At 69.9% G+C, this 53,765-nt stretch carries 46 protein-coding genes and 1 pseudogene (1 of these 47 only partly in view); 28 read left to right on the top strand and 19 right to left on the bottom strand.

What is annotated here, in order from left to right; translation table 11 throughout:
- The 5 genes and pseudogenes from cobN to KHC23_RS08050 form a co-directional block, all read left to right on the top strand.
- Positions 1-1,998 (top strand): annotated as a pseudogene (gene cobN, locus KHC23_RS08070) (cobaltochelatase subunit CobN) (it extends 1,319 nt beyond the left edge of the window).
- Complete coding sequence (gene cobG, locus KHC23_RS08065; protein WP_213371268.1) at positions 1,995-3,239, top strand: precorrin-3B synthase; 1,245 nt, start codon at positions 1,995-1,997, stop codon at positions 3,237-3,239. The pseudogene cobN and the gene cobG overlap by 4 nt, the downstream one beginning before the upstream one ends.
- On the top strand, positions 3,240-3,875 hold the full coding sequence (locus KHC23_RS08060) for a precorrin-8X methylmutase (protein WP_213371266.1): 636 nt from the start codon (positions 3,240-3,242) through the stop codon (positions 3,873-3,875). It abuts the gene before it with no gap.
- Complete coding sequence (locus KHC23_RS08055) at positions 3,872-4,606, top strand: precorrin-2 C(20)-methyltransferase (RefSeq protein WP_213371264.1); 735 nt, start codon at positions 3,872-3,874, stop codon at positions 4,604-4,606. The genes KHC23_RS08060 and KHC23_RS08055 overlap by 4 nt, the downstream gene beginning before the upstream one ends.
- Positions 4,603-5,364 carry a precorrin-3B C(17)-methyltransferase gene (locus KHC23_RS08050; RefSeq protein WP_213371263.1) on the top strand — a complete coding sequence of 254 codons (762 nt, stop codon included), beginning with the start codon at positions 4,603-4,605 and terminating at the stop codon, positions 5,362-5,364. The genes KHC23_RS08055 and KHC23_RS08050 overlap by 4 nt, the downstream gene beginning before the upstream one ends.
- On the opposite strand, the gene KHC23_RS08045 is transcribed toward KHC23_RS08050, so the two are convergent.
- Complete coding sequence (locus tag KHC23_RS08045) at positions 5,334-6,137, bottom strand: cobalt-precorrin-6A reductase (RefSeq protein ID WP_213371261.1); 804 nt, start codon at positions 6,135-6,137, stop codon at positions 5,334-5,336. The two genes, KHC23_RS08050 and KHC23_RS08045, sit on opposite strands and share 31 nt — an antisense overlap.
- On the opposite strand from KHC23_RS08045, the gene cbiE reads away from it, so the two are divergent.
- From cbiE to glgX, 10 genes are all read left to right on the top strand, one after another.
- The gene (cbiE, locus tag KHC23_RS08040; protein WP_213371259.1) at positions 6,136-7,416 is read left to right on the top strand and encodes a precorrin-6y C5,15-methyltransferase (decarboxylating) subunit CbiE; all 1,281 of its coding nucleotides are present in this window, start codon (positions 6,136-6,138) and stop codon (positions 7,414-7,416) included. The genes KHC23_RS08045 and cbiE overlap by 2 nt on opposite strands.
- A complete protein-coding gene (locus tag KHC23_RS08035) occupies positions 7,413-7,829 on the top strand; it encodes a cobalamin biosynthesis protein (RefSeq protein WP_213371257.1) in 417 nt (138 codons plus the stop codon). Before cbiE ends, KHC23_RS08035 begins: the two co-directional genes overlap by 4 nt.
- Positions 7,826-8,584, top strand: a complete 759-nt coding sequence (gene cobM, locus KHC23_RS08030) for a precorrin-4 C(11)-methyltransferase (RefSeq protein ID WP_213371255.1) — start codon at positions 7,826-7,828, stop codon at positions 8,582-8,584. Before KHC23_RS08035 ends, cobM begins: the two co-directional genes overlap by 4 nt.
- Positions 8,585-8,720: 136 nt before the next feature.
- On the top strand, positions 8,721-10,055 hold the full coding sequence (locus tag KHC23_RS08025; RefSeq protein ID WP_213371253.1) for a cobyrinic acid a,c-diamide synthase CobB: 1,335 nt from the start codon (positions 8,721-8,723) through the stop codon (positions 10,053-10,055).
- On the top strand, positions 10,052-10,429 hold the full coding sequence (locus KHC23_RS08020; protein ID WP_213371251.1) for a DUF423 domain-containing protein: 378 nt from the start codon (positions 10,052-10,054) through the stop codon (positions 10,427-10,429). Before KHC23_RS08025 ends, KHC23_RS08020 begins: the two co-directional genes overlap by 4 nt.
- Before the next feature lie 138 nt (positions 10,430-10,567).
- Positions 10,568-13,072, top strand: coding sequence for a glycogen/starch/alpha-glucan phosphorylase (locus KHC23_RS08015; protein ID WP_213371249.1), 2,505 nt, complete (start codon positions 10,568-10,570; stop codon positions 13,070-13,072).
- A 180-nt stretch (positions 13,073-13,252) separates the two neighbouring features.
- The gene (gene glgB, locus KHC23_RS08010) at positions 13,253-15,493 is read left to right on the top strand and encodes a 1,4-alpha-glucan branching protein GlgB (RefSeq protein ID WP_213371247.1); all 2,241 of its coding nucleotides are present in this window, start codon (positions 13,253-13,255) and stop codon (positions 15,491-15,493) included.
- A 15-nt stretch (positions 15,494-15,508) separates the two neighbouring features.
- The gene (gene glgC, locus KHC23_RS08005; RefSeq protein ID WP_213371245.1) at positions 15,509-16,777 is read left to right on the top strand and encodes a glucose-1-phosphate adenylyltransferase; all 1,269 of its coding nucleotides are present in this window, start codon (positions 15,509-15,511) and stop codon (positions 16,775-16,777) included.
- Positions 16,778-16,811: 34 nt separating this feature from the next.
- Positions 16,812-18,269: a glycogen synthase GlgA gene (gene glgA / locus KHC23_RS08000; protein ID WP_213371243.1), complete on the top strand. Its 1,458-nt coding sequence runs from the start codon at positions 16,812-16,814 to the stop codon at positions 18,267-18,269.
- Positions 18,266-22,417, top strand: coding sequence for a glycogen debranching protein GlgX (gene glgX, locus KHC23_RS07995; protein ID WP_213371241.1), 4,152 nt, complete (start codon positions 18,266-18,268; stop codon positions 22,415-22,417). The genes glgA and glgX overlap by 4 nt, the downstream gene beginning before the upstream one ends.
- 3 nt (positions 22,418-22,420) lie before the next feature.
- On the opposite strand, the gene KHC23_RS07990 is transcribed toward glgX, so the two are convergent.
- On the bottom strand, positions 22,421-22,717 hold the full coding sequence (locus KHC23_RS07990; protein WP_246544421.1) for a hypothetical protein: 297 nt from the start codon (positions 22,715-22,717) through the stop codon (positions 22,421-22,423).
- A 342-nt stretch (positions 22,718-23,059) separates the two neighbouring features.
- Here KHC23_RS07990 and KHC23_RS07985 point away from each other — a divergent pair, with 342 nt between their 5' ends.
- The 4 genes from KHC23_RS07985 to modC all read left to right on the top strand — a co-directional run bounded on the left by KHC23_RS07985 (position 23,060) and on the right by modC (position 26,331).
- Positions 23,060-23,299 carry a hypothetical protein gene (locus KHC23_RS07985; RefSeq protein WP_213371237.1) on the top strand — a complete coding sequence of 80 codons (240 nt, stop codon included), beginning with the start codon at positions 23,060-23,062 and terminating at the stop codon, positions 23,297-23,299.
- Positions 23,300-23,534: 235 nt separating this feature from the next.
- Positions 23,535-24,353 (top strand): molybdate ABC transporter substrate-binding protein, encoded by an 819-nt coding sequence (gene modA, locus KHC23_RS07980; RefSeq protein ID WP_213371235.1) that lies wholly within the window; start codon positions 23,535-23,537, stop codon positions 24,351-24,353.
- 162 nt (positions 24,354-24,515) lie between these two features.
- Positions 24,516-25,205 (top strand): molybdate ABC transporter permease subunit, encoded by a 690-nt coding sequence (gene modB, locus KHC23_RS07975; RefSeq protein ID WP_213371233.1) that lies wholly within the window; start codon positions 24,516-24,518, stop codon positions 25,203-25,205.
- 7 nt (positions 25,206-25,212) lie between these two features.
- Positions 25,213-26,331, top strand: a complete 1,119-nt coding sequence (modC, locus tag KHC23_RS07970) for a molybdenum ABC transporter ATP-binding protein (protein ID WP_213371231.1) — start codon at positions 25,213-25,215, stop codon at positions 26,329-26,331.
- Here modC and KHC23_RS07965 read toward each other — a convergent pair.
- Positions 26,319-26,513 carry a hypothetical protein gene (locus tag KHC23_RS07965; protein WP_213371229.1) on the bottom strand — a complete coding sequence of 65 codons (195 nt, stop codon included), beginning with the start codon at positions 26,511-26,513 and terminating at the stop codon, positions 26,319-26,321. The two genes, modC and KHC23_RS07965, sit on opposite strands and share 13 nt — an antisense overlap.
- Before the next feature lie 197 nt (positions 26,514-26,710).
- Between KHC23_RS07965 and KHC23_RS07960 the strand changes: the two genes are divergently transcribed.
- Positions 26,711-27,736 carry a glycosyltransferase gene (locus tag KHC23_RS07960; RefSeq protein ID WP_213371227.1) on the top strand — a complete coding sequence of 342 codons (1,026 nt, stop codon included), beginning with the start codon at positions 26,711-26,713 and terminating at the stop codon, positions 27,734-27,736.
- Between the two features lie 49 nt (positions 27,737-27,785).
- Here the strand turns inward: KHC23_RS07960 and KHC23_RS07955 are convergent, their stop codons facing one another.
- The 7 genes from KHC23_RS07955 to xylF form a co-directional block, all read right to left on the bottom strand.
- Positions 27,786-28,220, bottom strand: coding sequence for a winged helix-turn-helix domain-containing protein (locus KHC23_RS07955; protein ID WP_213371225.1), 435 nt, complete (start codon positions 28,218-28,220; stop codon positions 27,786-27,788).
- 74 nt (positions 28,221-28,294) lie between these two features.
- Positions 28,295-29,662: a PepSY-associated TM helix domain-containing protein gene (locus tag KHC23_RS07950; protein WP_213371223.1), complete on the bottom strand. Its 1,368-nt coding sequence runs from the start codon at positions 29,660-29,662 to the stop codon at positions 28,295-28,297.
- Positions 29,663-29,794: 132 nt separating this feature from the next.
- Positions 29,795-30,349, bottom strand: a complete 555-nt coding sequence (locus tag KHC23_RS07945) for a copper chaperone PCu(A)C (RefSeq protein WP_213371221.1) — start codon at positions 30,347-30,349, stop codon at positions 29,795-29,797.
- Between the two features lie 95 nt (positions 30,350-30,444).
- The gene (locus KHC23_RS07940) at positions 30,445-30,858 is read right to left on the bottom strand and encodes a hypothetical protein (protein WP_213371219.1); all 414 of its coding nucleotides are present in this window, start codon (positions 30,856-30,858) and stop codon (positions 30,445-30,447) included.
- A gap of 82 nt (positions 30,859-30,940) precedes the next feature.
- A complete protein-coding gene (locus tag KHC23_RS07935; RefSeq protein WP_213371217.1) occupies positions 30,941-31,762 on the bottom strand; it encodes an ATP-binding cassette domain-containing protein in 822 nt (273 codons plus the stop codon).
- Between the two features lie 11 nt (positions 31,763-31,773).
- A complete protein-coding gene (locus KHC23_RS07930) occupies positions 31,774-33,096 on the bottom strand; it encodes a sugar ABC transporter permease (RefSeq protein ID WP_213371215.1) in 1,323 nt (440 codons plus the stop codon).
- A 117-nt stretch (positions 33,097-33,213) separates the two neighbouring features.
- Positions 33,214-34,209, bottom strand: coding sequence for a D-xylose ABC transporter substrate-binding protein (gene xylF, locus KHC23_RS07925; protein WP_246544455.1), 996 nt, complete (start codon positions 34,207-34,209; stop codon positions 33,214-33,216).
- 333 nt (positions 34,210-34,542) lie between these two features.
- Between xylF and KHC23_RS07920 the strand changes: the two genes are divergently transcribed.
- The 5 genes from KHC23_RS07920 (at position 34,543) to KHC23_RS07900 (ending at position 40,266) form a co-directional block, all read left to right on the top strand.
- Positions 34,543-35,580 (top strand): LacI family DNA-binding transcriptional regulator, encoded by a 1,038-nt coding sequence (locus KHC23_RS07920; protein ID WP_213371212.1) that lies wholly within the window; start codon positions 34,543-34,545, stop codon positions 35,578-35,580.
- A gap of 35 nt (positions 35,581-35,615) precedes the next feature.
- The gene (xylB, locus tag KHC23_RS07915) at positions 35,616-37,073 is read left to right on the top strand and encodes a xylulokinase (RefSeq protein WP_213371211.1); all 1,458 of its coding nucleotides are present in this window, start codon (positions 35,616-35,618) and stop codon (positions 37,071-37,073) included.
- Entirely contained in the window at positions 37,070-38,401 is a 1,332-nt protein-coding gene (gene xylA / locus KHC23_RS07910; protein WP_213371210.1) for a xylose isomerase, read from the top strand. Before xylB ends, xylA begins: the two co-directional genes overlap by 4 nt.
- 171 nt (positions 38,402-38,572) lie before the next feature.
- Entirely contained in the window at positions 38,573-39,205 is a 633-nt protein-coding gene (locus KHC23_RS07905) for a L,D-transpeptidase (RefSeq protein ID WP_213371209.1), read from the top strand.
- A gap of 47 nt (positions 39,206-39,252) precedes the next feature.
- Positions 39,253-40,266, top strand: coding sequence for an amino acid ABC transporter substrate-binding protein (locus tag KHC23_RS07900; protein WP_213371208.1), 1,014 nt, complete (start codon positions 39,253-39,255; stop codon positions 40,264-40,266).
- Between the two features lie 123 nt (positions 40,267-40,389).
- Here the strand turns inward: KHC23_RS07900 and KHC23_RS07895 are convergent, their stop codons facing one another.
- The 4 genes from KHC23_RS07895 to KHC23_RS07880 all read right to left on the bottom strand — a co-directional run bounded on the left by KHC23_RS07895 (position 40,390) and on the right by KHC23_RS07880 (position 43,962).
- On the bottom strand, positions 40,390-41,196 hold the full coding sequence (locus KHC23_RS07895) for an enoyl-CoA hydratase (protein WP_213371207.1): 807 nt from the start codon (positions 41,194-41,196) through the stop codon (positions 40,390-40,392).
- Positions 41,193-42,464 carry a CaiB/BaiF CoA transferase family protein gene (locus tag KHC23_RS07890; RefSeq protein WP_213371206.1) on the bottom strand — a complete coding sequence of 424 codons (1,272 nt, stop codon included), beginning with the start codon at positions 42,462-42,464 and terminating at the stop codon, positions 41,193-41,195. The genes KHC23_RS07895 and KHC23_RS07890 overlap by 4 nt, the downstream gene beginning before the upstream one ends.
- Before the next feature lie 94 nt (positions 42,465-42,558).
- Complete coding sequence (locus KHC23_RS07885; RefSeq protein WP_213371204.1) at positions 42,559-43,284, bottom strand: GntR family transcriptional regulator; 726 nt, start codon at positions 43,282-43,284, stop codon at positions 42,559-42,561.
- 261 nt (positions 43,285-43,545) lie between these two features.
- The gene (locus tag KHC23_RS07880) at positions 43,546-43,962 is read right to left on the bottom strand and encodes a winged helix-turn-helix transcriptional regulator (protein ID WP_213371202.1); all 417 of its coding nucleotides are present in this window, start codon (positions 43,960-43,962) and stop codon (positions 43,546-43,548) included.
- A gap of 106 nt (positions 43,963-44,068) precedes the next feature.
- Here KHC23_RS07880 and KHC23_RS07875 point away from each other — a divergent pair, with 106 nt between their 5' ends.
- Positions 44,069-44,668: an FMN-dependent NADH-azoreductase gene (locus KHC23_RS07875; RefSeq protein ID WP_213371200.1), complete on the top strand. Its 600-nt coding sequence runs from the start codon at positions 44,069-44,071 to the stop codon at positions 44,666-44,668.
- Positions 44,669-44,823: 155 nt separating this feature from the next.
- On the opposite strand, the gene KHC23_RS07870 is transcribed toward KHC23_RS07875, so the two are convergent.
- The gene (locus KHC23_RS07870; protein WP_213371198.1) at positions 44,824-45,510 is read right to left on the bottom strand and encodes a GntR family transcriptional regulator; all 687 of its coding nucleotides are present in this window, start codon (positions 45,508-45,510) and stop codon (positions 44,824-44,826) included.
- 127 nt (positions 45,511-45,637) lie between these two features.
- Complete coding sequence (locus tag KHC23_RS07865) at positions 45,638-46,843, bottom strand: pyridoxal-phosphate-dependent aminotransferase family protein (protein WP_213371196.1); 1,206 nt, start codon at positions 46,841-46,843, stop codon at positions 45,638-45,640.
- A 184-nt stretch (positions 46,844-47,027) separates the two neighbouring features.
- Between KHC23_RS07865 and KHC23_RS07860 the strand changes: the two genes are divergently transcribed.
- The gene (locus tag KHC23_RS07860; protein WP_213371194.1) at positions 47,028-50,003 is read left to right on the top strand and encodes an FAD-binding and (Fe-S)-binding domain-containing protein; all 2,976 of its coding nucleotides are present in this window, start codon (positions 47,028-47,030) and stop codon (positions 50,001-50,003) included.
- Between the two features lie 136 nt (positions 50,004-50,139).
- Here the strand turns inward: KHC23_RS07860 and KHC23_RS07855 are convergent, their stop codons facing one another.
- The 3 genes from KHC23_RS07855 to KHC23_RS07845 all read right to left on the bottom strand — a co-directional run bounded on the left by KHC23_RS07855 (position 50,140) and on the right by KHC23_RS07845 (position 53,104).
- On the bottom strand, positions 50,140-51,459 hold the full coding sequence (locus tag KHC23_RS07855) for a TRAP transporter large permease (protein ID WP_246544416.1): 1,320 nt from the start codon (positions 51,457-51,459) through the stop codon (positions 50,140-50,142).
- Entirely contained in the window at positions 51,456-51,974 is a 519-nt protein-coding gene (locus KHC23_RS07850) for a TRAP transporter small permease (protein WP_246544414.1), read from the bottom strand. Before KHC23_RS07850 ends, KHC23_RS07855 begins: the two co-directional genes overlap by 4 nt.
- Positions 51,975-52,120: 146 nt before the next feature.
- Complete coding sequence (locus KHC23_RS07845) at positions 52,121-53,104, bottom strand: TRAP transporter substrate-binding protein (RefSeq protein WP_213371191.1); 984 nt, start codon at positions 53,102-53,104, stop codon at positions 52,121-52,123.
- Positions 53,105-53,324: 220 nt separating this feature from the next.
- On the opposite strand from KHC23_RS07845, the gene KHC23_RS07840 reads away from it, so the two are divergent.
- Positions 53,325-53,762, top strand: a complete 438-nt coding sequence (locus tag KHC23_RS07840; protein ID WP_213371189.1) for a GlcG/HbpS family heme-binding protein — start codon at positions 53,325-53,327, stop codon at positions 53,760-53,762.
- The last annotated feature ends 3 nt before the right edge of the window (positions 53,763-53,765 follow it).

The following is a 53,765-nucleotide window of genomic DNA, read 5'->3' as shown; positions in this document are numbered from 1 at the left end:
CCCGGCGTCAGCCGGGCGCCTCAGGATGACGGCGTTCTGGACCTCGCCGCCTATCGCGCCCGCCTCGCCGACCTGCCGCCCGAGGCGGTCGCCGCCGTCGAGGCCGCCTGGGGCGCGCCGGAGGACGACCCGCAGCTTGTCGACGGCGCGTTCCGTTTCCGCGCGCGGCGCTTCGGCCATGTCACCGTGGCGCTGGCGCCGGATCGCGGCGATCGCGCCGACCGCCGGGCGCAGTATCACGACCCGGCGCTGCCGCCGCGCCACGCGCTTCTCGCCTTTGGCCTGTGGTTGCAGGACAGCGCCGATGCGCTGGTGCATATGGGCGCGCACGGCACGCTGGAATGGCTGCCGGGCAAGCATGTGGCGCTCACGCGCGCCTGCTTCCCCGAGTTGCTGCTCGGCGCCCTGCCGGTGGCCTATCCGTTCATCGTCTCCAATCCCGGCGAGGCGGCGCAGGCCAAGCGGCGGATTGCGGCGGTGACGCTCGGCCATCTGCCGCCGCCGACGCTTGAGGCCGGGCTTGCCGGCGAGGCCGCCGAGCTGGAGCGGCTGGTGGATGAATATGCTGAGGCCGACGGGCTCGACCGCCGCCGGCGCGAGCGTCTCGCCCGGCTGATTGTCGAGGAGGCGACGCGCACCGGGCTCGCCCGCGACGCCGGGCTCGCCACCGATGCCGAGCCGGATGAGGCGCTGAAGCAGATCGACGCCTTTCTGTGCGACATCAAGGAGATGCGGCTCAAGGACGGGTTCCATGTCTATGGCCGTGGCGCGTGCGGGGAGGCCGAGCGCGACGGGCTGCTGGCCGCGCTGGACGGGCGGCGCGTCGCGGCGGGCCCGGCCGGCGCGCCGGGGCGCGGGTGCACCGATGTGATGCCCACGGGGCGCAACCTGTTCGCCAGCGATCCCCGCGCGCTGCCCACACGGACCGCGATGGACCTCGGCCGGCTCGCCGCCGATGAAATCCTGCGCGCCTATGCGCAGGCGCATGGCGACTGGCCGCGCGCGCTGGTGCTCGACCTGTGGGGCAGCGCCACGCTGCGCACCGGCGGCGAGGAGATCGCCCAGGGGCTGGCGCTGATCGGCGCGCGGCCGGTGTGGGACCCGGGATCGGGTCGCGTCACCGGCATCGAGGTGCTGCCGCCGGCCGCGTTGGGGCGCCCGCGCGTCGACGTGACCTTCCGCATTTCCGGCCTGTTCCGCGACCTGTTTCCGGCCCAGATCGCGCTCCTCGACGCCGCCCTGCGTGCGGTGGCGCGGCGCGAGGAGAGCGAGGAGGAAAACCCGCTGCGCGCGGCCGGCGAGGGCGCCGCGCGCATCTTCGGCACCGCCCCGGGGGCCTATGGCGCCGGGCTGGAGGCGCGGGAGGGGGAATTCGACCGGGTAGCCTTGGGCGCGGCCTATCTCGCCAGCGCCTCGCACGCCTATGGCGGCGCGGAAGGGCAGGCGCGGCCGGCGGACGGCTTCACCGCGCGGGTGGCGGCGGCGGATCTACTCGTGCACGGCGCGGATGATCCCGGCCGCGACCTGCTGGAGGGCGACGCCGACCTCGCCTTTATCGGTGGCTTCGCGGCGGCGGCGGCGCTTCTGGGGCGCGCGCCGGACCTCGTGGTGCTCGACACGTCCGACCCGGCCCGCCCGGTCGCCCGCCCGCTCGCCACGGCGCTGGCCCGGATCGTGCGGGGACGCACCAGCCCGCGCTATATTGATGGGCTCCTGCGTCACGGGCCGCGCGGGGCGGCGGAAATCGCTGAGACGGTGGACCGGCTGATCGGCTTTGCCGAGGCGACCCGCGCCGTGCCCGGCCATCTGATCGACGCGCTGCACGCCGCCTATGCCGGCGATATCAGGGTGCGGGACTTCCTGCTGGCGGCCTCGCCCGAAGCGGCGCGCTTCGTCGCCGCCCGCTTCGACGGCGCGCGGATGAGGGGGCTCTGGCACCCGCGGCGCAACGATGTGGGCGCTGATCTTGCCAGTCTCGCAGGGGAGGCGGCGGAATGAGGGCGCGTGCTTTCTCGACCGTGGTGGCAATGCGGCGTGGCGCCTGCCCGAGCCTGCCGGAACCGATGCCGACCGGCGACGGGCTGCTGGCGCGGCTGCAGCCGCTCGCCCCCCTGACGCTCGACCAGATCGCCGGGCTGGCGCGGCTCGCCGCCGAGCTTGGCAACGGCATTGTCGAGGTCACCGCGCGCGGCAAGCTGCAATTGCGCGGGCTGACGCCGGGCACCGCGCCGCGCCTGCCGGAAGCGGTGGCGGCGCTTGGCATCGACGTGCCGCAGGGCTTTCCGGTGGAGGTCGGTGCGCTGGCGGGGCTTGATCCGACGGCGCACTTCGACCCGCGCCCGCTGGCGCGGGCGATTTCCGATGGTGCCGCCGGCCTCGTGCCGCGCCTCGCACCGAAAGCCTCGGTGGTCGTCGATGGCGGCGGGCTGTTGCGGCTCGGCGGGCTGAAGGCGGATATCGCGGTGGGCGCGGGCGCCGGGGGACGGGTTCGGATCACGCTGGCCGGCGTCCCGCTCGGCGAGGCGAGTGCGCAGGCGACGGGCGATGTGGTGCTGGCGCTGCTCGAAAGCCTTGTTGCCCGCGGCAATGCTGCCCGCATGCCGGAACTGCTGGCCGGGGAGGGCATCGAGCCCCTGCGCCGCCGTTTCGGCCTCGCCGCGCCCGTCCCGGCACGCGACGAGGGCGTCGATCCGGTGGGGCGGCATGCGCTCTTGCAAGGCACTTTCGCCCTCGGCGTCGGCCTCGAATTCGGGCAGGTCACGGCGGCGACGCTGGCAAGGCTGGCCGATGCGGCGGCAGAAGCGGGCGCCCGTCATGCCGAGCCGGCGGCAGGGCGGGCTTTGCTTCTGGTCGGGCTCACCCCCGAGGCTGCCGCCGGCCTGAAGGTGGAAGCCGCCTCGCTCGGCTTCATCATCGATCCGGCCGACCCGCGCCGGCGCGTCCATGCCTGCGCCGGGCAGCCGGCCTGCGCCGCGGCGCGGATCGACACCCATGCGCTGGCGGCGACGCTGGCGCCGCTGCTGGAAGGCCGCGACCTGCATGTCTCGGGCTGCCCGAAGGGCTGCGCCCACCCCGCAAAGGCGGCGCTGACCATCGTGGGGCTGGACGAAGGGGCGGGTCTCGTGGTCGAAGGCACGCCGCGCGATGTGCCCGCGCGCCTCGTGCCGGCCACGCGGCTGCGCGAGGCGGTGCAGGACCTGTTGCAGAAGGACGAGACGTTGATGAAGGACCTGGCCTGAGTGTCCACCCCGTTCGACTATGAGCGCGACGGCAATGCGATCTATGAGCGCTCCTTCGCCATCATCCGCGAGGAGGCCGATCTCGGCCGCTTCACGCCTGAGGAGGCGGATGTCGCGGTGCGGATGATCCATGCCTGCGGGCTGGTCGAGGCCGCCTTCGCCATCGACTTCGCGCCCGATCTGGTGCGCGCCGCCCGCAACGCGCTGAACGCCGGGGCGCCGATCCTGTGCGACGCGCAGATGGTGGCGCATGGGGTCACCCGCGCCCGCCTGCCGGCCAATAACGAGGTGATCTGCACCCTTCGCGAGCCCGCCGTGCCCGGGATGGCGGAGCGGCTCGCCACCACCCGCTCGGCCGCCGCGCTGGAATTGTGGCGCGACCATATGGAAGGCGCGGTCATCGCCATCGGCAACGCGCCCACCGCGCTGTTCCGCCTCATGGAAATGCTCGACGCCGGCGCGCCCAGGCCCGCCGCCATTCTCGGCATACCGGTCGGCTTCGTCGGCGCGGCGGAATCCAAGGACGCGCTCGCCTCGGGCGAGCATGGCGTGCCCTGGCTGGTGGTGCGCGGCCGGCTGGGCGGCAGCGCCATGGTGGCGGCGGCGGTGAATGCGCTGGCGAGGCCGGGATTATGAGTGTTGTCCACGGAAGGCTGATCGGCGTCGGCGTCGGGCCGGGCGACCCTGAACTGATGACGCTGAAGGCGGTGCGGGCGCTCGGCCAAGCCGACGTGGTCGCCTATTTCGCCAAGCTCGGCAATGGCAGCCATGCCCGCGCCATCGCCCACGCCCATTTCCGCGCCGGGGCGCAGGAACTGCCGCTCGGCTACCCCGTGACCACCGAGATGCCGAAGGACGAGGCGCCCTATCGCAGTGCCATCACCTGTTTCTACGAGGAGGCGGCGCGGACGGTGGCGGCGCATCTCGACGCCGGGCGCAGCGTCGCCGTGCTCTCAGAGGGCGATCCGCTGTTTTACGGCTCCTATATGCACCTGCATGTGCGGCTCGCCCATCGCTACCCCACCGAGGTCATTGCCGGCGTCACCGGCATGTCCGGCTGCTGGTCGCAGGCCGGCGCCCCGATTGCGCAGGGCGACGACGTGCTGAGCGTGCTGCCGGGTACCCTCGATGAGGCCGAACTGGCGTGCCGGCTCGCCGGCACCGACGCGGCGGTGATCATGAAGGTGGGGCGCAACCTGCCGAAGATCCGCCGCGCGCTGGCGGACGCCGGACGGCTGGAGCGGGCGCTCTATGTCGAGCGCGGCACCATGGCGGGCAGCCTGTGCGAAAGGCTGGAGACGCGCGGGGACGGCCCCGCGCCCTATTTCGCCATCGTGCTGGTGCCGGGCTGGGAGACACGCGGATGAGCAAGGGCAAACTGTTCATCGTCGGCCTCGGGCCGGGCGAGGCGCGCTTTCTCACCCCGGAGGCCAGCGACGCGCTCAGCCGGGCCGAGGCGCTCTATGGCTACCAGCCCTATCTGGAGCGGGTGCCGGCGCGCGAGGGGCAGGCGCGCCACCCCTCCGACAACCGGGAGGAACTGGTCCGCGCCGGCGCGGCGCTGGCGCACGCGGCCGCCGGCGCGCAGGTGGCGATGGTCTCGGGCGGCGACCCCGGCGTGTTCGCCATGGCGGCGGCGGTGATCGAGGCGATCGAGGCCGGCGCGCCGGAATGGCGGGCGCTCGACCTCGTCATCGTGCCGGGCATCACCGCGATGCTGGCGGTGGCGGCGAAATGCGGCGCGCCGCTGGGCCACGATTTTTGCGCCATCTCGCTCTCCGACAATCTCAAGCCCTGGGAGGTGATCGAGAAGCGGCTGCGGCTCGCCGCCCAGGCCGGCTTCGCCATGGCGTTCTACAACCCGGTGTCGAAGGCGCGCCCGCACCAACTCGACACCGCCTTCGAGATATTGCGCGCGGAACTGCCGGCGGGCGTGCCGGTCATCTTCGGCCGCGCGGTGGGGCGGCCGGACGAGCGGATGCGGGTGGTGCCGCTGGCCCATGCGCGCGGCCACATGGCGGACATGGCGACCTGCATCATCGTCGGCTCGCCGGAGACGCGGCTGGTGGAGCGGCCGGGCCTGCCGGCGCTGGTCTACACGCCGCGCCACGCCGGGGACGAATGATGGGGCAGGCGCTCCAGCCAGCCGAGCACCTGCGCGACGCTTTCCACCGTCTCGACCTCGGGTCGGGCCGGGCGGGCGACCATCACCACCTCGATGCCGAGGGCGCGGGCGGCGTCGATCTTGCCATAGGTCGCCGTCCCGCCGCTGTTCTTGGAGAGGACGGCGTCGATGCGGTGGGCGAGCAGCAACGCGCGCTCGTCGTCCCGCGCGAAGGGGCCGCGCGCCTCGATATAGCGGGCGTCCGGCACATCGAGCGGCGGTTCCACCGGATCGATGCTGCGCACGAGATAGGCGTGCCGCGGGGCGGCCTCCAGCGCGCGCACCTCGTTGCGGCCGAGCGCCACCAGCACCCGGCGCGGGGCCGGGCCGAGCTTTCGCACCGCGTCGGGAATGTCGGCGGCCTCGGTCCAGATATCGCCGGGCCGCTTTTCCCAGGCAGGCCGCGTCAGGGCGAGCAGCGGCACGCCGGCCCGGCGCGCGGCCTCGGCGGCGTTGCGCGACATGGCGGCGGCGAAGGGGTGGGTGGCGTCGACCAGCGCGTCGATGCGCTCGGTCGTGAGATAGGCGGCGAGGCCGTTGGCGCCGCCGAAACCGCCCGAACGGGTGGGGGCGTCCATCGGCAGCGGGTTGCGCGTGCGCCCGGCAAGGGACAGGCTGACGGCATATGTTCCGCGCGCGGCGAGGGCCGCCGCGAGTTCGCGGGCCTCCTGGGTGCCGCCGAGGATGAGCAGGCGCGGGGCGCCGGCCTCCCGGCCGTTTTCGGATGCGTTCATGCAGGGCAGTGAAACCATCGCGCCGCAGCCGTCAACCGACGAGCCGAACGTTCCCGGCGACGGGCGCTGGCTGAGCATCGTCGGCATTGGCGAGGATGGGCTCGCCGGCCTGTCGCCGGCCGCGCGGGCGGCGGTGGAGGCGGCCGAATGCGTGTTCGGCGGGGCGCGCCATCTGGCGCTGGCCGGCGCGGCGGTGCGGGGCGGGGCGCATCCGTGGCCGAGCCCGTTCGCGCGCGGCATCGAGGAAGTGCTGGCGCGGCGCGGGCGGCCCGTCTGCGTGCTCGCTTCTGGCGATCCGTTCCTGCATGGCGTCGGCGCCACGCTGGCGCGCCATGTGCCGGCGGCGGAGATGCTCGTGTTTCCCGCCCCCTCCGCCTTCAGCCTCGCCTGCGCCCGGCTCGGCTGGCCGCTGGCGGAGGTGACGTGCCTTACCGTGCATGGCCGTTCGCTCGACCTGGTGCGGGCGCATCTGCACCCCGGCCGCCGGCTGCTGCTGCTAACCTCCGATGGCGCCGGGCCGGGCGAGATCGCCGCGCGGCTGGCCGGGAGCGGCTTCGGCCATTCCAGGCTCACCGTGCTGGAGGCGCTGGGCGGCCCGCGCGAGAGGCTGCGAACGGCGCGGGCCGAGGGTTTCGCGCTGGACGGTATCGACCCGCTGAACCTTCTCGCCATCGAGGTCGCGGCGGGGGAGGGCGCGCGCCTCCTTGCCCGGGCGCCGGGGCTGCCGGACGAGCTGTTCGAGCATGACGGCCAGCTCACCAAGCGCGAAATTCGTGCGGTGACGCTCTCCGCGCTCGGCCCCCGCCGGGGGGAATTGCTGTGGGACATCGGCGCCGGCGCCGGCTCGGTCGGCATCGAGTGGATGCTGGCTGACCCCTCGCTGACCGCCATCGGCATCGAGGAACGCCCTGAGCGGGCGGCGCGGGCGCGGCGCAATGCGGGCGCGCTCGGGGTGCCGGGGCTGGAGATCGTCGAGGGGCGGGCGCCCGAGGCGCTGGCTGGGTTGCCCACGCCGGACGCGATCTTCATCGGCGGCGGGGCGAGCGAGCCCGGCGTGCTGGACGTCGCGCTCAATGCGCTCAAGCCCGGCGGCCGGCTGGTGGTCAACGCGGTGACGCTGGAGACCGAGGCGCTGCTGATCGCCCGCCACGGCGCGCTGGGCGGCGAGTTGGTCCGCCTTTCCGTCGCCCGCGCGATGCCGGTCGGCGGGCTCACCGGCTGGCGGCCGGCGATGCCGGTCACGCAATGGAGCTGGAGCAAGCCGGGGGGGGCTTCATGATCGTGGCTGGCATCGGCAGCCGTCGCGGCGTGACCGCCGAGGAGGTCTGCGCCGCCATGCGCGCGGCGATGGAGCGCCACGGCGTGAAATTGTGCGATATCTCGCTGATGGCCACCCCGGCGGCCAAGGGCGGCGAGGCCGGCATCATGAAGGCGGCGCTCGATCTCGGCCTGCTGCTGGTGATGGTGCCGCACAAGCAGCTTGAGGCGGCGGGCGCGCGCGCCGTCACCCATTCCGAGCGCGTGGTGGCGCTGATGGGCGTGCCTTCCGTCGCCGAGACCTCGGCGCTGGCGGTGGCCGGCCGGCGCTCGGCGCTGATCGGCCCGCGCTTCGTGCTGGGGCCGGTGACCTGCGCCTTCGCCCGCGAGGCGGAAAAAGGGCAGGAGACATCGAAAGGGATGGAAACAGCGTGACCGTGCATTTCATCGGCGCCGGGCCCGGCGCGGCGGATTTGATGACGCTGCGCGGGCGCGACCTCATCGCGCGTTGCCCGGTGTGCCTCTATGCCGGCTCCATCGTGCCGCCGGAAATGCTGGGCTGGTGCCCGGAAGGCGCGCGCATCGTCGATACCGCGCCGCTCTCGCTTGACGAGATCGAGGCGGAATTTGTGGCGGCGCAGGCGGCCGGGCGCGACGTGGCGCGGCTGCAGTCGGGCGATCTCTCGATCTATTCGGCGGTGGCCGAGCAGGTGCGGCGGCTGGCGAAGCACGGCATCGCCTACACGTTCACCCCCGGCGTGCCGGCCTTCGCGGCGGCGAGCGCGGTGCTGGGGCGGGAATTCACCGTGCCGGGGCTGGCGCAGAGCCTCGTCATCACCCGCGTTTCCGGCCGCGCCTCGGCGATGCCGGCAGGGGAGACGCTGGCCGCCTTCGGCGCCACCGGGGCGACGCTCGCGATCCATCTCGCCATCCACGCGCTGGAGCCGGTGGCGGCGGAGCTGGCGCCGCTCTACGGCGCGGATTGTCCCGTCGCGGTGGTGGTGGAGGCGACGCGGCCCACCGAGCAGGTGATCGCCGGCACGCTGGGCGACATCGTAGCGAAGGTGGCGGCCGAGCCGGTGGAGCGCATGGCGCTGATTCTGGTCGGGCGGGCGCTGGCGCCGGAGGATTTTCGCGAGAGCGCGCTCTATGACGCCGCCTATCAGCGGCGTTTCCGGGGGCGGGAATGAGGGGGAGCCAGATGACCATCCTTCGAGGCTCGGGCATAGCCCGAGCACCTCAGGATGACGGCGCTCTTTCTGATCGCCGTCATCCTGAGGCGCGAGCGCAGCGAGCCTCGAAGGATGCCAATGCCGGGCGTCGCCCATGACCGCCCGTGGCTTCATCATCGCCGCCTCCCGCTCGGGCTCGGGCAAGACCACGGTGACGCTCGGCGTCGCCGCCGCGCTGAGGGCGCGGGGCGTGCGGGTGCGGGCGGTGAAGTCGGGGCCGGACTATATCGACCCCGCCTTCCACGCCGCCGCCACCGGCCGGCCGGGGCTGAACCTCGACAGCTTCGCCATGCCGCCCGCGCTCATCGACGCGCTGGCGGCGGAGGCGGGGGCGCAGGCCGATATCGTGCTCATCGAGGCGTCGATGGGCCTGTTCGACGGCATCGAGGGCGAGGCCGGGCGCAGCGGCGCGGCGGCGGACCTCGCCGCCCGGCTCGGCCTGCCGGTGGTGCTGGTGCTCGACATTTCCGGCCAGTCGCAATCGGCCGCGGCGGTGGTGCGCGGCTTCGCCACCCACGACCCGCGGGTGCGGATCGCCGGGGTAGTCCTCAACCAGGTCGCCAGCGAGCGGCACCGGGCGCAGGCCGGCGCCGCCATCGCCGCTCTTGGTATCCAGATATTGGGCAGCCTGCCGCGCGACGGGGCGGTGAGCCTGCCGGAGCGGCATCTCGGCCTGGTGCAGGCGGGCGAGCACCCGGCGCTGGCCGCGCAGCTTGCCGCGCTGGCGGAGCGGGCGGCGCGGCATATCGACCTCGACGCGCTCGCCGCGCTGGGCGTGCCGATCCAGCCGGCCGGTCCGGCGCCGGTGGCACTGGCCCCGCCCGGGCAGCGCATCGCGCTGGCCCGCGACGTCGCCTTTTCCTTCGCCTATGAGCACCTTGTCGCCGGCTGGCGGCGGGCGGGGGCGGAAATCCTGCCGTTCTCGCCGCTCGCCAACGAGGCGCCCGACCCGACGGCGGACGCCTGCTGGCTGCCGGGCGGCTACCCGGAACTGCATGGCGGAACGCTTGCCGGCGCCACACGCTTCCTCGACGGCGTGCGCGGATTCGCGCAGACCCGGCCGGTGCATGGCGAATGCGGGGGCTTCATGGTGCTCGGTGGGTCGATCGAGGATGCCGAGGGCGGCGTCCATCCCATGCTGGGCCTGCTCGGCCACGCCACCAGCTTCGCCCGGCGCCGGCTCAATCTCGGCTATCGCCGCGCGGTGACGCTGATGGCCTCGCCGCTGGGCCCGGCGGGGACAAGGCTGCGCGGCCACGAATTCCATTATGCCAGCGTCACACAAGCCGGCGACGATGCGCCGCTGGTCGAACTGAGCGATGGCCAGGGCAAGGGGATGGGGCCTGCCGGCAGCCGCCGGGGACGGGTCTCGGGAACCTTCTTCCACGTCATCGCCACGGACGGCCAACCTATCGGAGCAGACACATGAACGCCTTTCGCCGCCTTCTCGTCTTTCTGGCCGGCCTGATGGGCGCGGCCGGCGTGGCGGCCGCCGCGGCGGGGGCGCATGTGAGCGCCGACCCCAACCTCGCCACCGCGGCCAGCTTTCTCATGCTCGGCGCTGCGGCGGTGACCGGCGGCTGCGCGCTGGCGGCGGCGCGCGGGCCAGGCTGGTCCTTCGCCACCGTGGGGGCCGGGATCATCACGCTGGGGACCGTGCTGTTCAGCGGTACGCTGGCGGCGCGGGCGCTCTGGAACATCGTTCTTTTTCCTATGGCCGCGCCGGCGGGCGGGACTATGCTGATTCTCGGATGGCTGGTGCTCGCCCTGGCCGCCTTCGAACGGGAAACCCGCGCCGGCTGAACGTGGCCATTAAACGTGGCCATTAAACGTGGCCAGTAAACTTGGCCAAAAGGTTGCATCCGGCACGGGTGAAACGAACAAGCGGTGCCTGGCGCCTCACAGGGGCGGAGGCCAGCCGCGACGGGAGCAAAGCTGCACATGTCACTCGAGGTCGAAGACAAAATGCTGGACACGCCGGAGACACAGGCCCGCCCGACTTCTGCCGCGCAGGGCGACGAGGTCGCCAAGTTCCGTGCGGCGGTGATCTCCAAGCTCACCTATGCGGTGGGCAAGAACCCGGCGGCCGCGAGCGATCGCGACTGGTTCCTCGCCACCGCCTTCGCCACCCGCGACCGCATCGTCGACCGCTGGATCACCTCGACCCGCCAGACCTATTCGGAAGGCCGCAAGCGGGTCTACTACCTCTCGCTGGAATTCCTCATCGGCCGGCTGCTGTTCGACGCGCTGACCAATATCGAGATGCTGGAGACCGCGCGCTCGGCGCTCGGCGATCTCGGCGTCGATCTCGACCGGCTGCGCCAGGTCGAGCCGGACGCGGCGCTGGGCAATGGCGGCCTCGGCCGGCTCGCCGCCTGCTTCATGGACAGCATGGCGACGCTCTCCATCGCCGCCTATGGCTACGGCATCCGCTACGAGAACGGCCTGTTCCGCCAGATGATCAAGAATGGCTGGCAGCAGGAATATCCCGAGGACTGGCTGTCCTTCGGCAACCCGTGGGAGTTCGAGCGTCCCGAGGTCTATTACGACATCGGCTTCGGCGGCTCGGTGGAGGCGATCGCCATCGGCGGCGACCGCAAGAAGCAGGTCTGGCACCCGGCCGAGACGGTGGAGGCGGTCGCCTACGACACGCCGATCGTCGGCTGGCGCGGCCAGCATGTGAACACGCTGCGGCTGTGGTCGGCCCGCGCCGCCGACCCGATCCGGCTCGACGCCTTCAACCAGGGCGACCATGTCGGCGCGCTGGTCAACCAGGTGAAGGCCGAGGCGATCTCCAAGGTGCTCTACCCCTCCGACGCTACCCCGGCGGGGCAGGAGTTGCGGCTGCGGCAGGAATATTTCTTCACCGCCGCCTCGCTGCACGACCTGATCCGCCGCCACGTGGACAGCTTCGGCGACGTGCGCTCGCTGCCCGACAAGGTGGCGATCCAGCTCAACGACACCCACCCCGCCATCGCCGTGGCCGAACTGATGCGGGTGCTGGTCGACGAGAGCGACATCGAATGGGACGAGGCGTTCGACATCACGGTGCGGACCATCTCCTACACCAACCACACGCTGCTGCCGGAGGCGCTGGAGACCTGGCCGGTGCCGCTGATGGAGCGGGTGCTGCCGCGCCACATGCAGATCATCTACCAGCTCAACGCCAAGCATCTGGAAAAGGTGCGCGCCGCCTTCCCCGGCGACGACGCGCTGCTCGGCTCGGTGTCGCTGATCCAGGAGGATCACGGCCGCCGGGTGCGCATGGGCAATCTCGCCTTCCTCGGCTCGCATTCCGTCAACGGCGTCGCGGCGCTGCACAGCGAACTGATGAAGACGACGGTGTTCAAGGACTTCTACCGCCTGTTCCCCGAGCGGATGAACAACAAGACCAACGGCATCACCTTCCGCCGCTGGCTCTACCAGGCCAATCCGGGCCTCACCAACCTGCTGGTCGACACCTGCGGGCCGGGCGTGCTGGACGATGCCTCCCAACTCACCAAGCTCGAAGCCATGGCGGGCGATTCCGCGCTGCAGGACCGCTTCATGGCGATGCGCCGGCAGAACAAGGTGGCGCTGGCGCGCCTGATCCGCGACCGGCTCGACATCAAGGTCAATCCGGGCGCGCTGTTCGACGTGCAGATCAAGCGCATCCACGAATATAAGCGGCAGTTGCTGAATGTGCTGGAGACCATCGCGCTCTACGACGCGATGCGCGCCAACCCGGCCAAGAACTGGGCGCCGCGGGTGAAGATCTTCTCCGGCAAGGCGGCGGCGAGCTACCAGATGGCCAAGCTGATCATCAAGCTGGCCAACGACGTGGCCCGGGTGGTCAATGACGACCCGACCGTGCGCGAGCTGCTGAAGGTGGTGTTCCTGCCCAACTACAATGTCAGCCTCGCCGAGGTGGTGATCCCGGCGGCGGACCTGTCGGAGCAGATCTCCACCGCCGGCATGGAGGCCTCCGGCACCGGCAACATGAAGATGGCGCTCAACGGCGCGCTCACCATCGGCACGCTCGACGGCGCCAATGTCGAGATCAAGGATCAGGTCGGCGACGACAACATCTTCATCTTCGGCCTCACCGCCGACGAGGTCGAGCAGCGCCGCATCGCCGGCGTCGACGAGACCGGCTCGATCCGCAACTCGCAGCATCTTGGCGAGGTGCTGGACGCGGTCGGCTCCGGCGTGTTCTCGCCCGACGAGCCGGACCGTTTCCGGCCGCTGGTCGACGCGCTGCGCCACCACGACTACTTCCTGGTGACGACCGATTTCGATGCCTACTGGGACGCCCAGCGCAAGGTCGACGCGCGCTGGAACGACCGCCGTGCCTGGTGGCAGTCGAGCATCATCAACACCGCGAACATGGGCTGGTTCTCCTCCGACCGGACCATCTCGGAATACGCCAAGGACATCTGGAACGTCCCGGTGCGGACCATCCGCTGACCTCGGCGGGCGGTTCGATGTCGTGGCCGGCGGTCTCGCCGGCCACTTCGTCGGCGGCCGCCATTAACCTGATGCCGCATCTTGCGGCTGCCACGTGTGGACTTTGTGTTGGCGGTAGAGGAACCTTCACTGCGCGCGGGGCTTGTTCCCAGTGTTTCGGCTCAGGAAGGGTTGGCAGTGATGCAGGTATGGCAGGCACCCGGACGGGAGGTCGACGCTCTCGTCGCAGGCCGCCATCACGACCCTTTCTCGTTGCTGGGCCCGCATGAATCGCCGCAGGGGCTGGTCCTGCGCGCCTTCGTGCCGCATGCTGAGGTTCTGGAGGCGATCGAGCCGGACGGGGCGCCGATCGTCGCGCTGGAGCGCCGGAACGCGGCCGGCTTCTTCGAGGGGCTGGTGCCCGGACGCCCCGCCTGGGCGCGCTATCGGCTGCGCGCCCGCAATGACGGCGGCGAATGGCTGCTGGACGATCCCTATTCCTTCCCGCCGGTGCTGGGCCCGCTCGACGACCATTTGCTGGTCGAGGGCACCCATCGCACGCTCTACGAGCGGCTGGGCGCGCACCCGGATTCCCATGAGGGGATCGAGGGCGTGCGCTTCGCGGTGTGGGCGCCGAACGCCGCGCGGGTGTCGGTGGTCGGCGACTTCAACCAGTGGGATGGGCGCCGCCACCAGATGCGCAAGCGCGTCGACAGCGGGCTGTGGGAGATTTTCGCGCCGGGCGTGGGCGAGGGGGCGATCTACAAATACGAGATCGTCGCCGCCGATGGCCGGCTGCTGCCGCTCAAGGCCGACCCGTTCGGGTTCAAGGGCGAGTTTCGCCCGGCCACCGGCTCGGTAGTGGCGCGCACCGGCAATTTCGAGTGGCACGACGCCGACCATATCGCCGCCCGCGCCACCGGCGAGGCCCGGCGCAAGCCGATGAGCACCTATGAGGTGCATCTCGGCTCCTGGCGGCGCGGCGAGGATAACCGCTTCCTCACCTATGACGAACTCGCCGACCAGCTCATCCCCTATGCGCAGTGGATGGGCTTCACCCATCTGGAACTGCTGCCGGTCTCCGAGCACCCGCTGGACGCCTCCTGGGGCTACCAGCCGATCGGGCTGTTCGCGCCGACCAGCCGCTTCGGCGACCCGGCCGGCTTCGCCCGCTTCGTCGACACAGCGCACCGGGCGGGGCTGTCGGTGATCCTCGACTGGGTGCCGGCGCATTTCCCCACCGACATTCATGGGCTGGCGCATTTCGACGGCGGCCCGCTCTACGAGCATTCCGACCCGCAGCGCGGCTTCCACCCCGACTGGAACACGGCGATCTACGATTTCGGCCGCCGCGAGGTCGCCAATATGCTGATCGCCAACGCGCTCTACTGGCTCGACCGCTTCCATGTCGACGGGCTGCGCGTGGATGCGGTGGCGTCGATGCTCTATCTCGATTACTCACGCAAACACGGGGAGTGGTCCGCCAATCCGGACGGCTCCAACGACAACAAGGACGCCGTCGCTTTCCTCCAGCGTGCCAACGAGATCATCTATGCCGAGCATCCCGGTACGGTGGTGATCGCCGAGGAATCGACCTCGTGGGCCGGGGTCTCGCAGCCGGTGTTCGCCGGCGGGCTGGGCTTCGGCTTCAAGTGGAACATGGGCTGGATGCACGACACGCTCGACTACATGTCGGTCGACCCGGTCTACCGCCCCTGGCACCACAACAAGGTCACCTTCGGCATCACCTACGCCTTCTCCGAGAATTTCGTGCTGCCGCTGTCGCATGACGAGGTGGTGCACGGAAAGGGCACCATCCTCACCCGCATGCCGGGCGACGACTGGCAGCGCTTCGCCACCATGCGCGCCTATTACGCGGTCATGTGGGCCTATCCCGGCAAGAAGCTGCTGTTCATGGGGCAGGAATTCGCCCAGCGCCGCGAATGGAGCGAGGAGCGCTCGCTCGACTGGCATCTCGTCGGCATGGGTCCGCATCACAGCGGCATGCAGTTGCTGGTCCGCGACCTCAACCTGACCTATCGCGACGCGCCCGCGCTCCACAAGCACGATTGCGAGCCGGACGGCTTCCGCTGGATCGTGGTGGATGACAGCCAGCAATCGGTCTTCGCCTGGGCCCGCTTCGGCGACGCGGACGACGCGCCGGTGGTGATGGTGGCCAATCTCACCCCGGTGCCGCGGCCGGGCTACCGCCTCGGCCTGCCGCGCGCCGGCCGCTGGCGCGAGATCGTGAACACCGACGCCGACCTTTATGGTGGCTCGGGGATGGGTAATCTTGGTGGGGTGACGGCTGTCGACGAGCCCTCGCACGGGCTGCCCGCCAGCGCGCCGGTGACGTTGCCGCCGCTGGCCACGCTCTATTTCAAATGGGAACCGGAAATGCGCCCCGCCGAAGGCGACGACCGGATCAAATCTAGCGACTGAGGGAGACGACGCGACATGGCACGGCCAACGCTACCGAATGCCCCCCTGGCCCGCTCGGCGATGGCCTATGTCCTTGCCGGTGGCCGAGGCAGCCGCCTGATGGAGCTGACCGATCGCCGGGCCAAGCCGGCGGTCTATTTCGGCGGCAAGTCGCGGATCATCGACTTCACACTGTCCAACGCCATCAATTCCGGCATCCGCCGCATCGGCGTCGCCACCCAGTACCAGGCGCACAGCCTGATCCGGCACATGCAGCGCGGCTGGAACTTCCTGCGTCACGAGCGCAATGAGAGCTTCGACGTGCTCCCGGCCAGCCAGCGCGTGTCCGAGACCATGTGGTATCTGGGAACGGCGGACGCGGTCTATCAGAACCTCGACATCATCGAGGCCTATGATACGCGCCATATCATCATCCTGGCCGGCGACCACGTGTACAAGCAGGATTACGAAATCATGCTTCAGCAGCACGTCGACACCGGGGCCGACGTGACGGTGGGCTGCCTCGAAGTACCGCGCGAGGAAGCCAGCGCCTTCGGCGTGATGCATGTCGATGAGCAGGACCGCATCATCTCCTTCCTGGAGAAGCCGAAGGACCCGCCCGCCATGCCCGGCCGGCCGGACAAGGCGCTGGCCTCGATGGGCATCTATGTGTTCGAGACCAAGTTCCTGATCGACCAGCTGCGCCGCGACGCCGCCGACCCGCTGTCGATGCATGATTTCGGCAAGGACCTCATCCCCTACATCGTCAAGAACGGCACCGCCTCGGCGCATCATTTCTCGCGCTCCTGCGTGCGTTCCGACCAGGAGACGGCGCCCTACTGGCGCGATGTCGGCACGGTTGACGCCTATTGGGAGGCCAATATCGACCTCACCGGCGTCGTCCCGGAACTCGATCTCTACGACCGCGACTGGCCGATCTGGACCTATGCCGAGATCACCCCGCCGGCCAAGTTCGTGCATGACGACGAGGGCCGGCGCGGGCAGGCGATCTCCTCGCTGGTGTCGGGCGGCTGCATCATCTCGGGTTCGTCGCTGCGCCGGGCGCTGCTGTTCACCGGGGTGCGCATCAATTCCTATGGCTCGATCGAGAACGGTGTCATCCTGCCTTATGTCGAGATCGGCCGCTCGGCGCGGCTGAAGAATGTGGTGATCGATTCGCATGTGCGGATTCCCGAAGGGCTGGTCGTCGGCGAGGACCCGGAACTGGATGCCAAGCGCTTCCGGCGGACGGAAAAGGGCATCTGCCTCATCACCCAGACGATGATCGACAAGCTGTCGGTTTAGGCTTCAGGCGTTCAAGGCGGGGCTCGGGATCGGCGTGTCATCGTTCAAGGTTCTTTCCGTCGTCTCGGAAGTCTTTCCGCTGGTGAAGACCGGCGGGCTCGCCGACGTGGCCGGCGCGCTGCCGGCGGCGCTGGCGCGGCACGGCGTCGAGGTGCGCACCCTGGTTCCCGGCTATCCCGCGGTGATGGCGGCGCTCGGCGAGGGCGAGGCAGTGCACCGCTTCGACGATCTGTTCGGCGGGCCGGCGACGCTGCTGGCCGGCAAGGCGAGCGGGCTCGACCTGTTCGTCATCGACGCGCCCCATCTCTATGACCGCCCCGGCGGACCCTATATGGGCCCCGGAGGGGTGGACTGGGACGACAATGCGCGGCGCTTCGCGGCGCTGGGCGCGGTGGCCTCCGGGGTCGGCCTCGGACTGCTGGCGGGCTTCGTGCCGGACATCGTCCATGCCCATGACTGGCAGGCCGGCCTCGCCCCAGCCTATCTGCACTATGCCGGCACGCGGCGGCCCGGCACGGTGATGACCATCCACAACATCGCCTTCCAGGGGCAGTTTCCCGCCCATGAGTTCGGCATGCTCGGCCTGCCGCCGCACGCCTTCGGGCTGCACGGCGTCGAATATTACGGCATGGTCGGCTATCTCAAGGCCGGTCTCCAGCTGGCCGACCGCATCACCACCGTTTCCCCGGGCTATGCCGGCGAAATCCTGCTGCCCGAGGCCGGCATGGGGCTCGACGGGCTGCTGAGCGCCCGCAGCCATGTGCTGGCCGGCATTCTCAACGGCCTCGACGACGTGGGCTGGAACCCGGCCACCGACCCGCTGATCGCCCAGCCCTTCGACGCGAAGACGCTGAAGGCGCGCGCGGCCAACAAGGTGGCGCTGAAGCAGGCTTTCGGGCTCGATGCCGACCCGGAGGCGCTGCTGTTCGGCGTGGTGAGCCGGCTGTCCTGGCAGAAGGGGCTGGACCTGTTGGCCGACAGCCTCGACACGCTGCTCGGCCTCGGCGCGCAACTGGTGCTGCTCGGCGCCGGCGATGCCGACCTTGCCGGGCGCTTCGCCCTCGCGGCGCACACCCATCCCGGCCGCATCGGCGTGCAGCTCGGCTATAACGAGGGGGTGGCGCACCGTATCCAGGCCGGCGCCGATGCGCTGATCGTGCCCTCGCGCTTCGAGCCCTGCGGCCTCACCCAGCTTTCCGCGCTGCGCTATGGCGCGCTGCCGCTGGTGGCGCGGGTGGGCGGGCTCGCCGACACGGTGATCGACGTCAACGAGATGGCGCGCACCGCCGGGGTCGGCACCGGCGTGCAGTTCTCCCCGGTCACCACGCCGGCGCTGCAGCTCGCGCTCAAGCGGGTGGCCGGGCTGTGGCAGGACAAGGCGCTGTGGCAGAAGCTGCAGCGCAACGCCATGGCGACCGACGTGTCCTGGGAGCGTGCGGCGCGCCAGTATGACGGGCTGTTCCGCACGCTTGCGGCGGAGCGTGCCGGGTGAGCGACTTCACCGTTTCGTCCGGAAGCCCGGAGCCGCTGGGCGCCAGCACCGATGCGCGCGGCGTCAACGTTGCGGTTTTCTCCGCCCATGCCAGCCGCATCGAGTTCTGCCTGTTCGACGCCGCCGGCGAGACGGAAATCGCCCGCCTGGCGCTGCCCGAGCGCACCGGCGACGTGTTCCACGGCCACATATCCGGCGTGCCGGCGGGGGCCCGCTACGGGCTGCGCGCGGCGGGGCCGTGGGCGCCGGGGGAAGGCCATCGGTTCAACCCGGCCAAGCTGCTGGTCGACCCCCATGCCAGCCGGCTCGACCGGCCGTTCAAGCTCGACCCGGCGATGTTCGACACCCGCGCCGGCGGGGCGCCGCGCGACGAGGCCGACAGCGCCTTCGCCATGCCCAAGGCCATTGTCGCGCCGGTGTCCGGCCCGACGCCGGGCCTCGTGCCCGCGCCGTTCCGCTGGGAGCGGCAGGTGGTCTATGAGCTGCATGTGCGCGGCTTCACCATGCGCCACGAGGCGATACCGCCCGCGCTGCGCGGCACCTTCGCGGCGCTGGCGCAGCCCGCCGCGCTGGACCATCTGGTGCGGCTCGGCGTCACCACGGTCGAGCTGATGCCGGCCATGGCGTGGATCGACGAGCGCCACCTGCCGCCGCTGGGGCTGACCAATTACTGGGGCTACAACCCGGTGGTGTTCGGCGCCCCCGACCCGCGCCTCGCCCCTGGCGGCTTCGAGGAGATCGCCCGCACCATCGCCACGCTGCACGCGGCGGGCATCGCGGTGGTGCTGGACGTGGTGCTGAACCATTCCGGCGAGAGCGACGCGCTCGGCCCGACGCTCAGCCTGCGCGGACTCGACAACGCGACCTATTACCGCCACGCCAGCGACGACCCCTCGCGCCTCGTCAACGATGCCGGCACCGGCAACACGCTGGCGCTGGAGCGGGCGCCGGTGCTGCGGCTCGCCATGGACGCGCTGCGGCGCTGGGCGGCCTGCGGGCTGGACGGTTTCCGCTTCGACCTCGCCGCCACGCTGGGCCGCCGGCCGGAGGGGTTCGACCCGGAGGCGCCGTTCCTCGCGGCGATGCAGCAGGACCCGGCATTGCGCGACCTCGCGCTGATCGCCGAGCCCTGGGACATCGGCCTGGGCGGCTACCAGGTCGGGCGGTTCCCGCCGGGCTGGGGCGAGTGGAACGACCGTTTCCGCGACACCGCGCGGCATTTCTGGCGCGGCGATGCCGGCGTGGTGGGCGAGCTGGCGACGCGGCTGGCCGGTTCGTCCGACATCTTCGCCGGGCGCAACCGGCCGCTCTCGCGCGGCATCAACTTCGTCACCGCCCATGACGGCTTCACCCTGGCCGATCTGGTCACCTTCTCGGCCAAGCACAACGACGCCAACGGCGAACACAATCGCGACGGCACCGACAACAATGTGAGCTGGAACCACGGTGTCGAGGGCTGGACCGACGATCCCGCCATCAATGCCGCCCGGCGCGGCGACGTGCGGGCGCTGCTGGCGACGCTGCTGGCGGCGCGCGGCACGCCGATGCTGACCATGGGCGACGAGTGTGGCCGCTCCCAGGCCGGCAACAACAATGCCTATGCGCAGGACAACGAACTCGCCTGGCTCGACTGGTCGAAGACCGATGCGGAACTCGCCGATTTCACCGCCCGGCTGGTGAAGCTGCGGCTCGCCCATCGGGCGCTGCGCGGCGAGGCGCCGCTGACCGGGCGGCCGACGGACGGCAGCGGCATCGCCGATGTCGAGTGGCGCGCCCCTTCCGGCGGCACGGTGCGCTGGGACGATGGCGCCACCCGCGCGCTGGTGGCGGTGTTCTACGCGCCGGCGCGGGACGGGGAGGCGGCCGACCGTGTGGCGGTGGCGCTCAACGCTTCGGACGCGGCGCAGGCGCTGGTTCTGCCGGTGCCGCGTGACGGCTTCGTCTGGCGCGTGGGCGCCGATAGCGCGCAGCCGGAGAGCGCCGGGGGCGACGCGACCGAGGTGGCCGCGCGTTCGGTGCTGATCCTTGTCGAGGAAGCGCTGCCGACAGCGCCGCGCCGCGCGGCCGCGCCGGAGCTGCTGGAAAAGCTGGCCGCGGCCGCCGGCATTGACGGCCAGTGGTTCACGGCGGACGGCAAGGCGCAGAAGGTGAGCGACGACACCAAGCGCGCGCTGCTCGCCGCGCTGCGCCTGCCAGCCGACACCCATGGCGAAGTGTGCGACAGCCTCGCGCGGCTTTCCGGCCAGCATTTCGACCGCGACATTCCGTTCGCCGCCGTGCTGCGCGAGGGTACGGCGCCGCTGCTGACGCTGGCGGGCGAGGCGGCGCAGGCGCCGCGTCGGCTCGACCTGCATCTGCAGCTTGAGGACGGGCGGGAGATGGGGCTTGCCGTCCGGCCGGAGGAGGGCGAGCGTTCGCAGGTGGAGCGGCCGGACGGGCGGCTGGCACCGCTTCGCTCGATCGCGCTGCCGGAACTGCCGCAGGGCCGGCACGTGCTGCGCCTCGGCGCGGCCGCGTGCCGGCTCACCGTTGCCCCGGCGGCGTGCTACCTGCCGCCCGGCATCGCGAGCGGCGGCCGGCTGTTCGGCATCGGCACGCATCTCTACACGCTGCGCCGCGACGCCGCGGATCAGGGCATCGGCGATTTCACCGCGCTGGGCGAACTCGGCGTGCGCGCCGCGCGGGCCGGCGCCCGGGTGCTGGGGCTCAACCCGCTGCACGCGTTGTTCCCCGACGACCGAGAACGCACCAGCCCCTATTCGCCCTCCGACCGGCGCTTCCTCGACCCGATCTATATCGACGTGGCGGCGCTGGGGGACGATCTGGCGGGGTTCGACGCCGTCGCCGGCACGGCCAGCGTCGACTATGCGCGCGTCTGGGAGGCGAAGGAGGCGGCGCTGCGGGCGGCCTTCGCGCGGTTCGAGCGGGCGCCGGACGCGGATTTCGACCGTTTCACCGCCGAGGGCGGCGAGGCACTGTGGCGCTTCGCGCTGTTCCAGTCGATCGCCGGCGCGCATCCGCGCACCCATTGGCGGGACTGGCCCGAGGGCTTGAGCGAGGCCGCCGGCCCGGCGGTGGAGGCGTTCGGCCGCGCCCATCCCGCCGAGGTGCGTTTTGCGCTGTGGCAGCAATGGGTCACCGACCGGCAATTGGCCGGAGCGGCCGAGCAGGCGCGGGCCGCAGGGCTGTCGCTCGGCCTCTACCGCGACCTCGCCGTGGGCACCACGCCGGACGGCGCCGAGGCCTGGTCCGAGGCCGACATGCTGATGCCGGGCGTCACCATCGGCGCGCCGCCGGATCCGCTGGGCCCCGAGGGGCAGAACTGGAACCTGCCGCCCTTCGACCCGCTGGCGCTGCAGCGCGACGGCTATGCCCGCTATGCCGGGCTGGTGCGCGCCAATATGCGCCATGCCGGCGCGCTCAGGATCGACCATGTGATGGGGCTGCGGCGGTTGTTCCTCATTCCCGAGGGTGCCGGCGGGGCCGATGGCGCCTATCTCGCCATGCCGTTCGAGGCGCTTGCCGCGCAGGTGGCGCTGGAGAGCAACCGGGCGCGATGCCTTGTCGTCGGCGAAGATCTCGGCACCGTGCCGTTCGGCATGCGCGACCAGCTCAACGACGCGCGCATGCTGTCCTATCGCGTGCTGTGGTTCGAGCGGGAGGCGGGGGCTTTCCTGCCGCCGGAGAACTACCCGGCGCTGGCGGCGGCCTGCGTCTCCACCCACGACCTGCCGACGCTGGCCGGCTGGTGGGAGGGCGCGGACCTGAAGGAGCGCCACGCGCTGGGGCTGGAGGACGCGGCCGGATACGCGGCCGGGCTGGTGGAGCGCGCCCGCGAGCGCGAGCAACTGGGCGAAGCCCTGCTCAAGCAGGGGCTGATCACCGCGCTGCCGGCGGCCGATGCGCCGCTCGACGAGGCGCTGCTGGCGGCGGTGCACGCCTTCGTCGCCCGCACCCATGCGGCGCTGGCGCTGGCGCAGCTCGACGATCTCGCCGGCGAGAGCGTGGCGGTCAACCTTCCCGGCACCGACCGGGAGCGGCCGAACTGGCGGCGCCGGCTGTCGCTTCCGCTTCAGGCGGTGATGGACAGCGCGCGCGCCAAGGCCGCGCTCGCCGCCATGTCGGGCGAGCGCGGCGGGGAGCCGTGAGGCTTACGGCGCGGCCGGGGCCGGGGTCGCGGGCGTCTCGGGGGCCGGATCGGCCGGCGCGGTGGGAGCCGGTTCCGCCGGCGGCGTGCCCGGCTGTACCGCAGGGTCGTTCGGTGGCGGCAGAGTCGCTTCCGGCGCGGGCGGCGGCGGTGTGATCGGGTCGGCTGCCGGGGGAACCGCCGGCTCGCTGGCCGCCGGTGGCGTCGGATTCTCGGTCGGCTGGGTGGTCATTCGCCCGGAATACCGGACGGCGGCGTAGGCGGCGATCACAAGGACGATCGCGGCCACGATCAGCATCATAGTGCGGCTCATTGAAACGCGTCTCCGGCTGGTGGTCCGACCGCGACACCCGGTTCGCGACGACCGCGACCCGGCCGGTCCACGAGGCATTGATCCATCGGTTGCCCGCTGGCAGGTCCGTTGTGGAAATCAGGTCCGTTGTGGAAATCCACAGGAAAGCCGCCGGCCCTGTCGTCGGGACGCAGCAAAGCGGCGCTCCTGGCAGATTAGCCATTGTGGCAACGTCCGGTTTCGACGAAAGTTCCTGGGCCATTCCGCCGCAGGGCGGAGGGCGACAAACCGAGCCGCGTCCACGCGGCCGCCTCGTCCGTCGCCAAGACGGCCAGAAGGGAGGGGATCACCATGCTGCAAGCGGAGTTCGACGTCGTCACTCTTTCGCCTTCCACCGTGCGCGTGATGCACCGTGTCGCTCACCACATCTACGAATTCGCGCTGGTCGATGACGGCTCCGGGCGCCGGGTCGTGCGGCGGGGCCCGCAGGTCACTTCCGGTCGCGGGGACGACATCCCCGCCATGGACCTGCTGAGCGCGGCCGAGCAGGTGGCCGCCGCGACGGCGCGCCATACCGGCATGATCGACTGAACCCGCGGCGCCCGTCGCGCCGCCTTTTCCAAAGCAGACACTGCCGAACGCCGCGGGCGCCGGCACGCGGTGGCGATCCGCGCCGGGGCGGGCGATTCCTCGGCGCGCGCACGGGCCAAGGCACGTGGCCGCCGGCGCGTGGCCATTGGCATCCGGGCTCTGGTATTCCGCCTCCAATCATGTATATGGATGGATACATGTATATCGAAGAATATAGGTGCCGGGGAGCCGTGCCATGCTGTTGCGTCGCCATTTCCGCCGTCCGCTCGCGGCGGCCACCGTTCTGGCCGTCGCCCTTGCCGCCTTTCTCGGCGCGAGCGTCGCGCCCGGCGCGCTGAGCGCGGGGGAGGCGCCCGGCGACCCCCCCACCGTGTTCGCCGCCGCCAGCCTGACCAACGCCTTTCAGGACATCGGCAAGCTCTACCAGCAGAAGACCGGCAGGCCGGTGCGCTTCTCCTTCGCCGCATCCTCGGCGCTGGCCAAGCAATTGGAGGCCGGCGCGCCGGCGGCGATCTTCGCCTCCGCCGACAACAGGTGGATGGATTACACCGAGGGCAAGGACCTGACGCTGAAGGTCACCCGCGTCACCCCGATCGGCAACAGCCTGGTGCTGATCATGCCGGCGGACGCCGCGAAGGACGTGACTATCGACGCCTCGTTCAACTGGCTGGCCTTCCTCGGTGCTGACGGCCGCATCGCCACCGGCCTCACCGATAGCGTGCCGGCCGGCATCTACGCCAAGGCCGCGCTGACCAGCCTCGGCGCGTGGGACACGGTGAAGCCGCGCATCGTCGGCGCCGAGAGCGTGCGCGCGGCGCTGGCGCTGGTGGAGCGCGGCGAGGCGGTGGCGGGCATCGTCTATTCGACCGATGCCGCCATCGCCAGGAACGTGAAGGTGGTCGCCACCTTCCCGGCCGGCAGCCATCCGCCGGTCGAATACCCGTTCGAGATCGTGAAGGGGCAGGACAACCCGGCGACCCGGGCGCTTCTCGACTTCCTGACCGGGCCGGAGGCGCGGGAGGTCTACACGAAATACGGGTTTGCCGTGAAGTGAAGTGTCGCCTTTTGACCGCGCCGGCAGGCCGGCTGCGTGCTTCGAGGCCGGCCTTCCGGCAGGCACCTCGGCATGACGCCGCGCGCTGGAACATGAGAACCACGTCATCCTGAGGCGCTCGCGCCGCGAGCCTCGAAGGATATTCGATAAAGGGCCGCAGGAATGCTCACCCCCGAGGAATGGACGGCGGTTGCCCTGAGCCTCAAGGTGGCGTTCTGGGCGACCTTCTGGAGCCTGCCGCTGGCGGTGCTGACGGCCTGGGTGCTGGCCCGGGCGAGCTTTCCCGGCAAGGGCCTGCTCGACGGCCTGGTCTATCTGCCGCTGGTGCTGCCCAAGGTGGTGGTCGGCTATCTGCTGCTGCTCACCCTCGGCGCGCGCGGCTTCATCGGCCAGTATCTCGACGCCTGGTTCGGCATAAAGCTCATCTTCACCACGGCGGGGGCGACGGTGGCCGCCGCCGTGGTCAGCTTCCCGCTCACCGTCAACGCCATCCGCCTCGCGCTGGAGGCGGTCGACCGCGGGCTGGAGACGGCGGCCCGCACGCTCGGCGCCTCAAGGCTCGACGTGTTCTTCTCGGTCACACTGCCGCTGATGCTGCCCGGCATCCTTTCCGGCGCCCTGCTCGCCATCGCCTCGGCGCTGGGCGAATTCGGCGCCACCATCACCTTCGTCTCCAATGTCGAGGGACAGACCCGCACCATCCCGCTCGCCATCTACAGCGCCACCCATGTGCCGGACGGCGACGCCATGGCGCTGCGGCTGACGCTGGTCTCGGTGGTGCTGGCGCTCGGCTCGCTGCTGCTTGCCGGTCTGGTCGACCGCCGCATCCGCCGGATGATCGGACGGGCGTGAGGGGGCCATGATCGAGATCGACATCCGTCTCGCCCGCGCTGGCGGCTTCGCGCTGGAGTGCGGCTTCGCCGTCCCCGGTTCCGGCGTCACCGCGCTGTTCGGCCGCTCCGGGGCGGGCAAGACGACCGTCATCCAGGCAGTGGCCGGGGTGGTGCGGCCCGATGCCGGGCGCATCGCCGTGAAGGGCGAGGTGTTCTTCGATTCCGCGCGCGGCATCGATGTGCCGATCGAGGCGCGGCGCACCGGCTATGTATTCCAGGATGCACGGCTTTTTCCGCATCTCTCGGTGGAGAGCAATCTGCGCTATGGCGAGCGCCGCAGCCGCGCGGTCGAGCGGCCGGTCCGCTTCGAGGCGGTGGTCGAACTGCTCGGCATCGGTCCTCTTCTTACCCGCCGGCCGCACACATTGTCCGGCGGCGAGCGCCAGCGCGTCGCCATCGGCCGGGCGCTGCTCGCCCAGCCGCGCCTGCTGCTGATGGACGAGCCGCTGGCGGCGCTGGACGAGGCGCGCAAGGCTGAAATCCTGCCTTATCTGGAACGGCTGCGCGACGAGACGAGGCTGCCCATCCTCTATGTCAGCCATTCCATCGACGAGGTGCTGCGCCTCGCCGACACGCTGGTCGCGCTGCGCGAGGGGCGGCAGGTGGCGGCGGGGCCGGTGGCGCAGGTGATGTCGCAGCCCGCCATGCTGCCGGTGCTCGGGCGCTTCGATCTCGGCACGCTGCTGGAATGCGTGGTCAGCCGGCACGATCCCGCCTATGCGCTCTCCAGCCTCGCCTTTGCCGGCGGCGAACTGCGCGTGCCGCAGGTGGCGCGCGCCGTCGGCGAGAAGGTGCGGGCGCGGGTGCGCGCGCGCGACGTGGCCATCGCCCGGACGCGGCCGGAAGATGTGTCGGTGTCCAACCTGCTGCCGGCGGTGGTGGAAGAGGTGCGGCTGAGGGAAGGCCCCTATGCCGACATCATGTTGCGTGTCGGCGAGGCGCGCCTCGCCTCGATGGTGACGCGCGAGAGCGTGGAGCGGCTCGCCCTGTCACCCGGGCTTGTCGTGTGGGCGATGATCAAGTCGGTGGCGGTGGACAGCCGCAACCCCGAATTCACCGAGCCCCCGCAGCGTCACGGTGCCTGAATGATCGGCGCCACGCCGGGGCCCACCGCCTGCTCGTCGCGCACGAAGCCGATCACGGCGAGGACCAGAAGCGCGAGCACAAGGCCGAGCAGCACCAGCCGCAGCCGGGCGGAACGCCGGCCGATGACGCCCGCGGCCATCAGCAGGAGAAGAATCAGGATGACAAGGATGATGGTCTGCATGGCGCTCCCCGGCGGCGAGTAGGTCCCCACGCCAGAACCCTTGAGGAGAGTGGTTGGTTCCTACCCGTCGCCATTCCATCCGGGAATGTTCCGGTGGACCGCCGAAGGTGCTCGTCGTCGCGGGAAGGGTATTGTAAGAATGGCACCGCCCCGGCACGCCATTCTCTCGGATCTTCGCGATGAAGCCAGAAATCTCCGTGAACCGAAGCGTTTCCGTGCAGCCAAGAATTTCCGTCGTGATGGCGACCTACAATGGCGAGAGGTTCTTGCCGGCGCAACTGGAGAGCCTCGAGCGGCAGAGCTTTGCGCCGTTCGAGCTTGTCGTCAGCGACGACGATTCGTCGGACGGCACGGACGAGATCATCGCGCGCTTCGCCGAGCGCGCGCCGTTTCCAGTGAGGGTCCACAAGAACAGGCCGGGGCTGGGCTTTCGCGACAATTTCCTGCGCGCGGCGGCGATGGCAACGGGGGGCTGGATCGCGTTCTGCGATCAGGACGACGTCTGGCGCGCCGACAAGCTCGAGCGCTGCGCGGCGTTCACCGCGCTGCCGGATGTGACGCAGATCGCGCACCAGGCCAATCTGATCGGCCCGGATGGAGAAACCGTCGGCGTGTTCGACCAAGGCATCCGGCAGAGCGGCATCAAGCCGCCGCTCGCCTACGACGTCTGGGCGACGTTCTGGGGCTTCTCGATGGTGGTGCGCCACGACGTGTTGCGCGCGGTGCCGGTCGAGCGGCGCTATGTCGATTATATCGATCCCCGCCATCGCATCGCGCATGACCGGTGGGCGTTCTTCCTGGCGCAGACGCTGGGCTGCACCGCCGAGATCGCCGAGCCGCTGGTCGACTATCGCCAGCACGGAGCCAACCTGTTCGGCGCCGGCAGGGGCCGGCGTAGCGGGCCGACCGAGTCACGCGACGGGGCGATCGAGAAGAACCGCCCCTACATCGCCGCGACGCGGCAGATGCTCGATATCGTCAGAAGCCTGCCGGCCACGACCGAGGCGCAATTCCCCGCCTTCGACCGGGCACGGGCCGAGGCCGTCTATCTCCATGCGCTCTGCCAGGTGGAAGCGAGAGACCGGATCTACGGCGGCAAGGCCGTTGCCTCGGCGATGCTGTGCCTGCGCGGCCTTTCCGCTGGCCTCTACAGGAACGCGCAGAACGACACCACCCGGTGGCGGTCCTTCCTGAAGGACCTGTCCTTGAGCCTGCGGAACTGAGCCGGGACCCGCACGAAGACACGGCTCGGCCGGGGCTTCCGGGCATGGCCTAGCCCTCGACCGGCTCGCCGGCGGGCGCTTCCTGCGGCGCCAGCCCGGCGCGCATTTCGTCGATGGCGGCGCGGCTGGCCTCGTTGCTGCGCCGCTCGACCTCGCGGTAGAGGGCGATCAGCCTTTCGCCGAAGGGGGTGAGGTCGGTGCCGTGGCCGCGCCGGCCGGGGTGGGTCTCGACCACCGGCTGGCGGAAGGTACGGCCGATCTCGTCCACCAGCAGCCAGGCGCGACGGTAGCTCATGCCCAGGCTGCGGGCGGCGGAAAGGATGGAGCGCTCGCGGCGGATGGTCTCCAGCAGTTCGATCATGCCGGGTCCGAGATGGCGGCCGTCGCCGAAATAGACCCGGACGAACAGGCCGTCGCGCGGGCGGCGCGCGGCCTGCGCGTCCGCCGCCTCGCCGGGCGATTGCGTGTTCCTGTGCCGAGCCATGCGCGCCTCTTCCCCGATGCGCGATGTTAGGGGAAGAGGCACGCGGCTGGAACCCGCTCAGGCGGCGCGCAGCGTCAAGCGGTGCGCAACCCGGGGCGGCGCCGGGCGAAGGCGAGGTCGAGCGCCACCATCACCGCCAGCGAGGCCCCGACCAGCGGGAAGATCACCCCGACCACCGCCATGATGGCGATCAGTCCCCACATCACCCCCGCGCTGGCGGGCGCGGGCGGAACGCCGAGCGCGCCGGCCGGGCGGCGCTTCCACCACATCACCCCGGCGGAGACCGCCATCAGGATGATGGCGAGGCAGACCGCCAGCAGGAACAGCTGGTTGGCCAGCCCGAATTCCTGCCCCATGTGGACGTTGATGCCCCATTCCATCGCCTTGGCGGCCGGGCCGTAATCGGCATAGGAGAGGTCGATCAGCGGCTTGCCGGTATACTGGTCGAGATGGACGACCCGCTGCTTCGACAGGTCGTCGGGGTAGACGGTGGCGGAATAGACGCCGGACGGGCCGCCGGGCAGGCTGAGCGTGTAGCCGGGCGCAAGGCCGAGCCTGTCGACGATCGCCGCCGCCTGGTCGACATCGATCGCGGCGGTGGCGGCGGGGGTCGATTCCGGCATCCTCGCCTGTTCCAGCGACCATGTCGTCGGGCCGTTGGCGTGGGCGAGGTGCTCGTCCGACATCGGCACGTTCACATAGAGGCCGGAGGGATAGCCGTAATTGGAGCTGTTGGCCCACTCATTGACCTTGTTGCCCCATACCAGCGACCATGGCATGCCCGACAGCGCCATGAAGGCGATGACGATGCCGGCGAAGGCGCCGGTCACCGCGTGCAGGTCGCGCCAGAAGACGCGCTTGCGCGGGGTGCCGCGCACGCTCACCACACCGCCCGCCTGCCGGCGCGGCCACCACAGATAGAAGCCGGTGGCGACCAGCAGGATCGACCAGCCGCCGACGATCTCGATGATGCCGTTGGCGACGGGGCCGAATTCGGCCAGGCTGTGCAGCCGGCGCATCAGCCACATGATGGTGCCGCGGTCCGCCAGTTCGCCCAGCACGCGGGAATCATAGGGGTCGACATAGACCGAGCGGCGCTCGCCCGCGCTGGTCTTGATCACCACCTCGGCCGAGGCGGTGGGGTTCACCGGCGCGACGAATTTCAGCGCCGTGCCGGGGCGGGCCTTGAGCGCGGCGTCGATCCAGGCGCTCGGCGCCTCGACCGGGGTGGCGCGGGCCTCGACCACCTTGAGCTGGTGGTGCCAGGCGTTGTCGATCTCCTCGCGGAAGAGATAGAGCCCGCCGGTCACCGACAGCAGGATCAGGAACGGCAGCACCACCAGGCCGGCATAGAAATGCCAGCGCCACACGGCGCGGTAGATGTTGGCGGAGCGCGCGTCGGAAGGGCGCTCCCGGTCGGCAGACAGAGTCGTGGTGCTCATCGGAAAGGATCCGGAAAAGGAGGGCGACAGCACGCGCCGAGCTACGGCCGTCGCGCAGGACGGCCGGCCTCAAGGCGCGCGGCGGGCGATCTGTCCGCGCGGGGTCAGGTCGCGCGGCTCGGACGGCGCGGCTCAGTTGGTGGGCATGCCGTGGTCGTGGCTGTGCCCGTCATGCCCGGCGTCCGAGCCCTTCGGTCCGCCCATGCCTTCGATCTTGAACGACACATCCACCGTGCCGGCTTTGGCGAAGGTGAGCGTGCCCTTGAAGCTCTCGCCTTCCTTGAGCGGCTGCTTCAGGTCCATGAGCATGAGGTGGAAGCCGCCCGGGGCCAGCCTGGCCTCGCCATCGGCGGGGATCTCCACTCCGTCGGGCAGCATGCGCATGGTCATGATGCCATCCTTGACCGACATCTCGTGGATCTCGACCCGCCCGGCGACCTCGGCGGTGGCGGAGACGAGCCGGTCGGCTTCCTTGCCCTCGTTCTCGATGGTCAGGTAGCCGCCGCCGACCTTGGCGCCGGCCGGCGTCATGCGCGCCCAGGGATGCTCGATTTCGAGCGTGCCGATCTTGTACTCGTGGGCGAAGGCCGGCTGGATGGCGAACAGGCCGAGCGCGGCGGCGACGATGACGAAGCCGACGCGGTCCTCGGTGCGGCGCAGGGCGCGGCGAAGAAGGTTGCGGATCATGTGAAGTCTCCCAGGGTGCCGGCGGGCGCCGCATCTGGCAGATGCCGGGCGCGCGCGGCCGGTGTTTCGACTGACGTTTGCGGATGGCAGGGGCGTCAGGCGCGGGGAGGGGCCCTGGCATGGCGGGGCGAGCGTTCGGGCGCGCGGGCGAGGCGGGCCGGGCGCGGCGGGGCTTGGCGGGCGAGACGATGGGCGACCGGAAGCGCGGCCGTCGCCGCCGTCGGCGGCAGCAGGCTGGGGGTCGCCGCGGTCTGGCAGCCGGTGGTGCAGCAGTCGGGGGTGTGGCTGGAGGGGTTCGCCGGCGCGGCCGGGTCGCCGCGGGCGCCGAGGCACAGGGTCTGCCCGAAGGCGTCGACGGTGAGGCTGCCGGCGGCGTGGGCGCCGCTGGCGAGGCCGCCGAGCAGGGCCTGCAGCACCAGCATATAGGCGACGGCGAGCACCAGCGCGAACCGGCGCAGCGGGGCGCTGGCCGATTGGGCTTCCTCGGTCGTCAGGGCGGTGGCGGACACGGCATGCTCCCTCGCCAGAGCCATATCACACGCCGGGAGGGGCCGGAACAGCGGCACGCCGCCGCTGCCCCGGCGGGATTCATCAGTCGGCGGCGGCGCCCGGGCCGGCCAGCGCGCCGGGCGGGCTCTTGCCGAGGATGATCATGCCCAGCACCTCGTCCTTGGTGACATCGGAGGTGCGGGCGGTGCCGACCAGCTTGCCGTTCTTCATCACGCTCACCCGGTCGGCGAGGTCGAACACGTCGTGGATGTCGTGGCTGATGAGGAAGATGGCGATGCCCTCGGCCTTGAGCTGCTTGATCAGTTCGGCCACCTGCGCCGTCTCCTGCGGGCCGAGCGCGGCGGTGGGCTCGTCCATGATCAGGATCTTGGCGTTGAAGTGGATGGCGCGGGCGATGGCGACCGATTGCCGCTGGCCGCCGGAAAGGCCGCGCACCGGCTCCTTGAACTTGCGGAAATTCGGGTTGAGCCGGCCCATCACCTCGCGCGTCGCCGCTTCCATTGCCACGTCGTCGAGCGTGCCCCACGGGGTCATCAGCTCGCGGCCGAGGAACAGGTTGGCGGCGGCGTCGACATTATCGGCCAGCGCGAGCGTCTGGTAGATCGTCTCGATGCCGTAGCGCTTGGCGTCGCGCGGATTGGCGATCTCCGCCTTCTGGCCGTTGATGCGGATTTCGCCGGCGTCCGGCTTGTAGGCGCCGGCGAGGATCTTGATCAGCGTCGACTTGCCGGCGCCATTATGCCCGAGCAGGCCGACCACCTCGCCGGGATGAAGGTCGACGGAGACGCCGTCGACGGCGCGGATGCCGCCGAAGGAGATGCAGATGTCGCGCATCTCGACCGCAGGGGTGCCCTCGACATGGGAGGCGCCGGGGGCGGCAACGGGTGACGTGACGGCGTTCATGGTCGCGCTCCTCACTTGAACCGCTTGCGGTAGACGGTGTCGATCCACACCGCGAAGACGAGAACGATGCCGACCACGATGTTCTGGTAGGGCGTGTCGACGCGCATCAGCACCATGCCCGACTGCAGGCTCTGCATCACCAGTGCGCCCAGCATGGCGCCGGCGATGGTGCCTGAGCCGCCCGACAGCGAGGTGCCGCCGATGACCGCCGCGGCGATGACGTAGAGCTCGTCGAGCGTGCCCTGCGCATTGGTCGCCGAGTTGAGGCGGGCGGTGGAGATGGCGGCGCCGATGGCGGCCAGCGCGCCCATCAGCGCGAACACCGCCAGCGTCACCCGCCGGGTGTTGATGCCGGCGAGATCGGCCGCCTCCGGGTTGCCGCCGATGGCAAAGACATAGCGGCCGAAGCGGGTGCGGTTGGTGACGAAGGTCATCACGATGCCGACCGCCAGCGCCACCAGCACCGGGATCGCATAGCCGAAGCTGATCGAGATGCCTTCCGGCGGGACGGTGAGGCCGGCGGCCTCGGCGTAGCGGCGGGCCAGCACGGGGGGCAGCGTGTAGGCGTTGACCATCAGCGTGGCGCCGATCACCGCGAGGCAGCCGGCGACGACGATGACGAGTTCGGCCCAGACCGGCTTCAGCGGGAAGTGGAAGCGCTGGCGCTGGCGGCGCGCCTGCACGGTGGCGAAAGCGATGGCGAGGCAGGCGATGATGGCGATCACCCAGCTCCAGGTCTCGCCGACGGAGCCGTTGGCGCCGCCGCCGAGCAGCTTGAAATTGTCGTCGACCAGCGGGATGGTCTTGCCCTCGGCCACCGCCCAGGCGGCGCCGCGCCACACCAGCAGGCCGCCCAGCGTGACGATGAAGGCGGGCACGCCGAGATAGGCGATGACGAAGCCGTGCAGCGCCCCGATGGCGGTGCCGGCGGCGATGCCGGCGACGAGGGTGAGGACGATCACCGCCGGATGGTTGAAGCCGAAGGCCGGCAGCAGGGTGCCGACCTGGAACACCGCCATGACCATGCCGGTGACGCCGAGGATCGAGCCGACCGACAGGTCGATGTGGCGCATCACGATCACCAGCACCATGCCGGTGGACATGACGGCGATGGACGAGCTCTGGACCGACAGGTTCCAGAGGTTGCGCGGCGTGAGGAAAGTGCCGTCGGCGAGGAAATCGAACACCACCCAGATGACGGCGAGCGCGCCGATCATGCCGAGAAAGCGGATGTCGATCTCCAGCGCGCCCACGAAGGAGGTGGGGGCGGCGGCCGGGGCTGCCTGCGCCGGTGCGGCAGGGACAGGCGTTCGGGTCGTTGTGGTGTCGGTCATGAGCGTCCTCTCCCCGCCGCGCGCATTGGTGCGCGAGGCGTCGCGTGGTCGGCGGCGGGGTTACCCCCGCCGCGCGATGGCTACCGGATCAATCGCCGGCCGTTCGATCGCGGCCGATCAGTCGCAGGCCTTCACCGTGCCGGGCTTGACGCCCTGGCAGACGGTGGCCTTGGGCACCCAGCCGGCCTCGATGATCACGTCCAGATTGTCCTTGGTGATCGGCACCGGCTTGAGGAAGGTCGAGTTCATCGGCACCTTCTTGGGGCCGCCGGTGAAGGTGGTGGTGCCTTCGACCGCCTTGGGGTCGGTGCCCTTGGCGAGTTCGAGCGCGATCTCCGCCGCGCGCTGGCCGAGTTCGCGCGAATCCTTCCACACCGACACGGTCTGGGTGCCGAGCGCGATGCGGTTCAGCGCCGCGAAGTCGGCGTCCTGGCCGGAGACCGGCACCGAGCCGGCGAGGCCCTGCGCGGCGAGCGCGGCGATGGCGCCGCCGGCGGTGCCGTCATTGGAGGCGACGACGGCATCGACCTTGTTGTCGTTGGCGGTCAGGAACTGCTCGGCGTTGCGCTGGGCATTGGCCGGAAGCCAGCTGTCCGAATAGGCCTCGCCGACATTCTTGATGTCGCCCTTGTCGATGGCGGGCTTGAGCACTTCCATCTGGCCGGAGAACAGGAAGTCGGCGTTGGGATCGGCGGCGGAGCCCTTGATGAAGATGTAGTTGCCCTTCGGCTTGATCTTCATGACTTCGGCAGCCTGGAGGCGGCCGACCTCCTTGTTGTCGAAGGTGATGTAGTAGGCGTAGGGGTTCTCGATCAGCCGGTCATAGCCGACCACCGGGATGCCCTCGTTCTGCGCCTTGGTGATCGCCGGGGCGATGGCGTCGGAATCCTGCGCCAGGATGATGAGCGAGGTGGCGCCCTGGGCGATCAGCGCCTCGACATCGGAGAGCTGCTTGGCGGCGGAGGACTGGGCGTCGGCGGAGATGTACTTGGCGCCGGCGGCTTCGAGCGCCTTCTTGATCGCGGCCTCGTCGGTCTTCCAGCGCTCTTCCTGGAAGTTCGACCAGCTCACGCCGACCACGGGCTGCTGGGCGCGGGCCACGCCCATCGCCATCACGGTGGTGAGGGCCACGGCGGAAATCGTCAGTTTCAGATTCATGCTTTCCTCCCAAGGGGGTGCAAAAGGCGGGTGCCGTCCGGCTGGGCGCGCCGCCTTGACGGGGCGCGCATGCCATGGTCGTTTTCCTGACGTTCGGACCTCAGCGAGGCCGGTCGCCGTCAAGTCGTTGGCCGGCCGGGAGGCCGGCGGTAGCGCCAGATCCGCCGCGGCGGAGCTTCAAGCGTCAAGGTAACAAATCGTGAGGCCGGATGCTCCTCGATATTTGGTCTAGGTGGACGCCTCATTGCCTGAGTTGCGTACCTCAGATTTTGAGGGCAACATGGCGTCATGTCCAGAGGTGTTTCGCGCATAACCCTGCAAGACGTCGCCCGGGAGGCTGGTGTTTCGCTGGCCACGGCCGACCGTGTGCTCAACGGCCGCGCCGGGGTGCGCGGCGTCACCGCCGAGCGGGTGAAGGAGGCGGTGTCCCGCCTCGGCTACCGCCCGAACCTCGCGGCGGCGCGGCTGGCGCGCGGGGAAACCTACCGATTCTGCTTCGTGCTGCCGACCGGCGCCAACGTGTTCATGCGCATGCTCGGCGAGCAGGTGGCGAACACCGCGAGCTGGCTCGCCGCCAACAACGCCTATATCGACACGCTGCGCGTCGACGTGTTCGCGCCCGAAACGCTGGCGACGGCGCTTGAGGGCCTGATGGGTCATTATGACGGGGTCGCCGTGGTGGCGCTCGATCATCCGCGCGTCCGGGCGGCGATCGACGACCTGGCTGCCTCCGGCGTGGCGGTGGTGACGCTGGTGTCGGACGTGCCGTCCTCGCACCGGCTGCACTATGTCGGCATCGACAACATCGCCGCCGGCCGCACCGCCGCCACCCTGCTCGGGCGCTTCGCCGGGGGGCGGCGCGGCTCGATCGGGCTCATCGTCGGCACGCCGGCGCTGCGCGACCACGCCGAGCGGCAGTTTGGCTTCACCCAGGTGCTGGCCGGCGAATATGCGGCGCTGAAGGTGCTGCCGGTGCGCGAGAGCCTCGATGAGGACGAGCGCAACGAGGCGATCGTGACGCAGATGCTGCGCGAGGCGCCGGACCTCGTCGGCCTGTACAATGTCGGTGCCGGCAATCGCGGCATCGCGGCGGCGATCTCCGCCGCCAACCGCGCCGGCGACCTCATCTTCATCGGCCACGACCTCACCGACGACACGCGCCGCTTCCTGCTGCGCGGGGTGATGGACGCGGTGATCAACCAGGATGCCGGGCACCAGTCGCGCTCGGCCGCCCGGGTGCTGCTGGCCCATTGCGCCGGCGAGCCGCTGCTGAACGAGCAGGAGCGTATCCGCATCGACATCTTCGTGCGGGACAACCTGCCGTGATTTTTCCTCTCCGTTGCGCCGAAAGGGTGTGAGGTATGTATCTCGGCCTCGATATTGGAACGTCCGCCATCAAGGCGGTGCTGGTCGACGACGCCCAGAGCGTCATCGCGACGGCGGAGACGCCGCTGGCGATCTCCCGTCCGCAGCCGGGCTTCAGCGAACAGAGCCCGGAGGACTGGTGGCAGGCGACGCTCGCCAGCATCGACAAGCTGAAGGCGGAGCAGCCCGCGGCGCTCGCCGCCGTGCGCGGCATCGGCCTTTCCGGCCAGATGCACGGCGCGGTGCTGCTCGACGCCTTCGGCAAGGTGCTGCGGCCCGCCATCCTGTGGAATGACGGGCGCTCCTCGGCCGAGTGCCGCGAACTGGAGGAGCGTTTCCCGGCGCTGCACCGGACCGCCGGCAATCTCGCCTTTCCCGGCTTCACCGCGCCCAAGCTGATGTGGGTGCGCAAGCACGAGCCGGACCTGTTCGCCCGCATGGCCAAGGTGCTGTTGCCCAAGGCCTATGTCGGCTTCCGGCTGACCGGCGAGATGGTCGAGGAGATGTCCGACGCCTCCGGCACGCTGTGGCTCGATGTCGGCAAGCGCGACTGGTCGGACGAGGCGCTGGCGGCCACCTTCATGTCGCGCGAGCACATGCCGCGCCTGGTCGAAGGCAGCGCGGCGGCCGGGCGGATCAAGCCGGAGCTGGCGACGCGCTGGGGCATGGAGAATCCTCCGGTTCTGGCGGGCGGCGCGGGCGACAATGCCGCCGGCGCCATCGGGCTCGGCGCCATCGAGGCGAATGACGCCTTCGTCTCGCTCGGCACCTCGGGCGTCTTGTGGGCGACCACCGACCGCTACGCGCCCAATCCCGAATCGAGCGTCCACGCCTTCTGCCACGCCATTCCCGCCACCTGGCACCAGATGGGGGTGATCCTCTCCGCCGCCTCGGCGCTGGGCTGGTGGGCGAATGTGGCGAAGGAGGCCCCCGGCGAACTGCTGGCGCCGCTCGGCGATGCCCCAAGGGCGCCGTCCCGCGCGACCTTCCTGCCCTATCTCTCCGGCGAGCGCACGCCGCACAACGACACCGCGATCCGCGCCGCCTTCGTCGGCATGGACCACGACACCGGCCGGGAGGAACTGACCCAGGCGGTGCTGGAAGGCGTCTCCTTCGCCTTCAAGGACTGCCTCGACGCGCTCTCCGCCGCCGGCACCCGCCTGACCCAGGCCGACGTGATCGGCGGCGGCTCGCGCTCGCGCTTCTGGACGGCGGTGCTGGCCAGCGTGCTGGGCATACCGCTCAACCGGGTCGAGGACGGCGAGCGGGGCGGGGCGTTCGGCGCCGCGCGGCTCGCCCGCATGGCGGCCACCGGCGAGAGCCCGGCCGCGATCTGCCTGCCGCCGCGCCGCATCGAGACCATCGAACCCGACCCCGCCCTGCAACAGGCCTACGCCGAACGGCACGCGCTTTACCGGGCGCTGTACCCGGCGCTCAAGGGAGTGACCCCATGACTGCCTCCACCACGCCGCGCTTCTTCTCCTCCACCGGGCCGCTGAAATATGTCGGCCCGGAGGGCCGCGACCCGTTCGCCTTCCACTGGTACGACAAGGACCGGGTGGTGCTGGGCAAGCGGATGGAAGACCATCTGCGCTTCGCCGTCGCCTATTGGCACAGCTTCACCTGGCCGGGCGGTGACCCGTTCGGCGGCGAGACCTTCCTGCGCCCGTGGATGCACGGCACCGACGAGATGGCGCTGGCCCGCGCCAAGGCCGACGTCGCCTTCGAGCTGTTCGAGATTCTCGACGTGCCGTTCTTCGCCTTCCATGATCGCGACATCGCCCCCGAGGGCAGGACGCTGGCCGAATCCAACGCCAATGTGCGGGCCATCGCCGAGATCTTCGCGAAGAAGATGGAGACCTCGAAGACCAGGCTGCTGTGGGGCACCGCCAACCTGTTTTCCAACCGGCGCTTCATGTCGGGGGCGGCCACCAATCCGGACCCGGACGTGTTCGCCTATTCCGCCGCGCAGGTGAAGAACGTGCTGGAGGTCACCCACGAACTCGGCGGCGAGAACTACGTGCTGTGGGGCGGCCGCGAGGGCTATGAGACGCTGCTCAACACCGACCTGAAGCGCGAACTCGACCAGATGGGCCGCTTCCTCAACATGGTGGTCGAGCACAAGCACAAGATCGGCTTCAAGGGCACGATCCTGATCGAGCCGAAGCCGCAGGAGCCGACCAAGCACCAGTACGATTTCGACGTCTCCACCGTGTACGGCCTGCTGTGCCGCGCCGGGCTGGAGAAGGAAGTGAAGCTGAACATCGAGGCCAACCACGCCACGCTGGCGGGCCACAGCTTCGAGCACGAGATCGCCATGGCGGCGGCGCTCGGCGTGTTCGGCTCGATCGACATGAACAAGGGCGACGCCCAGTCCGGCTGGGACACCGACCAGTTCCCGACCAATGTCGAGGACACGGCTCTGGCGATGTACGAAATTCTGCGCGCGGGCGGCTACACCACCGGCGGCACCAATTTCGACGCCAAGGTGCGGCGCCAGTCGATCGAGGCGGACGACCTCGTCATCGCCCATGCGAGCGCGATGGATGTGTGCGCGCGCGCCCTGCTGATCGCCGCCGACATGATCGAGGACGGCGCGCTGCAGAAGGCGGTCGACGCGCGCTATGCCGGCTGGGACGCGCCGCAGAACAAGGCGATGCTCACCGGCGAAAGCTCGCTGGAGGCCATCGCCGCCCGCGTCGAGGCGCAGTCGCTGGACCCGCAGCCGCGCTCCGGGCGGCAGGAGCGGCTGGAGGCGCTGGTCGGCACCTATCTGCGCTGACCGCCAGGGAAAGAGCGGCGCCGATCGGGGGGCGGGGGCTCCGGCCGGCGTCGATTTCATCACACTGTGATTGACTTGACGTCATTTCCCCCGTTCGATCCGTGCTAGGGAGCGACCCGTGACTCGGCGGGCCGCCTCGGCGGGCCGTACTTTCGGAGGGGAAGTGACGACATGCGTCTTCGTATGATGGGAGCCGGCCTGATGGCGGCGGCGCTGGCCGCCAGCCTTGCGTTCCCGTTTGGCACCGCCAATGCCCAGATGCGCCCGGCCGCCGGTATGGGCAACCAGATCGTCGATGTGCCGGAAAAGCCCGGCTATGTGCCTTCGGCGGGTGAAGAACAGCTTGACCCGGCGTTCCGCCGGCAGCCGGTCTATTTCCGCACCAACGAGCCGCCCGGCACCATCATCGTCCACACCAATGAGCGCTTTCTCTACCTCGTGCTCGGCAACAACCGGGCGCTGCGCTACGGCATCGGCGTCGGGCGCGACGGCTTCCAGTGGGCCGGGCTGCAGAAGGTGAGCCGCAAGGCGGAATGGCCGGACTGGACCCCGCCGCCGGAGATGATCCAGCGCCAGCCCTATCTGCCGCGCTTCATGGCCGGCGGGCCGGGCAACCCGATGGGCGCCGCGGCGCTCTATCTCGGCTCCACGGTCTACCGCATCCACGGCACCAACATGCCCAACACCATCGGCATGGCGATCTCGTCGGGCTGCTTCCGCCTGGTCAATTCCGACGTGCAGGATCTTTATAATCGTGTCCCGGTGGGGACGAAGGTGATCATCCGGCAAGCGCCGGAACTGTGAGCGCCGCGCGTCTCGCCGCTCGCCTTTCGATTCAGACTGGGGGAAAGATGAACAGGATCGCAACCGCGCTGGCCGCCGCCGGCGTTCTTCTCACGGCCGGCGTCGCGCAGGCGGATACGCTGTCGGACGTGAAGGCGCGCGGCACGCTGAAATGCGGCGTCAGCCAGGGCCTCGCCGGCTTCTCGGCCAAGGACGACAAGGGGCAGTGGAGCGGCTTCGACGTCGATTTCTGCAAGGCGGTGGCGGCGGCGATCTTCGACGATGCGTCGAAGGTCGAGTATGTGCCGCTTTCCGCCGAGGCGCGCTTCCCGGCGCTGCAGAAGGGCGAGGTCGACCTGCTCTCGCGCAACTCGACCTGGACCATGCAGCGCGAGGCCGATCTCGACCTGCTGTTCGCCGCCGTCTCCTATTATGACGGCCAGGGCTTCATGGTGCCGACGGCCAAGAACGTGATGGGCGCGCTCGAACTCGGCGGCTCCAAGGTCTGCACCCAGAGCGGCACCACCAGCGTGCTGAACGTGCAGGACTATTTCCGGCAGAACAAGATGGAGCTGGAACTGATCCAGCTTCCCACCGTCGACGAGGTGGTGAAGGCCTATGCCGATGGCAAATGCGACGTGCTGACGACCGACGTGTCGCAGCTCTACGCGCTGCGCCTCAAGCTCGCCACGCCGGCCGACCATGTCGTGCTGCCCGACGTGATCTCCAAGGAGCCGCTCGGCCCGGTGGTGCGCCAGGGCGACGACAACTGGCTCAACGTCGTCAAGTGGAGCTTCTACGCGCTGGTGAACGCGGAGGAACTCGGCATCAGCACCGGGACGCTCGACCAGGCGCTCAAGTCGGACAAGCCGGACGTGAAGCGCTTCGTCGGCTCGGACGGCGCCTATGGCGAGAAGCTCGGCCTGAGCAAGGACTGGGCGGTGCGGATCGTCGGGAGCGTCGGCAATTACGGCGAGGTGTTCGAGCGCAATGTCGGCGCGCAGTCGGCTCTCGGCATTCCGCGCGGCATCAACCAGCTGTGGAGCGCCGGCGGCATCCAGTACGCGCCGCCGATCCGCTGAGGCCCATGCACCACCGATGATCGTCATGGCCGGGCTTGACCCGGCCATTCACGTTTTTGGTGCCTGAGCCGGCGTGATCCCCGGGCCGAGCCCCGGGATCACGCCGGCTCAGGGGGGGGGGACCTACTCCCCCCGCCACTGCGCCGGGCGCTTGGCGAGGAAGGATTCGACGCCTTCGTGGAAATCGGCGCTGCCATAGATCGCGCGCACGAGGTCGGCGTCCGGCGCGTGCGGGTCATGGGCGAGGCGGGCCAGCATCTGCTTGGTGACGCGCAGGGTAAGCGGCGCGTTGCCGGCGAGGCGTCCGCATAGTTCGTCGAGCGCGGTGTCGATGGCTTCCGGCGCATGAATCGCGACATAGCCCGCCGGCATCTCCTCGGCGGTGGGCATCTCGGCGGCCAGCAGCATGCGCCGCACCATGCCGACCCCCAGCGTGGCCACGAGGCGCTGGAGATTCGAGGCCGAGAGGCAGTTTCCCAGCGTGCGGGCGATCGGCACGCCGAAGCGGGCGCCCGGCGTGGCGAGGCGGAAGTCGCAGGCATTGGCCAGCGCCATGCCGCCTCCCGCCGCCCAGCCCTCGACCACGGCGACGGTCGGCACCGGCACCTGCTCCAGCAGGCTCACATAATGGTCGACCTTCTCCTCATAGGCGATGCCGTCCTGGCCTGACGTGAAGGCGCGGAACTGTTCGATGTCGGTGCCGGCGATGAAGGCCCTGCCGCCGGCGCCGCGCAGCACCGCGACCCGGATCGCGGGATCGGCGGCGATCGCCGCGCAGGCCTGCGCCAGTTGCTCATACATCGCCCAGGTCATGGCGTTGCGGGCGGAGGGGCGGTCGAAGACGAGGCGCGCGACCGCGCCGTCTCGGGAAAAATGGACGCGGCCCTGGTCGGGCGCGGCCTTGGTTTCCGTCGGGGCGGCAATATTCATGACGCAAACGCCCCGCGCGCGGTGAGGCTTTCCACGGCGGCGGCGTCGAGGCCGATCTCCTTCAGCACCTCGTCATTGTGCTGGCCGAGCAGCGGGGGATGGCGGGTCACCTGCTGCGGGGTGCCGGTGAGCTTCACCGCGAAGCCGATATTGGAGACCTTGCCCTCATGGGGGTGGTCGATCTCCATGCGCATCTGCCGGTGCCGGCCGTGCTCGCTCTCGAAGGCCTGAGGGTAGGTATACATGGTGCCGGCGGGAATGCCGACGGCGAGCAGGGTTTCCACCCATTCGTCCGAGGTGCGGGTGACGAAGGTCTTTTCCAGCTCGGCGATGAGTTCCTCGCGGTGGTCGAGGCGGTCGGGAATGGCGGTGAAGCGGGGGTCGGCGGCGAGGTCGGGGCGCTCCAGCGTCTCGCACAGCTGCAGCCACAGCTTCTGGCTGGTGGCGCCCATGACGAAATAGCCGTCCTGCGACTTCACCGCCTGATAGGGGGCGGTCATGCGGTTGGCGGTGCCGAGAGGGATCGGCTGTGTGCCCCGTCCCCAATATTCCGAGATGTCCCAGACGGAGAAGGCCAGCGCCGCTTCGAACAGCGAGGCGTCGATATACTGGCCCTCGCCGGTGTTCTTGGCGCCGATATAGGCGCCGAGCACGGCATAGGTGGCGAACAGGCCGCAGCCGATGTCGGCCACCGGCACGCCGGCCTTCACCGGTGGGCCGCCGGGGTGGCCGGTGACGCTCATCACCCCGGACATGGCCTGCGCCATCAGGTCGAAGCCGGGGCGCCCGGCCCAGGGGCCGGTCTGGCCGAAGCCGGAGATGGAGGCGTAGACGAGGCGGGGATTGTACTTCGCCACCGTCTCATAGTCGCATTTCAGCTTCTTCATCACCCCGGGCCGGTAGTTCTCGACCAGGATGTCGGCGGTCTTGACAAGCTCGTAGAACAGCTCGCGGCCGGCCTCGCTCTTCAGGTTGATGGCGACCGAGCGCTTGTTGCGGTTCATGTTGAGGAAGCCCATGCTGTCGGGCCCCTTCATCTTGAAGCCCATCGCCCCGCGGGTCTGGTCGCCGGTGCCGGGCGGCTCGATCTTGATGACGTCGGCACCGAGATCGCCGAGCAGCATGCAGCTATAGGGGCCGGCCATCACCTGGCTGACATCGAGCACCCGCACGCCGGCCAGCGGCAGCGGGCGAGCGGCGGATTGGGTCCCGGCCGCGCGCTGCGGCGCGGCGGGCGTTTCGCGGGCCTGATCCAGAACATCGCTCATCGGCTTTCCTTTCTGCGGTGGGCCTGAGCCCGAATGCACAATCAATAATTACAGACACTCAAGGCGACGCCATCTCTTGGCGGGCGCCGGTCGCTCAGGCGCCCTGGGGGGCGGCGGCCCGCCTCGCGCGCGGCGCGGGCTGACCGGCGGCGCTGGCGATGGTGCGCTGGATGAAAGCACGGGCGATGCCGGCCGTGGTGCCCATGACGTGGCTTTCCAGCAGCTCGGCGAGGCGCGGGGCGTCGCGCGCCTCCAGCGCCTCGATCATCGCCTTGTGCTCGATCACCGCCGCCGCCCAGTGCTCGCGGCTCTTGCGCACCACAAAGCGGCAGGCGTGGATGCGGGTGAGGATCTGCTGGTAGAAGGCGGACAGCGTCACATTGTCGGCGATCTCGAAGAAGGATTCGTGGATCAGCCGGTTGTGGCGCAGATATTCGGCTTCCTCGCCCTTTTCGAAATGCTCCATCATCCGGTCGTGCAGGGCGCGGACGCGGGCGATGTCGGCATCCGAGGCACGGGCGCAGGCGAGCAAGCCGGCGAGGCGCTCCAGCGAGGCCATGATCGGAAACAGTTCCTCGATCTGCTCCTCGGTGATGCGGGCGACGATGGCGCCGCGATGCGGCAGGATCTGCAGCACGCCCTCCGCCGCCAGCACCTTCAGCGCCTCGCGGATCGGCGTGCGCGACACGCCGAAGCGCTCGCAGAGCTGTTCCTCCGGCACCTTCTCGCCCGGCCGCAGTTCGCCCTGCAGGATCATCTCCCGCAGCGGCGCCACGAGGGACTCGTGGAGAGAATGACGGATGATGGGGGCAGACGGCATGCGTTGTTTCCCTGGCGGCTTCTGCGAGCCTGTGCGTTTCCTGACCGAAGGATAACCGGGAATCGCCGGCGTCGGGAAGACAATCACGCCGGCGCGGCCGGGGGCTCGCGCTACGCCGGCCGAAAGCTAGCGCATCCCACAAATTGCATCAATAATTATATACGCAGAACGTTCGACCGTTGGCGCGGAGCGTATGCGTCCGCGCGCTGCGCGCGAGGGCCCGCCCGGCGGGCCTCCATCAAGGAAGGCGCGCGGGAGGCGCTACCGCATGCCCGCCGCGCGCTGAAGCGGCGGTTCGGCGGCCGCGTCGGCGCTGCGGCGGTCGAATTCGGCCTGCGCCTCGGCGATGCCGACGAGGTTCGCCTGCGCCCATTGGCCGAGCGCCATCACCGGCTCGCGCAGCGAATGGCCGAGCGGCGTCAGTTCGTAATCCACCCGGGGCGGAATGCTCGGGAACACCGTGCGCGAGACCAGCCCGTCGCGCTCCAGCCCGCGCAGCGTGAGGGTGAGCATGCGCTGGGAGATGCCGTCGATCATGCGCTTCATCTCGTTGAAGCGGCGCGGCCCGTCGGCGAGCAGCATGACGATGAGCACGCTCCATTTGTCGCCGATGCGGGCGAGCACGCGGCTGATCCCGAGGCAGCCCTCGGTGTGGAAATGGTCATGTTCCTCAGTCACTTCGATGTGCCTCAGGTTGATCGATGTGCGTTCTTGCGCACTGTAGTGGTAGGTACGTAATTAGTCCAGGTAACAAATCGTAACCATGGAGCCACGGTACCCCACCATGTCCAGCAAGACGCTTCTGCATCTCGACTCCTCCATTCTCGGCGGCCATTCGGTGAGCCGGCAGGTCAGCGCCGCCATCGTGGCGCGGCTGGCCGCGGCCGACCCCTCGCTCAACGTTGTCTATCGCGATCTCGCGGCCGATCCGCTGCCGCACGCCACGCCGGCGAGCATGCCGGCCGACCACCCGCTGTCGGGCGGCAAGGGCGATGCGGCCAGCCAGCAGGCGCTCGACGACTTTCTCGCCGCCGACATCGTCGTGGTCGGCGCGCCGATGTACAATTTCTCCATCCCCACCCAGTTGCGCGCCTGGATCGACCGCATCTTGGTGCCGGGCAAGACCTTCGCCTATCGCGCGGACGGCGCGGTGACCGGTCTGGCGGCCGGCAAGCGGGTGATCGTGGCGCTGGCGCGCGGCGGCAACTATGCCGACCCGGCCTTCGCGGCGGTGGCCGAGCACGCCGAGACCTATCTGCGCTGGGTGTTCGGCTTCGTCGGCATCGAGCCGGAATTCATCGTCGCCGACGGCATCGCCGCCGGCCGGCGCGAGGCGGCCCTTGAGGGCGCGCTGCGCAGTGCGGGCGAACTGAAGGCAGCGTGAGGGCAGGGGGCGCGGCCGAGCGTCCCGCCCCTTTCACGTGTCATCCCTGCCGGAGGCGAAGCCGCACAGCCGGGATCGCCCGCCCGCATGGCGACAATCCCGGGCCGGCCTTCGATCGTCCGGGATGACGCGACGCGACGGGGTGCGACGAGGCCCTATTCGGCGGCGCGGGAGCTGGGGAGATCGAGCGATTCATGCACCATCGCCGCCTTGTGGCGCAGGTGCTCCTTGAGGACGGTGCCGAGCCGGGCACCGTCGCGCGCCTTCAGCGCGGCCATCATCTCCTCATGGTCGTTCACCGCCTCGCGCCAGCGTTCGCTGGACTTCTGGGCGATGAAGCGCACGGCGTGGATGCGCACCATCAGGGTCTGGTAGAGCTGGGTCAGCGCATGATTGCCGGCGATGTCGAAGAAGGCTTCGTGGATCGCGCGGTTGAGCCTGAGATAGGCGGCGGGGTCGCCGGCGCGGTAATGCGCCAGCATCTCGTCATGCATGGCCTGCACGCGGGCGACGTCGGCGTCGGTGGCCCGCAGGCAGGCGGCCTCGCCGGCAAGCGCCTCCAGCGCACCCATGATGGGGAAGAGTTCGTCCACCTCGTCGGGCGAGACCCGGGCGACGCTGGCGCCGCGATTAGGCGAGAGAATCACCAGCCCCTCATTGGCCAGCACCTTCAGCGCCTCGCGCAGCGGGGTGCGCGAGACGCCGAAGCGCTGGCACAGGGCCTGCTCGGAAATCTTGTCGCCGGCCTTCAGGTCCCCGCGCATCAGCATGTCGCGCAGCTGCGCCGCCAGCTCGTCATGCAGGCTGCGCCGGGGAATGATGGCCGTGTCCGACATCGCCATAAGGCGAAACTCCGAATCGCCGCGCCGGGAGGGCGCGGCAGATATGTTGTCCAATACCCTTAAATCGCCCCGGCGGGCGAATTTCGCAAGGTCGACGAACCTCGCGTGCCGGCCGGAGCTGTTGGAATCACGCCGCGGCGCTCATCGGGTTCGCGGCGCATTCGGCGAGGTAGTCCATCGCCGCCTGGGCGCCGCCCTTCCTGTGCGGCACGCCGGCGACCGAAAGCCCCATCTCGACGCCCGAGAGCGCGCCGAGCATGGTGAGGTCGTTGGTGTCGCCGAGATGGCCGATGCGGAACACCCGGCCGGACAGCTTGGTGAGGCCGGTGCCGAGCGACATGTCGAAATGGTTCAGCGTCTTCTCGCGGAAGGCGTCGGCGTCGTGGCCGTCCGGCATCATGACGGCGGTCAGCGAGGACGAGTAGTATTTCGGCTCGCGACAGAGCACTTCCAGCCCCCAGGCACGCACCGCGCGGCGGGTGGCCTCGGCATGGCGGTCATGGCGGGCGAAGACGTTGTCGAGCCCTTCCTCGTGCAGCATGTCGATGGCCTCGGCGAGGCCGTAGAGCAGGTTGGTGCCGGGCGTGTAGGGGAAGAAGCCCTTCTCGTTATGCGGCAGCATCTCCTCCCACGACCAGAACAGCTTGGGCGTGGTCGACTTCTTCGCCGCCGCCAGCGCCTTGTCGGAGATGGCGTTGAAGGAGAGGCCGGGCGGCAGCATCAGGCCCTTCTGCGAGCCGGAGACGGTGACATCGACGCCCCACTCGTCGTGGCGGAAGTCGATCGAGGCCAGCGAGGAAATGGTGTCGACCAGCAGTAGTGCCGGGTGGCCGGCGGCGTCGATGGCCTTGCGGACCTCGGGGATGAGCGAGATGCAGCCGGTAGAGGTCTCATTGTGGACGACGCAGACCGCCTTGATCTCGTGGGCCTTGTCCTCGCGCAGGCGCGCCTCGATGGCGTCGGCATCGGCGCCGATGCGCCAGTCGGACTCGATGAAGATCGGGTGCAGGCCGAGCTTGATCGCCATGTTCTTCCACAGCGTGGCGAAATGCCCGGTCTCGAACATCAGCACCTTGTCGCCGGCCGAGAGCACGTTGGCAAGCGCGGCTTCCCACGCGCCGGTGCCGGAAGCGGGGTAGATGATGACCGGGTTGGCGGTCTTGAAGACGCTCTTCATGCCTTCCAGAACGCGCTTGCCGAGTTTCTGGAACTCGGGGCCGCGGTGGTCGATGGTCGGCATGTCCATCGCGCGCAGGATGCGGTCGGGCACCGGGGTCGGCCCCGGAATCTGCAGAAAATGACGACCCGCGACCCGGGCGGCATTGGTGGACATTCTCTTCTCTCCCTTGGTCGGCGCCGTTGATGCGCGCGCCTCTTCACGGACGGCAGACAGGCGTGCCGGACATGGGCCCCGGCGCGTCTCATCTTGCATAAATGAATTATGAATGCAAAATGCGTTCAAGTCCATGGGGAGGCCGCCGGCGCCTCCAATGCGGGCGCGAGGGAGTGAAGGCATTATGGCGGCACGGCTGACGCCCGGTCTGGAGCGGCGTCTGAAAGCGGAAGTTTCGGGAGATGTGTGGTTCGACCGCTTCAATCGCGGACGCTACGCCACCGACGCCTCATTTTATCAGATCATGCCGCTGGGCGTGGTGGTGCCGCGCACCACCGAGGAGGCGGAACGCGCCATCGCGCTGGCGCGGGCGGAAGGGATTCCCGTCACCCCGCGCGGCGGCGGCACCTCGCAATGCGGGCAGACCATCAACGATTCGCTGGTGGTCGACGGTTCCAAACACCTCAACCGGGTGTTGGAACTCGATGTCGAAAACCGGCGCTGCGTGGTCGAGCCGGGCATCGTGCTCGACGACCTCAACCGGGCGCTTAGGAAGCACGGGCTGTGGTTTCCCGTGGACGTGTCCACCGCGAGCCGCGCCACCATCGGCGGCATGGCCGGCAACAACAGTTGCGGCGGGCGCTCGCTGCGCTACGGCACGATGCGCGACAATGTGCTCTCCATCGACGCCATGCTGGCCGACGGCGCCAAGGCGCATTTCGGCGCGGTGGACCACAACCTCTCCAGCCTGCCGCTCGATTCGCCGCTGGCCCCGCTCGCCCGCGACCTGTTCGACCTCGGCACCCGCGAGGCCGGCGAGGTGGCGGCGCGCTTTCCCGCCGTGCAGCGCCGGGTCGGCGGCTACAATCTCGACGCGCTGGTGCCCAACGAGCGCGGTGCCAATCTCGCCCATATTCTGGTCGGCTCGGAGGGCACGCTCGCCTATTCCACCCGCATCGAGCTGAAGCTGTGGCCGCTCATCGGCAAGAAGGTCATCGGCGCCTGCCATTTCGGCAGCTTCTACCAGGCGATGGACGCCGCGCAGCATCTGGTGAAGCTCAAGCCCATCGCGGTCGAGCTGGTGGATGCCACCCTGCTGGCGCTGGCCGGCGAGATCCCGATGTTCCAGGCGACGCTGAAGCAGTTCGTGCGCGGCACGCCCGACGCCATCCTGCTGGTCGAGTTCGCCGAGGACGAGGCCGAGAACGAGCGCCGGCTGAAGCTGCTCGAAGACACGATGGGCGATCTCGGTTTCGGCTGGGACCGCGACGGTGCCCGCTGGGGCGGCGTCGTCCCGGTGCGCGAGGCGGGGCTGCAGGCGGCCATCGCCGATGTGCGCACCTCGGGACTCAACATCATGATGTCGATGAAGCAGGCGGGCAAGCCGGTCTCCTTCGTCGAGGATTGCGCGGTGCCGCTGCCGCATCTCGCCGACTACACGGCGCGGCTGACCGACGTGTTCGAGCGCAATGGCACCAGGGGCACCTGGTACGCCCACGCCTCGGAGGGCTGCCTGCATGTGCGCCCGGTGCTCAATCTGCGGCTGGAGAAGGATGTCAAGGCGATGCGCGCCATCGCCGAGGAAGCGTTCGCCATGGTGCGCGCGTACAAGGGCTCGCATTCCGGCGAGCATGGCGACGGCATCGTGCGCTCGGAATTCCACGAGAGCATGTTCGGCGCGCGGATCGTCCGCGCCTTCGAGGAGGTGAAGGACCGCTTCGACCCCGGCGGTTTGTACAATCCCGGCAAGATCGTGCGCGCCCCGAAATTCGACGACCGCAGCCTGTTCCGCTACGCCCCCGACTACAAGGTGGCGCCGATCGCGGCGGCGCTCGACTGGTCGGGCTATTCCGGCGAGGGCGGCGGCCTGCAGGGCGCCATCGAGATGTGCAACAACAACGGCGCCTGCCGCAAGGCGGTGGCCGGGGTGATGTGCCCGAGCTACCGCGTCACCCGCAATGAGCGCGACGTGACGCGCGGGCGCGCCAACACGCTGCGGCTCGCCATCTCCGGCCGGCTCGGCGAGGGCGCGCTGGCCTCCGACGAGATGATGGAGACGCTCAAGCTCTGCGTCTCCTGCAAGGGCTGCCGGCGCGAATGCCCGACCGGTGTCGACATGGCCAAGATGAAGATCGAGGCGCTGGCGGCGCGGGCCAAGGCCAGGGGCATCACCCTGCACCAGCGCCTGGTCGCCTACATGCCGCATTACGCGGCGGCGGCATCGAGGGTGCCGTGGCTGCTGAACCTGCGCGACCGGCTGCCGGGGGCGGCGAAGTTCTCGGAGATTCTCGCCCAGTTCAGCGCCCGCCGCACCCTGCCGCGCTGGCGGCGAGACGCCTTCCACGAGGACGCCGTCGCCTTCGGGCCGGAGGGCGGGCGCGAGGTGGTGCTGTTCGCCGACACCTTCAACCGCTGGTTCGAGAAGGAAAACGTCGTCGCCGCGCTGGAGGTGCTGGTCGCCGCCGGCTACCGGGTGCACATGCCGCGCCCCGTCGACGGCAACCGCCGCGCCTTGTGCTGCGGGCGCACCTTCCTCTCCGCCGGCCTCGTCGACGAGGCGCGGGCCGAGGCGCGGCGGGTGGTCGAGACCTACGCCCCGTTCGTGGCTCGCGGCGTGCCGGTGGTGGGGCTGGAGCCGAGCTGCCTGCTCGCCTTCCGCGACGAACTGCCCTCCATGCTGCCGGGGGAGGGGACGCAGACGCTGTCCGCCCATGCGCTGCTGATCGAGGAGTTCATCGCCCGCGAGATCGACGCCGGCCGCTTCGACCTGCCGCTCGCCCCGCTGGCCGAGAAGGCGCTGCTGCACGGCCATTGCCACCAGAAGGCGTTCGGCGCCATGGGCGCGGTGGAGAAGGCGCTGCGCCTTGTGCCGGGGCTGCAGGTGGAGACGGTGGAGTCGAGCTGCTGCGGCATGGCGGGTGCCTTCGGCTATCACGCCGAGACCATCGACACCTCGCTCGCCATGGCCGAATTGTCGCTGCTGCCGGCGGTGCGCGAGGCGGAGGCGGGAACGCTGGTGGTGGCCGACGGCACCTCCTGCCGCCATCAGATCCATGACGGCGCCGGCCGCGACGCGGTGCATGTGGTGCAGGTGCTGGCGCAGAGCCTTGCCGCGGCACGGGCCGGCACGCCGGCACGCACGCTGGAGGCGGCGGAGTAGCCAACGCCGACCGGCGCCCCCCTCTCAAGGCCCCCGCGCCCACCGGTGCGGGGCCTTTTCATTGTCGATCCTGCGGGCAAACAAAAACCTCCCCGGCGCGAGCCGGGGAGGTCGGTCGTGTCGGGTGTTCTGGCGGTCAGTTGACCGGCATGGCGCCGATCGAGGGGTCGCCATAGAACCATTGCGTCGGTGCCAGCGCGAACCACGGCACATAGGTGCAGATCAGCAGCACCGCGACGAGGACGAGCAGGAAGCCGATATTGGCCTTGGTGGTCTGCCAGATGTCGGACTTCGCGATCGAGCAGGCGGCGATCAAGACCGAGGCGACGGGCGGCGTCTGCTGGCCGATGGCGAGGTTCAGCGTCAGCACCAGGCCGAAATGCACCGGGTCGATGCCGACCTGCTGGATCAGCGGCAGGACGATGGGGACGGTGAGGATGATCGCGGCCGCCGAGTGCAGGAACATCCCGAGGATCAGGAACAGGATGTTGAGCAGCAGCAGCACGAGGTAGGGGTTGGTGGTGAACTCCGCGATCGAGGCGGCCAGCGCCTGCGGCACCCGGCTCTCGGTGAGGAACACGCCGACCAGCGCCGAGGCGGCAACCAGCAGCATGACCACCGCCGTCTGCAGCGCGCCATCAACCAGGGCGCGGTACAGCGCCTTGAAGCTGAGCTCGCGATAGACCACGATGGCGATGAACAGCGCCGCGCACACCGCCACCGCCGCGCCCTCGGTGGCGGTGACGAAGCCGCCGAAGATGCCGCCGAGGATGATGACCGGCAGCATGAGCGCCCACAGCGCTTCGCGGAACGCCGTCACCAGCCGGCTCCAGGCGAAGCGCTGCTCGACCGGGAAGTCGTTCTTCACCGCGTAGTACCAGCTCGCCAGCGCCAGCCCGGCGCCGCCGAGCAGGCCCGGCAGCAGGCCGGAGATGAACATCTTCACCACCGAGACCTGCGCCATCACCGCGTAGAGGATCATCGGGATGGAGGGCGGCAGGATGATCGCCAGGCTCGCCGAGGAGGACGAGATCGCCGCCGCGAACTCCTTGCTGTAGCCGCGGCTCTTCATGGCCGGGATCAGCAGCGAGCCGAGCGCGGCGACGCCGGCGACCGCCGAGCCGGAAATCTCGGCGAAGAACATCGACGAGCCGATCGTCACCATGGCGAGGCCGCCGCGCACGAAGCCGAGCATGGCGGAGGCGAGGTTGATCAGCCGCCGTGAAATCGACGACGAGTTCATGATGCCGCCCGCCAGGATGAACAGCGGGATGGCGAGCAGCGGGAAGTTGGTGGCGCCCTCGAACATGACCAGCGCCACGTTCGGCAGCATGTCGGTGCCCTGCGTCGCCCAGATGGCGATCACCGCCACCATGCCGAGCGCCACCGCGATCGGCACGTTCAGCAGCACCATGCCGAACAGGCCGATGAACATAAGACCCATCGTGCTGCTCATCGGGAGGTGCCTCCGGTGGACGAAGCGGTTTCCTGGACGGTTTCGAGCGCTTCCTTCAATTCATGGTCCTCGAAGCCGGCGCCGCGCGCGGCGGCGAGAACCTCGGGAAAGCGCAGCAGCTCGGCAATGATGAACAGCACCGCCGTGATCGGGATCACCGACTGGGTGACCACCAGCGAGACGGACGGAATCGAGACCAGCGTGTCGCCCTGCAGAATGTCCAGAACCTCCAGCCCGGTGACCGCGAGGATCACGAAGAAGGCAAGGACAATGATTTCAGCGGCGATGGTGCTGGCGACGCGCAGCGCCGGCGGAAAGGCGTTCACGATGCCGGGAAAGCCGATATGCGCGCCGCGCAGGGCGGCCAGGGCGCTGCCGTAATAGGTCAGCCAGCACAGGCCGATCGAGGCGATCTCGTCGTACCAGACCAGTGACAGGCCGAGGGCCCGGAAGACGAAGCCGAGCACAATGATGCCGGTCAGGGCCGCCATCAGCAGCGCGGCGACGACCTCCAAGATCCGGTCGTAGGATCTTCTTATTGCGAGCATGTTGCTGATCCAAGGGCGCGGGGGCTCGGCCGCGCGTTCTGAAGGAGCGGGGGGGGGCGTGTATGGGGGCGTTCCAGCCGGCGCGCCGCGCGCGGCCGCCGGCTGGAACGGGCTCAGGAGCCCTTGCCGAGGGCGAGGGAGTCGTCGATCAGCTTCTGACCGCCCGGCACTTCCTTGGCGAACTCCTCATAGACCGGCTTGGAGGCTTCGATGAAGGCGGCCTTGTCGACCTCGTTCACCTGCATGCCGGCGTCCTTGAGCTTGCCGAGAAGCTCGTCGTCGAGCTTGGCGGCGATCTCCAGCGCCACCGGCTGCATCTCGACGGCCGTTTCGGCGAGGGCCTTCTGCACGTCCGGCGGCAGCTTCGACCAGCTGCGCCCGGCGGTGAGGTAGGCCGGGGTGTAGACGTGGCCGGTCATCGACAGGTACTTCTGCACTTCCTGGAAGCGCGAGGGGTAGATCTGGGCCAGCGGGTTCTCCTGCCCGTCCATCACCCCGGTCTGCAGCGCGACGAAGACCTCCGACAGCGCCATCGGGCTCGGCGAGGCGCCATAGGCCTGGAACATGCGCACGCGCCACACGCCCTTGGGCACGCGCAGCTTGATGCCCTTCAGGTCCTCGGGCTTGTTGATCGGGCGGCTGTTGTTGGTGATCTGGCGGAAGCCGTTCTCCCACACCGCGATGATCTCGTAGCCCTTGTCCTTGGCTATCGGCACCAGCACCGGCTCGATCACCGCGTCGCGGATCTTCACGGCATGGTCGCGGTCCTTGACCAGATAGGGCATCTCGAACAGGCCGAACTCGGGCGCGACCGTCGTCATCACGGTCGAGGGGAGGGCGAGGTCGACGGTGCCGAGCTTCAGTTTCTTCAGCAGCTCGCTGTCGCTGCCGAGCTGGCTGGAGCCGTAGACGACGACATGGCCCTTGTCGCCGAGCTTGGCGTTGGCGCGTTTGGCGAATTCCTGCGAGGTCTGGTCGAACAGTGAACCCGGCTCGCCCACATGGCCGAGCTTGATTTCGACGGGCTCGGCTGCCGCCGTGGCGGCAAGCAAGACGGTGCCGGCAATCGCCGACACGATTCGCGTGAGGCGGATCATGGCATGCTCCTTTGGGTTTCCTCAGTGCCCGGTTCCCCGGTGCTTTTATTCGCGCGGCAACGCCGGCAACCGACGCCAGACAGGCGGCGCCGATCCTTGGCGAGACCGAACTATGAATTATGAATGCAAAAATCCGCCGAGAAGGCAAGGCGAGACTTGACCAAGCGTCGACGAAAGGCACATTCGGGCACGGAAAATCAGGCCCATAAAGGGGAAACGCATGTCCAGTCTCAGTCTCGACGCCGCCCAGACCATCCTCTCCACCGCGCTGGACCATTGCCGGGCCGGCCATTTCAAGCCGATGGCGGTGGTCGTGCTCGACGCGCGCGGCGCGGTGAAGGTGTCGGCGGCCGAGGACGGCACCAGCCTGAAGCGCTTCGAGGTCGCCCATGGCAAGGCCTATGGCGCGCTCGCGCTCGGCATGGGCTCGCGCTCGATCTTCAAGCGGGCCAAGGAACAGGCGTTCTTCGTCGCCTCGGTGACGAGCGTGGTCGGTGGCGCGCTGGTGCCGGTGCCGGGCGGGGTGCTGATCCGCGACGCGGCGGGCGAGGTGATCGGCGCGGTCGGCATCTCCGGCGACACGTCGGAGAATGACGAGGCGGCGGCGGGCGCCGGCATTGCGGCGGCGGGCTTCACCGCCGATCCCGGCGCCGACTGACAC

This window comes from Ancylobacter dichloromethanicus (assembly GCF_018390645.1).
Classification (GTDB): domain Bacteria; phylum Pseudomonadota; class Alphaproteobacteria; order Rhizobiales; family Xanthobacteraceae; genus Ancylobacter; species Ancylobacter dichloromethanicus.
Note: the sequence above shows the minus strand (reverse complement) of the source record. Positions and strands in the feature narration are given on the sequence as shown.

Excerpts from the sequence above, each read along its gene's own strand:
- cobG (WP_213371268.1), top strand. The coding sequence starts at position 1,995 with ATGAGGGCGCGTGCTTTCTCGACCGTGGTGGCAATGCGGCGTGGCGCC.
- KHC23_RS08055 (WP_213371264.1), top strand. The coding sequence starts at position 3,872 with ATGAGTGTTGTCCACGGAAGGCTGATCGGCGTCGGCGTCGGGCCGGGC.
- KHC23_RS08050 (WP_213371263.1), top strand. The coding sequence starts at position 4,603 with ATGAGCAAGGGCAAACTGTTCATCGTCGGCCTCGGGCCGGGCGAGGCG.
- cbiE (WP_213371259.1), top strand. The coding sequence starts at position 6,136 with ATGCAGGGCAGTGAAACCATCGCGCCGCAGCCGTCAACCGACGAGCCG.
- KHC23_RS08045 (WP_213371261.1), bottom strand. The coding sequence starts at position 6,137 with ATGAACGCATCCGAAAACGGCCGGGAGGCCGGCGCCCCGCGCCTGCTC.
- KHC23_RS08035 (WP_213371257.1), top strand. The coding sequence starts at position 7,413 with ATGATCGTGGCTGGCATCGGCAGCCGTCGCGGCGTGACCGCCGAGGAG.
- KHC23_RS08025 (WP_213371253.1), top strand. The coding sequence starts at position 8,721 with ATGACCGCCCGTGGCTTCATCATCGCCGCCTCCCGCTCGGGCTCGGGC.
- KHC23_RS08020 (WP_213371251.1), top strand. The coding sequence starts at position 10,052 with ATGAACGCCTTTCGCCGCCTTCTCGTCTTTCTGGCCGGCCTGATGGGC.
- KHC23_RS08015 (WP_213371249.1), top strand. The coding sequence starts at position 10,568 with ATGTCACTCGAGGTCGAAGACAAAATGCTGGACACGCCGGAGACACAG.
- glgB (WP_213371247.1), top strand. The coding sequence starts at position 13,253 with ATGCAGGTATGGCAGGCACCCGGACGGGAGGTCGACGCTCTCGTCGCA.
- glgC (WP_213371245.1), top strand. The coding sequence starts at position 15,509 with ATGGCACGGCCAACGCTACCGAATGCCCCCCTGGCCCGCTCGGCGATG.
- KHC23_RS07990 (WP_246544421.1), bottom strand. The coding sequence starts at position 22,717 with ATGATGCTGATCGTGGCCGCGATCGTCCTTGTGATCGCCGCCTACGCC.
- KHC23_RS07985 (WP_213371237.1), top strand. The coding sequence starts at position 23,060 with ATGCTGCAAGCGGAGTTCGACGTCGTCACTCTTTCGCCTTCCACCGTG.
- modA (WP_213371235.1), top strand. The coding sequence starts at position 23,535 with ATGCTGTTGCGTCGCCATTTCCGCCGTCCGCTCGCGGCGGCCACCGTT.
- modB (WP_213371233.1), top strand. The coding sequence starts at position 24,516 with ATGCTCACCCCCGAGGAATGGACGGCGGTTGCCCTGAGCCTCAAGGTG.
- modC (WP_213371231.1), top strand. The coding sequence starts at position 25,213 with ATGATCGAGATCGACATCCGTCTCGCCCGCGCTGGCGGCTTCGCGCTG.
- KHC23_RS07965 (WP_213371229.1), bottom strand. The coding sequence starts at position 26,513 with ATGCAGACCATCATCCTTGTCATCCTGATTCTTCTCCTGCTGATGGCC.
- KHC23_RS07955 (WP_213371225.1), bottom strand. The coding sequence starts at position 28,220 with ATGGCTCGGCACAGGAACACGCAATCGCCCGGCGAGGCGGCGGACGCG.
- KHC23_RS07950 (WP_213371223.1), bottom strand. The coding sequence starts at position 29,662 with ATGAGCACCACGACTCTGTCTGCCGACCGGGAGCGCCCTTCCGACGCG.
- KHC23_RS07945 (WP_213371221.1), bottom strand. The coding sequence starts at position 30,349 with ATGATCCGCAACCTTCTTCGCCGCGCCCTGCGCCGCACCGAGGACCGC.
- KHC23_RS07935 (WP_213371217.1), bottom strand. The coding sequence starts at position 31,762 with ATGAACGCCGTCACGTCACCCGTTGCCGCCCCCGGCGCCTCCCATGTC.
- KHC23_RS07930 (WP_213371215.1), bottom strand. The coding sequence starts at position 33,096 with ATGACCGACACCACAACGACCCGAACGCCTGTCCCTGCCGCACCGGCG.
- xylF (WP_246544455.1), bottom strand. The coding sequence starts at position 34,209 with ATGGCGATGGGCGTGGCCCGCGCCCAGCAGCCCGTGGTCGGCGTGAGC.
- KHC23_RS07920 (WP_213371212.1), top strand. The coding sequence starts at position 34,543 with ATGTCCAGAGGTGTTTCGCGCATAACCCTGCAAGACGTCGCCCGGGAG.
- xylB (WP_213371211.1), top strand. The coding sequence starts at position 35,616 with ATGTATCTCGGCCTCGATATTGGAACGTCCGCCATCAAGGCGGTGCTG.
- xylA (WP_213371210.1), top strand. The coding sequence starts at position 37,070 with ATGACTGCCTCCACCACGCCGCGCTTCTTCTCCTCCACCGGGCCGCTG.
- KHC23_RS07905 (WP_213371209.1), top strand. The coding sequence starts at position 38,573 with ATGCGTCTTCGTATGATGGGAGCCGGCCTGATGGCGGCGGCGCTGGCC.
- KHC23_RS07900 (WP_213371208.1), top strand. The coding sequence starts at position 39,253 with ATGAACAGGATCGCAACCGCGCTGGCCGCCGCCGGCGTTCTTCTCACG.
- KHC23_RS07895 (WP_213371207.1), bottom strand. The coding sequence starts at position 41,196 with ATGAATATTGCCGCCCCGACGGAAACCAAGGCCGCGCCCGACCAGGGC.
- KHC23_RS07890 (WP_213371206.1), bottom strand. The coding sequence starts at position 42,464 with ATGAGCGATGTTCTGGATCAGGCCCGCGAAACGCCCGCCGCGCCGCAG.
- KHC23_RS07885 (WP_213371204.1), bottom strand. The coding sequence starts at position 43,284 with ATGCCGTCTGCCCCCATCATCCGTCATTCTCTCCACGAGTCCCTCGTG.
- KHC23_RS07875 (WP_213371200.1), top strand. The coding sequence starts at position 44,069 with ATGTCCAGCAAGACGCTTCTGCATCTCGACTCCTCCATTCTCGGCGGC.
- KHC23_RS07870 (WP_213371198.1), bottom strand. The coding sequence starts at position 45,510 with ATGGCGATGTCGGACACGGCCATCATTCCCCGGCGCAGCCTGCATGAC.
- KHC23_RS07865 (WP_213371196.1), bottom strand. The coding sequence starts at position 46,843 with ATGTCCACCAATGCCGCCCGGGTCGCGGGTCGTCATTTTCTGCAGATT.
- KHC23_RS07860 (WP_213371194.1), top strand. The coding sequence starts at position 47,028 with ATGGCGGCACGGCTGACGCCCGGTCTGGAGCGGCGTCTGAAAGCGGAA.
- KHC23_RS07855 (WP_246544416.1), bottom strand. The coding sequence starts at position 51,459 with ATGAGCAGCACGATGGGTCTTATGTTCATCGGCCTGTTCGGCATGGTG.
- KHC23_RS07845 (WP_213371191.1), bottom strand. The coding sequence starts at position 53,104 with ATGATCCGCCTCACGCGAATCGTGTCGGCGATTGCCGGCACCGTCTTG.
- KHC23_RS07840 (WP_213371189.1), top strand. The coding sequence starts at position 53,325 with ATGTCCAGTCTCAGTCTCGACGCCGCCCAGACCATCCTCTCCACCGCG.